This is a genomic window from Bacillota bacterium (genome assembly GCA_013178415.1).
Taxonomy (GTDB): Bacteria; Bacillota; SHA-98; order Ch115; family Ch115; genus Ch115.
In genome coordinates this window covers 115,343-173,013 of record JABLXA010000003.1, presented here as the reverse complement: position 1 = coordinate 173,013, position 57,671 = coordinate 115,343, and the positions used below count along the sequence as shown (strand labels likewise).

The window sequence follows — 57,671 nt, the reverse complement described above, 5'->3', positions numbered from 1 at the left end:
GCGCTGGCCCGTGAGGCAGGGCAGGCCATATAAGGAAAAGCTGCCTCCGGTCGAGCCGTTGATAACGGGCCAGAGGGTCATAGATACTTTTTTCCCCGTGGCAAAAGGAGGGACCGCATGTGTCCCCGGTCCATTCGGCAGTGGTAAGACCATTATCCAACACCAGCTTGCCAGATGGGCGGACGCCGACATAATCGTTTATGTAGGATGTGGTGAACGAGGCAACGAGATGACGGAGGTTCTCATGGACTTCCCTGAGCTTCAGGACCCGAGGACCGGCGAACCCCTTATGAAACGTACTATATTGATCGCAAATACATCCGATATGCCGGTTGCCGCTCGTGAAGCTTCTGTATATACCGGCATCACGATAGCTGAATATTTCCGAGACATGGGTTACAACGTAGCTCTGATGGCGGATTCCACGTCCAGGTGGGCAGAGGCTTTGAGAGAGATGTCGGGGCGTCTCGAGGAGATGCCAGGAGAGGAAGGTTACCCAGCATACCTTGGATCACGGATCGCTGCCTTCTATGAACGCGCCGGAAGGGTGAAGTGCCTTGTCACCGAGCAGGACGATGATAGGATCGGCAGCCTGACCGTGGTCGGCGCGGTATCTCCGCCAGGTGGGGATCTATCCGAGCCAGTCACCCAGAATACTCTCAGGATAGCCAAGGTCTTCTGGGGGCTAGATGAGGCATTGGCAGCAAGGAGGCATTTCCCGGCCATCAACTGGCTTACTTCATACTCACTGTACCTCGACCGGCTGGAGGAATATGCGAGGACTCACATATCGGAAGAATGGACGGATCTGAGGTCTGAGGCCATGAGGATCCTGCAAGAAGAGGCCGAGCTGGAGGAAATCGTGAGATTGGTCGGTATTGATGCCCTTTCTGTCAAGGATAGGTTGACGATGGAGACAGCCAAGTCTATTCGTGAGGATTTCCTGCATCAAAATGCATATCACGAAGTGGACACCTATAGCTCGCACAGGAAACAGTACAAAATGCTCAAGGCGATCCTGGAATTTCATGCAAGAGCCATGGATGCCCTCGCGGCAGGCGGCTCTCTAGAACAGATTCTCGACCTTCCGGTCAGGGAGAGGATTGCCAGGATGAAATATATACCCGAAGCGGAATCAGATAAGTTCGACCAGCTATATCAAGACATAGCAAGCGAGATGGCCGGTGTGAGCAGGGCCGGAGGTGAGGAAGTTGCTTAAGGAATATCTTACGATCAGAGAAGTGGCAGGCCCCCTCATGTTCGTAGATCAGGTTGAGGGCGTGAAATATGGTGAATTGGTGGAGATCCAGCTTCATACTGGCGAGGTGAGGCGTGGCCGGGTGTTGGAGGCTTCAGGCAGCACGGCTCTGGTGCAGCTTTTCGAAGGCTCCGGCGGGCTGAATCTTGCCAGCGCAAGGGTAAGATTCATGGGACATGGGATCGAGCTTGCTGTCTCGCCTGATATCCTCGGCAGGGTGTTTGATGGATTCGGGCGTCCCAGGGACGGCGGGCCTTCTATCATACCTGAAGCAAGACTCGATATCAACGGTAGCCCGATAAACCCGTATGCAAGAGATTATCCATCAGAATTCATCCAGACGGGGATCTCCGCCATCGACGGCATGAACACCCTGGTGAGAGGGCAGAAACTCCCAATTTTCTCGGGATCGGGGCTTCCACATGCGGCTCTTGCGGCCCAGATAGCGAGGCAGGCCAGGGTGCTGGCTACCGGTGAGAGATTTGCCGTGGTATTCGGGGCAATGGGTATTACATTTGAGGAAGCAGACTACTTCATCTCTGACTTCCGCAGGACTGGCGCCATTGAACGTGCTGTCCTTTTCATCAACCTGGCCAATGACCCGGCCATCGAGAGGATTTCCACCCCTCGGATGGCTCTTACGGCTGCCGAGTATCTGGCATTTGAGAAGGACATGCATGTCCTGGTCATCCTTACGGATATGACCAACTACTGCGAGGCTCTTCGCGAAATATCGGCTGCACGTAAGGAGGTCCCGGGACGTCGGGGTTACCCCGGATATTTGTACACCGACCTCGCCACCATCTATGAGCGCGCGGGAAGGATACGGGGCAGGAAGGGTTCCATCACGCAGATCCCCATTCTCACGATGCCTGAGGATGATAAGACGCACCCGATTGCCGACCTTACGGGCTATATTACTGAGGGTCAGATCTTTCTGTCGAGAGATCTCCACAGGAGGGGTATATATCCTCCTATAGACGTGCTTCCGTCCCTGTCGCGGCTCAAGGATAAGGGTATCGGCGCTGGGAAGACCAGGGAGGACCATTCCGACAATATGAACCAGCTCTATGCTGCCTATGCGCGTGGCAAGGAGGCCAAGGAACTGGCTGTTATCCTGGGGGATGCGGCACTTACCGATGTAGACCGGCAGTTCGCAAGGTTCGCCGATGAATTCGAACGAAGATATGTTAATCAAGGGGAGAACGAAAACCGGTCGATAGAAGAAACACTCTCCATTGGTTGGGAACTCATGGCGAAATTGCCGCGGAGAGAACTTAAGCGAGTTCGTGAGGAATATCTGGAGAAATATCTTGCGCCGCTGGAGAGTTCAGAAAAAGCAGGATGAGACGGATATTCAATAGGAGCTGAACAAACCCAAGAGAGGTCGAAATAACATGGAAATCAGGGTTAACGCCACAAGGATGCAGCTCTTGAGGACCAGGAAACGGCTTGCGATGGCTGTCCGGGGGCACAAGCTGCTGAAGGATAAAAGAGATGAACTCATGAAGAAGTTCATGGAGTTGATCAAAAAGGCGAAGGCACTTCGAGATGATGTGGAACATGAGCTTTCTCTGGCATCCAGAAGTTTTGTCATGGCCCAAATGAATATGAGCCGGGAAGCGGCAGAGGAGGCATTGATGTCTCAGTCTACATCTGTGGAGCTTTCGGTGAAGTTGGTTCCCATAATGAGCGTGCGTGTCCCTGACTTCAGGTGGCAATCCTCTCCTGACGCTGCTGGTGTGGAGGCCTATCCCTATGGCCTGGTCACTACGGCCAGTGATTTGGATCAGGCCTCCAGTATTTTGTCGCAGATCTTGCCTCGAATGGTAGAGCTCGCCATGGTGGAGAAGAGCTGTGAGATGCTGGCCGACGAAATCGAGAAAACCAGGAGACGCGTCAACGCTCTTGAATATGTCCTCATACCACGTCTATCTGAAACAGTGCGATATATTACAATGAAACTCGATGAGATGGAAAGAGGTAATATAACTAGGCTGATGAAGCTCAAAGATATCGTGCGAGCCGAGGGGGCATAAGTCCAGTCGATCCAGGCGTTCACCAGGAGAACCGCAAGTAAATATAATGACGTGCGGGGGGATTTGCATGCTTGGCGTCAAGGGACCGACGCTCGGACTGGCTCTTGGGGGTGGAGGTCTCAGAGGGGCAGCCCATATTGGCATTCTGCAGGTTTTCAGGGATGCTGGGGTCCCAATCCACGTGATTTCAGGCACCAGCGCAGGCAGTATCGTGGCCGGTCTCTATGCGGCCGGCGTCGATCCTGACCGCATGGAGGAAATGGCGACGAAAGTCGCCGTGAATGATCTTGTACGTCTCAAGGTCAGCCCAAGGACCCTCATCCGAATGATACTCAAGGTGTTACGTGATTCATTGGGGATCTCTGGCAATGGTTTTAATGATGTGCCCATCGGCTTTCTTGATTTGGGTCCCCTGGAACATAGGTTGTCACAGGCGAGCTGCGGCAAGTATTTCAGCCAACTCGACATTCCGTGCGCTTTAGTAGCGACTGACATAAATTCCGGGGAGACGGTGTTTTTTACTAGCGAAACAATGATTCCTGCGGAAAAACCTCCGAATTCCGTTTTCATAACAGATATCCCTGTATCAAGGGCGGCCCAGGCCAGCTCCACGATTCCGGGGGTATTTTTGCCCATAAGTGTTCATGGAAGGACTCTGGTTGATGGTGGAGTCAAGGATATAGTGCCTGCTGAGATCCTGCGGCGTATGGGGGTAGGGACCGTCATCGCAGTAGATCTAGGCTATGCAGGTAAGCGAAAGGAGCCCGTGGACAACATACTCGAGGTCGTTACCCAGTCCGTTGACATCATGGGGCGGGAACTCGCAGAGATCCGGCTACGCCAGTATGCTGACATTGTAATTCACCCAGAGATCTACGACGTAGGCCTTACGGATTTTGACCGCATACCGGAGTGTATAATACGGGGACGTGAAGCGGCAAGGGCTGCTTTGCCTGACATCCTTTATCTTTTGAGGGCCAGGGGCATACCTTTGGATACGCCTTCAAGCGGACTAGTTTTCCGAATAGCGCAGGAGCGGCGCGGGAATAAGTAAGATGATGGTACGATTCCAGCCATTATGGCTGGAACAATGTTGATAGACGGGAGGCTTTCCCACAGATGCCCTTGATGCAATCACTCGAAAACGGGATTCGCGTAGTCGTCGAAGAGATGGATTTCATGAAGTCCTGCGCCGTGAGCATTTGGGTCGGGGTAGGCTCCAGATATGAATCTGAAGCCAATAATGGCATTTCCCATTTTATCGAACACATGCTATTCAAAGGTACCCAACGCAGAAAGAGCAATCAGGATATCTCGGCGGAAATCGAAGGCGTCGGCGGATCAATAAATGGATTTACCAATAGAGAAGTAACATGCTACTTAGTAAAGGTGCCAGCTGAACACTTTGAGCTTGGCATAGACGTGCTCTCTGATATGATTGCCAATTCCCTCTTTCTCCAGGAATCCATCGATGGCGAGCGGGGGGTGGTCATCGAAGAGATACGCATGGTGCACGATAAACCTGATAACTGGGTGCACGTGCTGCTGGACCAGATCATGTGGCCTGACCAGCCTTTCGGAAGAAGCATAGCAGGAAGCGAGGAAGTTATAAGGAGCCTGACCAGGGAGCAGATACTCGATTATGTTGAGAAGTTCTATTCAGCCGGTAATATGGTGGTCAGCGTCGCCGGGAGGTGTAAGGGAGATCAGGTCATCGACTCTGTTGGGAAATTGCTCAGCAACAGGCAAAAGCAGGTTATCCCCTCCCCAGAGAAGGCTGTAAGTCAGCAGGATAAGCCTAGGGTGGCATTTGAGAATAGGCAGACCAAGCAGACCAATCTTGCCATCGGATTCGTCGGGTATCCTCGTCTGCATCCAGACCGTTATGTCCTCGAAATGCTAAATGTAGCGTTGGGATGGGGAATGAGCTCGAGGCTCTTTCAGGAGGTAAGAGTAAAAAGGGGCCTTGCTTATGTGGTAGGATCCCTGTATAGTTATTACGTAGATACCGGTCAATTCAAGATTTATGCAGGGGTCGATCCTGGAAAGGCTGCAGAGGCCCTAAAAGTCATAATAGATGAGCTTTCCAGGATTTCTGCGTCAGGAATAACTGAGACGGAACTTCGTAAAGCTAGAGATTTCTATAAGGGAAGTCTCCAGTTGCGCCTTGAAGATACCCTCAACCTGGCCCTCCGCATGGGCGAGTCGAGCCTTTTGACGGGTCGCGTGATTTCAACTGAGGAGATCATCAGAAGAGTCGATGCTGTGAGCCCTTCTGATGTAAAGCGAGTGGCCGAGGATGTCCTGAATATGAACCGGATGAATATAGCGGCCGTGGGGCCAGAGAGAGATGGGGATAAGATACGTAGTATAGTTGGGGTGTAGTGGGGAGCGAAAATGGAGGGGAGAATGTGTCGAATATCGCTGAAAAGGTAAGGGAGCATATCCGGCAGCTTCTCGGACAAGCTATCCAGCGCGGGACTGCTTCGGCCGAGTTGCCCCAGGTTGATTTAGAGGGCATCCCTGTTGAGGTGCCAAAAGATCCGGGGCATGGGGATCTCGCGTCTACGATCGCCATGTTATTATCCCGAAGGGCCAGGAAACCGCCGAGATCGATAGCAGAGTCCTTGATGAAGTTGATGGACTGTCCCTCTCAATACGTAGAACAGGTGGACGTGGCGGGAGCCGGATTCATCAACTTCCGTCTTCGAGATTGTTGGTTGCATGAGGCCATAATAGCGGCGGATGAAGAGCGGGATGATTATGGCAGGACCGATCTCGGGAAGGGCCGGAAAGTCCAGATTGAATTTGTCAGCGCGAACCCTACAGGTCCCATGAACGTGGTGAATGCTAGGGCGGCCGCCGTGGGTGACGTTCTCGCCAATCTATTTGATTTCACGGGCTTTGATATAACCAGGGAGTATTATATAAACGATGCAGGCAGACAGGTAGATGTCCTTGGAGAATCCCTGGAGATCAGGTACCGTCAATTGCTGGGCGAAAAAGTGGAACTTCCTGAACAAAGCTACAGAGGCGAATACATCACCGATCTTGCCAGGCTTGCCCGGTCAGAGCACGGTGATGCCATCTCTCGGATGGCCGAGGATGAAAAGAAGGCGTTCTTCAGGGAGTTCGCATTAAAAACCATCCTTGATTGGCAGCGGGCTTCACTCTCCAGATTTGGAGTAAAATTTGACAACTGGTTTAGCGAGAGGACCCTTGTTGAAGCCGGGGCTGACCAGCAAGTCTTTGACTACTTGAAGGAACATGGATACCTTTACGATGCAGAGGGGGCCACGTGGTTTCGTTCCACCCAATTCGGGGACGATAAGGACAGGGTGCTCATCAAGAGTGATGGCGCCTCCACATACCTCTTGAGGGATCTTGCGTATCATCGGAATAAGCTCCAGCGCGGTTTTGAACATATCATCGACATATGGGGTCCTGATCATCATGGGTATGTGGCAAGGACCAGAGCAGGTCTCATTGCCATGGGGTATCCTGAATCTGTGTTTGAGGTCTTGATACTTCAGCTAGTTACGCTATACTCCGGTGGAGAGCAAGTAAGGATGTCAAAGAGAGCAGGAGAATTCATCACCATGGACGAATTACTAGATGAGGTTGGCAAGGATGCCGCGAGATATTTCTTCGTCGCCCGCAGCACAGACAGCCACCTTGATTTCGACATCGAGCTCGCCAAAAAGGAGTCACAGGAGAATCCTGTATATTACATTCAATATGCTTACGCGAGGATTGCAAGTATTTTGAGGCAGGCAGACTCTCTTTCCATTGACCAGCCATCTGCCAGGAAATGCAGGCTCGATCTATTGACCGAGGATGTGGAGAAAGCCCTGGCTAAGGCCATATGCTTTTTCCCGGATGAAATCGTGGCAGCCATGAAGGAGCGCGCTCCTAACCGGATAGCCAAATATGCATTGGATCTCGCCGGCATCTTTCATAATTTCTACAACAGGTGCAGGGTTATCTCTGAAAACCGGGATCTCACTCAGGCGCGTCTAGCGCTTATAAGGGCCACCAAGGTCGCACTTGGGAATGCTTTGAGAATCCTTGGAGTTTCCAGGCCAGAGAAAATGTGAAAACAACAATGAGAGTGATAAGGGGGGATTGTTTGTGCCTTCCCGGGTTGGATCGGAGGCCCAGCAGGCATGGAAAACGATCGTTGGGACTTTTAAGAATGCATATGCTTACATGGGCACGGTATTGATTCTGAGTTCGGTATCATTTCTTTGGTTCACGGCTGCATCATTCCTTGTCTCGCTTCCAGCCAAGATGTCGGTCATCGCCCTGGTGGGCGGCCTTATTTTGACAGCTCCGGCCTTCGCTTCCGTCTGTTACACTGTGAATAGGATACTGGAGCATGAAGATGTCGGGATCCGGGATTTCTTGAATGGACTTTCACGTTTTTGGTCCAAAGGGTTGGGGCTGGCTGCGGTATATGGTATAATAATATTGATATTGGTGGCCGACATCATCTTCTTCCTTTCCAGTGGCAACCCCTGGGTGAAAGCAATAGGTATTCCGCTGGGCTATGGTCTCTTGTTCATTGCCTTGATGGCGAATTATACATTTCCGATCCTTGTAATGCAGGACCCGGGCCTCGTAAAGCTATTTAAGAGATCCGCGCTGCTTGTCCTTGACAATTTGGTTTTCACCACAATCCTTGCCTTAGCATCACTAGTCATTCTTGGTATATGCATCGTGTTTACTCCAGCTCTTATGTTGATATTTACGGCGTTGATCGCGTTTTTGGAAATGTCTGCATTGAGGGTCTTGTTTCAGAAATATGGGCTTATCGCTCCGGAAAAGAGTGAGGATGACCGGGCGGGAGAAGAGGGATCTGATATTTCCGCCGAGGCGCAGCCCGGCGTCGAGGGCGGGACTATTGGGACCATTGAGGGTGAGACCGGCGAGACGGGCTCTGATCCTGCGGCGGGATCCGGCAAGTAAGACGCGGCGCATCTAAGCCATCTGGCGCCTCAGGGGATAGTGAGGCGCTGGGGGTAGACCTTGAGATCTTCGCCCCTTTATGCTAAATTAAACAAGTATGTGTCTCAGCAGCATGTACGAAGCAATTTACGTGATTCTACCGGGGGGGCAATAGGATTCGTGGCTAAGTATATCTTTGTGACCGGAGGAGTAGTTTCGGGCCTTGGAAAAGGCGTCACGGCAGCATCGATAGGGCGGCTTCTGAAGAGCCGGGGACTCAGTGTTACCGCCATGAAATTGGACCCATATATTAATGTGGATCCTGGCACAATGAGCCCCTATCAACATGGTGAGGTTTTCGTCACTGCAGATGGGGCGGAAACCGACCTTGACCTGGGTCATTACGAAAGATTCATGGATGTCAATCTGGGCAAGCTGAACAACGTCACTACAGGCATGATTTACTGGTCCGTCATCACGAAAGAGCGCCGGGGGGATTTTCTGGGCGGAACCGTGCAGGTGATACCCCACATTACAAACGAGATAAAATCCAGGATAGTCAGGGTAGGGAAAGAAACCGGGGTTGATGTAGTGATCGTTGAGATTGGCGGGACGGTGGGAGATATTGAAAGCCTTCCGTTTCTTGAGGCAATAAGGCAGTTGCGCACAGACCTCGGAAGAGATGATGTGATGTATGTCCATGTAACTCTGGTTCCTTACCTGGTATCGGTGGGGGAACTCAAGACAAAGCCGACCCAGCATAGCGTTAAGGAACTGAGAAGTATCGGAATCCAGCCAGATGTGATTGTATGTCGCTCAGATCGGAAATTGCCCAAGGAAGTAAAGGCTAAGATCGCTCTTTTCTGTGATATAGATATTGAGGCAGTGATACCTAACGTAAATGTGGATAACATATATGAAGTGCCGTTGGTCTTGGAGAATGAGAAATTGGATGAATTTATCGTGAGGCGTCTCCAGCTTTCCTGCAAAACCAGGGATCTCGCCGAATGGCGGGATCTAGTGAAAAGGATTTCCCATCCGTCGGGGTCAGTGGAAATAGCGGTCGTCGGTAAGTACGTATCTCTTCCCGATGCATATCTTAGTGTGACAGAGGCCCTCAGACACGCAGGGATTGCCAATGATGTGGAGGTGAGGATCAGGTGGGTTAGCTCAGAGGATCTGGAGGTCGCCGAACCCGCGAGCCTGTTAGATGGCATCCATGGTATAGTAGTGCCGGGCGGATTTGGGAATAGAGGCATAGAAGGAAAGATAAGAGCCGCCAAGTACGCCAGGGAGAACGGGATCCCATATCTGGGGCTGTGCCTCGGAATGCAGTGCGCGGTCATAGAATTTGCCCGGAATGTGTGCGGACTGGAGGGCGCCAATAGTTCAGAGTTTGATGATAATACCCCATATCCGGTCATCGACCTTCTGCCTGAACAAAAGGGAATCGGGGACCTGGGGGGGACGATGAGATTGGGTAGCTATCCATGTGTGCTTTCAGACGATTCCCTGAGCTTTTCAGCCTATAAGCAAAGTCTCATCCACGAACGGCATCGCCACAGATATGAATTTAATAATGATTTTCGGGATATGATGGTGGAGAAAGGACTGCGTATCGCAGGGGTTTCTCCTGATGGACGTCTGGTGGAAATAGTTGAGCTCAAGGATCATATCTGGTTCGTGGGAACTCAATTTCACCCTGAGTTCCAATCCAGGCCCAATAGGCCACACCCACTTTTCAAGGATTTTGTAGCAGCCTCGATGAGAGGATCTCGTGATCACAGTTCATGATCTGATGCATATCGCGGTCCCTGCTTGATTTCACCGATTCACACCTTTTGCTCAGGGCCTGCCTGATAAAGGTCTATAGTCCCGGGATTCCCTGCGGTTGATTTATTTTCAAACCCTGTTTTTGCATCAACTGTGAATTGAATATGAGTTTATGATTACAGAGGTGGATAAATTGTGGAAGGAAAAGTGAATATTGCTGAATTAGAAGCGAAGACGATACCCGAGCTCTATGAGGTTGCACGGGCCCTCGATATAGCCGGGTATAGCAAGATGAGAAAAAAGGATCTCATCTTTGAGATCTTAAAGGTCCAGGCCGAAAAGGAAGGACTCCTCTTTGGAGAGGGTATACTCGAGATCATGGCCGATGGGTTCGGATTCCTGCGTGTAGCTGGACTGTCGGCAAGCCCTGATGATATATATGTTTCTCCCTCACAAATCAGGAGGTTCAATCTTCGCACCGGCGACCTCGTGTCAGGTCAGGTGAGGCCTCCTAAGGATAACGAGAAATATTTCGCCCTGCTAAGGGTTGAGGCAGTAAATGCAAAAGATCCCGAGGCCGCGGGAAAACGCCTTCATTTTGAGGATCTGACGCCTATCTATCCGAATCAAAGGCTCAGAATGGAAACCACGGCGCATGATATCACTACCAGGATTATGGATATCATTTCTCCCCTCGGAAAGGGCCAGCGTGGTCTCATCGTCTCCCCACCCAAAGCAGGCAAGACTACTGTCCTGAAGAAGATCGCAAACTCCATCACTGAAAACCACCCTGAGGTTGAGCTCCTTGTGCTTCTGGTCGATGAGAGGCCGGAGGAAGTCACGGATATGGAGCGATCCGTCAAGGGTATCGTCACAAGCTCTACTTTCGACCAGCCTGCTGAGAACCACATAAGAGTGGCCGAAATGGTGCTGGAGAGAGCAAAGAGGCTCGTAGAACATAAGCGTGATGTGGTCATCCTTCTAGACAGCATCACGCGGCTGGCGAGGGCATATAACCTGGTGGAGCCCCCCAGCGGCAGGACCCTGTCAGGCGGGCTGGATCCGGCTGCCTTGCACAAACCCAAACGTTTCTTTGGCGCGGCGCGCAACATCGAGGAGGGCGGGAGCCTGACTATTCTCGCTACCGCTCTTATTGACACCGGTAGCCGTATGGATGATGTGATATATGAGGAATTCAAGGGCACAGGCAATATGGAGCTGCATCTGGACAGGAAGCTCGCTGAGCGAAGAATCTTCCCAGCTGTTGATATCAATAGATCTGGAACCCGCAAAGAGGAACTCCTCTTTACAGAAGAAGAGCTGGAGACGGCCTGGCTTCTCAGAAAGGCTCTTGCCAGTCTTGGCGTGGCTGAGATGACGGAACTGATCCTTGACCGCTTGCAGCACACAAAAAATAACGAGGAGTTCAGAAAGCTGATACTAAAATCGCAATTTGCGGAGAATGTCAGGGCAATAAGTCAATAAAAACACCAATCGGGATGAGGATGAGAACCTTGGGGTAGTCATATCAGTGCTCGCCAGCGGAAGTTCAGGGAACTCCATCTATGTTTCATGCGGTCCGACCCGGATTCTCATTGATCTGGGTATCCCTTACAAAACGCTTGTAAATGATCTATCTTCCTTGAATGTAGACCCAGAAGACACCGATGCGATTCTGATAACCCATGAACACTCGGATCACATAAGTGGACTTGCGGGTTTCGCCAGCCGACATGAAATCCCGATCTATGCATCCCAGGGCACAGCCGGGGCATTGCTTTCCAATGGCTACGGCCATCTTGAGCCCCTCATCAGACCTTTTTCCGCGCTGGGATCTTCTTTCTCCATAGGCGCTCTGGATATAATGCCCTTTGGGATACCTCATGACGCCGCGGATCCGGTGGGTTTCCGTATAAACGCGCATGGAATTCGTATCGGCATTGCCACAGACATAGGCCATGTAACCCCGGCGGTCAGAGATGGTTTGACTGACTGTGACCTCTTTGTCGTAGAATCAAACCATGATGTGGGGATGCTAATGTCGGGGAACTATCCGTGGCCTCTCAAACGTCGGATCCGTGGAGGCCTGGGGCATCTTTCAAATGAGGAGTCAGGTGAACTATTGAGCTCCGTGGTGACATCGAGGACCCGCCAGGTCTTCCTGGCCCATATAAGCGAGCATAATAATCTGCCTGAGCTCGCTCTCCTCACAGCGATAGCCGCAACGAAGCGCAGGGGGGTCGCGGCGCGGGAAGATCTCAAGATCGGCCTCACATATCATCATCGGATGACGTCCCCAATAGCCTTATGATCGAGACGCAGGTCAGGAGGGACTGCATATGAGGATATCCAGCCGCGAAGGCATGCCAAGATACCTGGGCTATATTATCGTGGGTCTTATCGGAGCTTTGGTAGGGGGGCTTGTCGTAATTGGATTTTCATCGAACCTGCTGGAAAGACAGGTCATGGAGATCCTGAAGCGGCAAGGTCCCCCTGGGGCGTCGGGAGAGCAGGCTCCTCCCCCGGGAGATGAGGCTTCCGATTTTACATCTGGAGCAGTGGTGACGAGGGTTGCAGAGGCAGTAGGTCCTGCTGTGGTCAAGATCTCCACGCTCAGAGAACGTATTGTCTACAACCTCTTTTTTGAAAGAGTCATCCAGCGCCAGGAAGGATTAGGGTCAGGGGTAATAATCGATCCCCGGGGCCACATTCTCACAAATTATCATGTGATAGAAAAGGCCAAGACTATCGGGGTGGTCCTGACGGATGGTCGCGAATTTCCTGCGAAGATCGTTGGCGGCGATTATTATACAGACATCGCGATCTTGAAGATCGATGGAGAAAACCTGCCGACTGCCAGGTTGGGGAACTCGGATTCTATAAAGGTAGGCGAAATTGCAGTTGCCATAGGAAACCCTTATGGATTTGACCATACGGTGACTGCCGGCGTCATCAGCGCCCTGGGGAGATCTCTTCCTTTGGACGAGAATGCAGGCATATATCTGGAAAACCTGATTCAAACCGATGCCCCCATCAATCCAGGCAATAGCGGGGGAGCTTTGGTGAATTCCCGAGGAGAAGTGATCGGCATAAATACAGCCATCATCCAGCAAGCTCAAGGTATTGGATTTGCAATCCCCATCAATATGGCGCGTCATGTCGCAGAGGAAATCTTGGCCCATGGGAAAGTCAGGCGACCATGGATAGGGGTTGAGCTTTGGACAATAACGCCGGATGATGTCAAGGAATATGACCTTCCAATAGATCATGGACTTGTGGTGCTGAGCGTGGCGATGGGAAGCCCCGCTGACGTCTCCGGAATCAGAAAAGGTGACATCTTGATAGGCGTTAATGAGAAAGAGTTGCGTGATATAAGCGCTCTCACAAAGGAGATAGAATCTGCAGGCATAGGCCATGTGATAAATCTCGACATTTTGAGGGGCAAGAGGAAATTAGTTCTACCCGTAACAATAGGTGAAATGCCCTGAGGACCGGCATTTAGGAGTTTTTCCCTGCTAAAAGTTACATCAGCAGAAGGAGGAATTGCAAGCCAAACAAAGAAGATATAATTTTTAGATGTGTTCCATGCAGGGGACTTTGCCTGTTTAAATCATTGGAGCTGTTTCGGGATAAAGGGGGGATCGTGAGGAGGTTCGGCTCTTTCTGTTTTTTATTCATGCCTACTTCCTAATTCTCACTACCACGTAAGGAGAAGCGAGGAGAAAGAAAGAGATGCTGATAATTTAAGGAGGATTTTGAAATGAGAAGGTTTTTGGTTCTTGCGCTGGCGGCGATTCTTATCTTGGCGATGAGCGTCTCCTTTGCGAGCGCAGCCAAGCCGCTTCCGAAGATACAGTTCTTGAGTGGAGACTCGCAGATCGCGAAACTCTATGCACAGGGTATTCAGGAAATGATAAGGAAGAACCTTGGCATTGAGATGGAGATCGTTGCTGTTGACTTCAAAACCCGTCTTTCCAAGATGAGAAATGGCGATTTCCAGATAGTTTTCGCCGGGTGGGGCGCTGACTATGATGACCCCATGACCTTCGCGGACCTGTGGATTACGGGCAGCGCTTTCAACGATTGCAAATGGAGCAACAAAAACTATGACGCGCTCATCAAGGCCGCTAAGAACTCCAACGATCAGAACCTCAGGATGAAGGCCATGGCCAGGGCAGAGAAGATCCTCTTGGATGAGATGCCAATAGCGCCTATCTATTGGCCTCCTCGGAACTACATAGAGAAGCCATATGTCAAAGGGATAGTGAGGCGCGCTACCGGCGCTGATATCGAATGGAAATGGGCTTATACCGAAGGCAGGCCCGGTGGTGACAAACCCCAGTACCTAAACCTGAACCTTGGCGAAGAGCCGCCGGATCTGGATCCCCAGACCAGTACAGATCAGATATCTTTTGAGGTTCTTGGCGCTGTTCTGGAAGGTCTCGTCAGGAAAAACCCGGAGCACAAGATTGAAAAGGGTTCCGGGCTTGCGCTGGATTGGACGGTTTCCAAGGACGCTACCGTCTACACGTTCAAACTGCGTGACGCCAAGTGGAGCGATGGCAAGCCCATCACTGCCTATGACTTTGAATATGCGTGGAAGCGTGCCATCGATCCTCGCACCGCCTCGCAATATGCATATCAGTTCTACATCATAAAGAACGCTGAGAGCGTCAACATGATGGACCCCGGCAAAGTAGGGGACAAGGGCATCGAGAAGGCTCTGGATACGGTTGGTATCAAGGCCCTTGACGCCAAAACGCTCAAGGTCACCCTCGAGCGCCCGACTCCATACTTCCTTGATCTCTGCGGATTCATCAGCTTCCTGCCTGTGCCCAAGCACGCCATTGACAAGTGGGGTGACAAGTACGCAGCTGACGCTGATAAGATGGTCTTCAGCGGGCCGTTCTATATTGACGAATGGAAGCATGAGAGCAAGATGGTCCTGAAAAAGAACCCTAACTATTGGGATGCCAAGAATGTGAAATTGGATCAGATAAACTTTGACATGTTCAAGGATATCAATACCCCTATCAACATGTTCGAGGCGGGCCAGCTAGATGCCATAGGCGTTCCTGGATCACATATCCCGATGTTCAAGGACCGGGGTATGAAGACCATTGCTGATGGCGTATCTTGGTACCTTGAGTTCAACTGCCAGGATCCCATCTTCAAGAATGCCAATATGAGGAAGGCATTTGCTTATGCCATAGACAGGAAGCTCTTTGTGGATCAGGTCCTGAAGAATGGCTCGCTTCCGGCCACGGCCTATACTCCACCCGTCATTCATGACCATAACGGCGCGTCTTTCCAGGAGAAATGGGTCGGCGAGGTTCTACCTGAGAGGGCAAATATTGCCAAGGCCAAGAAGTTCCTGGAAGCCGGCTTGAAGGAGCTTGGCTATACGCTTAAATAGCGCATCATTTCTTGGCTTGACGGAATAGCCGTTGGGGCAGCCAGGAGGCAGCCCCGACGGCTTGCCTATTGAAACAGAGCAGCAACTGGATGGCAGGGGGGAAATAGTTTGGGCCGTTACATCGCAAGGCGGCTTGCTTTTTCACTGGCAACTCTCTGGGTCATTATCACCTTGACCTTTCTGCTAATGCATTCGATCCCGGGAGATCCCTTCATGGGTGAAAAAGTGACAGAAGCGATCCGCCAGAACATGTTACGCAAATATGGATTGGATAAGCCATTATGGCAACAATATCTGGTTTATCTGGGCAATCTCCTTCATGGAGATCTGGGAATATCCCTCAGGATGACTAATCGCACTGTCAATGATCTAATTAGGGAAGGGTTCCCTGTGTCCTGCGTCCTGGGTCTCGAGGCCCTGGCTTTTGCCCTGACGACGGGGCTTTCTTTGGGGATACTCGCGGGGCTGAAACATAACAGCGGCTGGGATTATCTTGCAATCATCGTGGCTATCATAGGGATCTCTGTGCCAAATTTCATCACTGCCTCCATACTGCAATATGTGGTGGGTTATAAACTCAGATTGCTTCCTATAGCCAGATGGGGCACTTTTAGTCAATCTATCATACCTGCATTTTCTCTTGGGCTTGGCACCCTTGCCATAATGGCCAGGATGATGAGGACGAGCGTCCTGGATGTGATAAATCAGGATTATATTCGCACCGCCAGGGCTAAAGGGCTCTCTCAGTCCGAGATCACCTGGCGCCATGTGATTCGTAACGCCATACTTCCCATCGTCACTATGATGGGGCCTCTCGTGGCCGGCATAACCACAGGGACATTGATCATCGAACAGATTTTCGGCATCCCCGGATTGGGCAAGTATTATGTGCAGAGCGTATACAACCGTGATTATACCCTCATCCTGGGGACCACTGTCTTTTATGCCACGATCCTCGTGATCATGAATCTTCTTGTGGATATTTCATATGGATTCATTGATCCACGCATCAGGCTAGCTGGGAAGAGGGAGTGATGGTGTTGGCCATATCACGGGAATTGTCTCCAGAGATGTTTGAACCTGTGACATTGAAACAAGGCGAGGCCGAGGCCCTGACGCGGCCGGTGATATCTTACTGGCAGGATGCATGGCGGAGGTTCAAGAAAAATCGTCTGGCCCTTTTTGGCCTCGGCATTTTGATATTTATGGGGCTTCTCTCCATATTCGGTCCCTATTTTACCCCGTATGATTACCGGGAGCAGAGCCTGCTTTACTGTAATATGTTACCATCACGGGAACATTGGTTGGGGACGGATAATCTGGGCCGGGATATCTTTGCTCGATTGTGCTATGGCGCCAGGATATCGCTTTTCATCGGTATAATGGCAGCGACCATGGACCTTGTGATCGGTGTCATTTATGGGGGAATCTCTGGCTATTGCGGCGGGATCGTAGATGACATCATGATGAGGGTGGTTGATGTTCTTTACGGCATACCATGGCTCATCATAGTGATTCTGCTGCTGGTGGTCATGCCGCCGGGGCTCTGGACGATAATCCTGGCAATGAGCATAACCGGCTGGATTGGGATGGCCAGGCTTGTAAGAGGACAAATCCTGCAGATCAAGGAGCAGGAATATGTCCTAGCTGCTCAAGTCTTGGGCGCGAGTCCTGCTCGTATCATAGCTCGGCATCTGGTTCCCAACGCCATGGGCGTCATCATAGTCAATCTTACCTTCACGATTCCAAGCGCTATTTTTGGCGAGGCCTTCCTGAGCTTTATCGGTCTGGGTGTCCCACTCCCCCTGGCGAGCCTTGGCTCAATGGCCAATGATGGATATCAGTACCTGCTGATATATCCATATCAGCTTTTCTTCCCGGCCATAGCCATTTGTCTTATCATGCTCGGGTTCAATTTCGTTGGGGATGGTCTCCGCGATGCCCTTGACCCGAAGCTCCGGCAGTAGAGGAGGAGACGTCTTGTGAGTAGACTGTTGGAAGTTACAGACCTGCAAGTTTCATTCTACACTTACGCCGGAAAGGTCCATGCAGTTAGGGGCGTTTCCTTTTACTTGGATCGCGGGGAGACCCTGGCTATAGTAGGGGAATCAGGTTGCGGCAAGACTGTAACTGCTTCTAGCGTGATGAGGCTCATCCCCTCTCCTCCTGGTAAGATCGAGGGTGGGAGTATAATATTCCACGGCAAGGATATAACCAAGCTTACCGAAGCAGAAATGCAGCGCATCAGGGGAGCGGAAATGGGAATGATCTTTCAGGATCCCATGACAGCTCTCAACCCTACCATGACCATCGGACGGCAGATCACAGAAGTTCTCATCAAACACCAAAAGATGAGTCTGGCTGATGCGCAGAAGCGTGCCATTGAAACACTCGAGATGGTGGGAATACCTAATCCATCGGAACGCATCAGGCATTACCCTCATCAGTTCAGCGGCGGTATGCGCCAGAGGGTTATGATAGCAATGGCCCTGTCATGCAATCCGAAATTGCTCATCGCTGATGAACCCACCACAGGGCTGGATGTCACGATTCAGGCTCAGATCCTGGATCTTATGAAGAGCCTCCAATCTCAACTAGACACCTCTATAATCCTGATAACCCATGATCTTGGGGTGGTCGCGCGCTTGGCAGACAGGGTAATGGTGATGTATGCAGGCAAGGTGGTCGAATCAGGTGTATCTGATGATATCTACTACAATCCACAACATCCTTATACAAAGGCGCTACTGCAGTCTGTTCCCAAGATACATGGTGAGAGGAAGGGAGATCTACTGGCGATCCCTGGAACACCTCCGGACCTGTTCACCCCGCCGAAGGGGTGCGCCTTTGCTCCTAGGTGCGACAAGGTCATGAGAATCTGTCTCGAGGAGGATCCGGGCCCTTCCGAGCCGTGTGATCATCATTCAGTGACTTGTTGGCTCAGCCATCCCATGGCCAGGAAGGCTAACGCCAAACAGGCACGGGCGATGGGAGGCGCGAGGTAATGGCTGCAGCAGAAGTGGTTCTTGAGATCAAGAATCTGAAGAAATACTTTCGCTTCGGGCGCAATGTTGTGCTCAAGGCAGTGGACGATGTGTCTTTCACCGTGCGCAGGGGCGAGGTCTTCGGCCTTGTGGGCGAGAGCGGCTGTGGAAAGACCACTGCAGGACGCACTATTGTCGGGCTCTATCAACCTACGGCAGGGCAGATAATCTTTGAAGGGGAAGATGCAACTCATCTTTCTGGCGCGGCGCTCAAGAGATTCAAAAGACGTATGCAGATGATATTCCAGGATCCCTATGCATCTCTCAATCCAAGGATGACGGTGGGAGACATAATCGGGGAGGCCATTGATATACACCACCTGGCATCTTCACGTAAGGAGCGACTCGATAGAATTCATGAGTTGCTGCATGTGGTGGGCCTCAACGCGGAACATGCGGCCAGGTTCCCGCATGAATTCAGCGGAGGTCAGCGCCAGAGGATAGGAATCGCTCGCGCTTTGGCCGTTGATCCTGTGTTTCTGGTGGCCGATGAGCCCATCTCGGCACTAGATGTCTCAGTGCAGGCCCAGATAGTCAATCTCCTATCTCACCTGCAACGCGAAAGAAATCTGACTTATATTTTCATCGCGCATGACCTTTCAATGGTGAGACACTTGAGTGACAATGTGGGTGTGATGTACCTGGGCCATCTTGTCGAGCTCTCATCCAGTGATGAGCTCTACAAGAATCCGCTGCATCCCTATACCCAGGGATTGTTATCTTCGATCCCTATTCCTGACCCCCGGCTGGAAAAAGAAAGGCAGCGGGTCATCCTCGAGGGGGAGGTGCCAAGCCCCATCAATCCGCCGCCAGGATGCCGATTCAGGAGCAGGTGCAAATATGCAATGAAGATCTGCGCAGAGCAGGAACCTAAGTTAAAAGAGGTCGCTCCCGGACATTGGCTGGCATGTTATCTGTAAGAGTTCGCTGCTTAGAGTTTAGAAGAGACTATACCGGGCGGGCGGATGGCGATCTGCCTTCGTCCGCCTTTTCATAATCCGGAGCAGGAAGTGTATGAGACTTAGATTTGCCCGCCAAAATGCCAAGATGATAACCATCCTCGATACATATCTGGCCTTTGAATTCCTGGCGCCCTTTTCCCTCTGTGTCCTGGGTTTCATTATAATTGTATTGAGTGGGCAGCTCTTTTGGATTTCTGACCTCATAATCGTGAAAAAGGCAGAGGCCGGGATGGTTTTGCGCCTATTGGCATACAAACTGCCCGATGCCATCGCCCAATCTTTGCCCTTTGCCTCGCTCTTCGGCTGCGTCATCGCCCTTTCGAGGATCGCCAAGGATAGCGAGCTTGCGGCCATGAGGACCGGCGGGATGTCCTTTAAACGCGTGATCCTGCCGTTTGTGGGTCTATCGATATTCATATCGCTGGGCAGTTTCTCCCTCAACGAATGGGTGGTCCCATGGGCAAATCATGAATCCTATAACATAATTCGCCGTATCGCCATCGAGGAGAGCATGCCACAGGTCGAGGAGAATGTCTTTATCAGGGGCACACAAAATCGGTTTTTCTACGTCAGGAAAATGGACCCTTCATCCAGGTTGATGCAGGATGTCATGATATATGAGACCGGGCGCGATCTCCCTCGAATCATCACGGCGCGAAAGGCCAGAGGAAACGGGCCAGTATGGTATCTATACAATGGGGTGGTCCATGATCTTAACGCAGAGGGTTTCGTAGAATGTGAAGCGCGTTTTGAACAGATGAAAATCCCTATAGAAAAGGAACTTGCGAATTTCTTCGAGAACCAAAAGACAACTCAGGAAATGAGCAGGAGAGAGCTCAAGGAGAACATAGATCTTTTTGCCCGGAGCGGCATAAATGTCGATCCTCTTCTGGTTGATTATCATATGAAGCTTTCCCTGCCCGTGGCTGCCTCATTACTCACTGTCGCGGGCGCTCCGCTGGGGGTAAGCAGGCCACGCGGCGGGCGCATGTTTGGTGCCGTCGTGGCAGCCATGCTTTCCTTTGGTTACTTCATCCTCGCATCGGTCATGAGATCTCTAGGCGCCAATAGTGTTCTCCCACCACTCTGGGCAGCCTGGACGCCGGATGTTGTATTTGCCATCGCAGGAATTGTCCTTGTTATCCTCAGCGAGCGGGTGAGGTAGGCATTATGAGCATTTCAAGAAAGAGCGGAGGATCGATCATCATCATGGTAGCGTCAGCGATGATAATGGTCCTCTTTGGCCAGACGGTCATAGCAAAAGATGGCAGCACCCCAGCATCTCTTTCGGCTGATTCATTGAATTTTGATCTTGGAGGACGTGTCCTTATCGCCAGTGGCAATGTAAGGCTGGTCTACGAAGACATCAAGATCCTGTGCAGCGCCATGAGGCTGGACCTCTCAACAAATGAATTGGCGGCAGAAGGACCTGTGCAGTTCTGGCGAGGTGATGACAAGGTAGAGAGCGCATCCCTCACCTACAATCTAAAACGAAAGAGCGGAAGCCTCATCGATGCCTCTACCACCGTTACCGGCACGGATATAAAGGGAGAGTTGATGCTCAAGGGTTCTCAGGTAGAAGTGGAAAAGGACATTGTCACCATAAGGAATGGTTCCCTTACCAGCTGTGACCTCGAGAAGCCGCATTATCATATCGAAGCTTCTGAAATCAAGATCTATCTCGATGATCGCGTCGTGATCCGGAATGTTTCATACTGGGAGGGGAGATTCAAGGTCTTCTATTGGCCACATCTGGTCTTTTCACTCAAGCGGGAGAACCAGTTTGAGCTCCCAAAGGTCGGATATGGCGCAAGGGAAGGATGGTATGTAAAGACCACATATAACTATTACCGTAATGAACACTCTTATGGCTCAGTCTATCTTGACTATATGGAGCGCCTTGGCCCTGCGTCCGGTATCAAGCATCTCTACCACATCGGGAAGCTGGGGGAGGGCTTTCTATACCTTTATTTGCTTGGGAACCGGAATACCGGCCATGTAGACACGAGCGCCGAGGTTTCCCATGAGATCCCTGTAGGAAGCGACACCAAAATCAAGTTGGATGCTACTTATGACGATAGCCTTGCAGAAAGTGGAGAGATGGATACTCGTATGACTTCATCTCTTACCGTACACCAAAAGGATATGAAGGGGTATGTGGATCTCACCCTTGATGGGACCTGGATTGGCGGAGAATATGATGGGCAATCGCGAAGCGCCTCCATAAGGATGCGGCGGGAATTAGGAAGGACCCTCACCCTCAGCTGTGACGCCAGTTATCTTGATAGAAACGTGCCGGACAAACCTACCGACAGGTATTTCAACTACCTGGTAAGAACAACCCAAACATTGGGATGGGCTGATCTCAATTTGGTAGTGGAAAACTACGTGAAACCTAAGGCAACTGGGGAAGAGGAGGAGCAACCCGAGGAGGAGATCCCCTGGAATGCCCTGAGAAGGCTGCCGGAGATATCACTCACCAGCAAGCCTGTTGATATCAAACTAAATCAGCTGCGTATCCCCCTGACATTCAGCGCCACATGGGGGAAGTACCAGGAGAATGCCGTCCATGGCGGCTGGACGCCAGGGGTATTGTCTGCCTCCAGGATTCACCTCGAGGGTGACCTTGGGAGAATTTCACGCCAAATTTTGCCGGGCATCTATGGCAGTTTCTCCGGCGGGGCGACATACGATTTATACAGCACTCAAGATCGTCGGCTGACCCTAGAAGCGGAAACTGGGATCGAGGCCAAGCTCTTTGGGCCGTTTAGCGCCTCTGGGGCTTACCATTACCGTGGAATCTGGGGCTGGACCCCATTCGTTTTTGATAAACTCGATCCTGAAGGGCTCATAGCAGCGAAACTTCAGTTCAAACAGCCTAAATGGTCGGTCTCTCTCGGCACGGAATATGACCTCTACAATCGGGAGATGGGAGATATTTCAGGAAAGCTGAGCATAACGCCACGAGACGATATTTCCTTTGACCTGGAAGGTGAGCTAGACCCCAAGGAGGCGACTCTGACCAAAGTGACGGTCAGGCTTGATGCTCACCCCACCGAAGATTTCAATGTGCGTTTTGCCACCCGATATCTCCCGCCCACCCAGACCATCGACCGGATAGAAGGCGATGTTGATGTGCGAATCTCTGATGAATGGAAGGCAAGGCTTACTGCTGTCTATGGGGGAGTCGCTCAAAAGGAATTGAAGAGGCTGGATGTAGGTATAGTGAAGGATCTCCATTGCAGGGAGCTTGCTCTATTGTATAGTTATGATCGACAAGAGATATGGCTTGAATACAGGATCAAGGCATTCCCATTCGAAGGGCTCAAGTTTGGTCTCGGGGACCAGGGAGTGCTCTTCAAACCCCCGGGTGAGAGCCAATGAAGAGAAGGCTTCGGAGCCGCCCATTCCTGGAAAGACGGCGGGAAATGTGGCAGAGATCTTTGCCCGCCCACCTGGCGCTCTTGCTGGTTCTACTTGTCATTGTGGCGGGGGTGGCAATCCCGTATATTCTAGAGGTGCGGGCCCCCAAACCTGCGCCGGGCAAGATTTCAGACGCAGGTGAGGCGTCAGGGGTGGATCTTTCAGGCACTCACCTGGTGGGAAGAAAGGCTGGGACTTTGCAGTGGGAATTCCGGGCAGAGTCTATGAGCATTGACGAAGAGATTGGGGTTACCCAATTCTCCAATATAAAGAATGGTATCTTCTATGAGGATGGGCGCAAGGTGGCCATGACCTTCACCGCGGGGCGGGCTCTGGTCAGCCAGGACAAGAAGACCATCGATCTCGATGGTGGAATCACTCTGAAATCCCCTGACGGGAGCCAGGTATTTCATGCAGCAGACATGAAAATCACAATTGACGGGCGTAGTTCCGGAGCTGTATGTTCTGGCCCTGTGAGATTAGTTTTAGAAGGGGCGGAAGTCTCTGGGGACCAGGCCACGCTAGATTTCAATAAACGTCAGTTTATAATAACCGGAAACGTTATTTTGAAGTATAAAGAGCCCGGGATCAGGGGGAATATGTCCGCTATGAAGGCCGTATATTCATATTCAGATCGCGCTCTTGAGGTGGAAGGGAAGTCGGATGCCGAGTTTCAAATTGATTAAGTGAAATGGCAAAATGCGGGCCTCGGGGGATTCTGCGGGTTCAGCCGTGGAGAAGCATAAAAGGGTTCAGAGCCAAAGGGGTGGATAGAGGTGGGGGCGAGGATATTCTGTGTAAAGCCTGGCATCGGAACGCATGCCATTTTCGTTTTTCTTCTTATGGCGTCAATAGTGGGCCTCGTGACGACTGGACGCGGATATTGCGCCAGTACGGTCAGGATCACAGCCGATCAAAAGATTCGCTATGACCTTGCAGGGAAGGTCTTTGTGGCAGAAGGCAATGTGAGGATAATTCAAGACGATACGACGATAAAATGTCAGAGGGCCGAAATCACCACAGATAAGAAAGTGGCTACCATAACCGGGGCTGTAGAGCTATCTCAACCTAATGTGCTTTTAAAAAGTGACACCCTCGTAGTCTATTTCAATGAAAAAAGGGTGATAGCTCAGGGAAATGTGACTCTCGTCAAGAGTGATGAAAATGTCACTCTTAAGGCGAACCGTCTTGAGTATTGGACACAAAAGAAGCAGTGCGTTGCAGAGGGGAATGTCTTTGTCACCAGGAAGGATACTAAGGCATGGGGAGATAAGGCAACTTATTCAGAAAAAGAGAAGCTTTTGATACTGACAGGAACGGTGAAAGCCGAGAGTCCGGAAAAGGAACGGTTGAATTCTAAAGAATTGAAAGTATATACCGACAAGGATCTCATCGAGGCCTCTGGGGGGGTTGACATCGAATTTGACGTGAAAGAGGAAAGTAGCGGAAATGAAGGCAAATAAATAGTATGGCTATTCCTGGGCCCCCCTATGCTATAATGGACATGCGCGGTTTTATGGCGCGGCAAGGGGGTCTAGCCTTGCTTCTACTTCTCAGGGAAGGTTTTTGGAAGGATCTAGCGCTTCTTATTGCAACAAGTGTCGTTATCGGCGCCCTACTTTCGGGAGCAGCAGCAGGGGTATCAGATAGATATTTCGGGTCCACCATAGACGGAATTCTTGGCCAATTTGGCAAATATGACCTCATTGTTCATGTGCGGGAGGAATTCAAGGACCAGGCCGCTAGAGAGATATCCCGTGTGGTGCAGACGAATTACCCGGGAGCAGTTGTGACGCAAAGCGTGTCAGTTGCCGGCCGTTCGAATTTCCTGATAGGTTTGCCTGAGGGCTTGAGGAACCGCGATGTATTGGAGGCTATGCCCCGCGCCTTTTCCGACGTGCCGGGGGCCTCAGGTTCTACCTTCATCATAGAGCCCAGGACCATTATATCTGGTATTGAACCCGGGGCCATGGGATTCCTCATGGAAAAGGTGGAAAACATCCCTGGCGTCCGGTTTTGTTTCCGGGATGGATCGTCAATCGGCGTGGTCGTGAATTCTCTCGACGAACTCCCAAGGATAACAGGCAGGATAAATCAAATCTTGAATGCCTACCGGGTACTGGAGATTCGCCTTCCTATGGGACAGGAATTCCCTGATGCGCCGGCAACTGCGGCTTCCATTGTCAACCGGCTCAAATCCATTTCGACCGGGCTCATCCTTGATATCACCTCCTACGGGCGCAATTCAGATCTCAAAGATCTCATGACAACTCTGGGCGAGATGAAACAATTTCTTCAGTCTTATGCTACTCGGGCCGAGATAACCATAGGTCCGGGGGTCAGATTAAAGCCCGGTGATGAGGTGATCCTGAGGCCGAAGGGGGATTCGAGGTCATCTGCGCGTCCGGTAGCAGCCGGGCCTCATGAGCTCAGGGTCGAGATTCGCGAGGTCTCCGGGAGCAAGGCCAGGGGGTTCGTGGTGGCCGGCAACTTAGAAGGGGCTGCACCTCGAGCTATATCGGATAGGGCTGTATCGAACGGAGCTATATCGCGCGGTTTTCAAGAGATTTCCGCGGACCGGCAGGCCGGCTACTTTGTGGGCCCATTCACAGTATATCCAGTCGGGGGCGCAGGCCAGGACCGGCCCATCGGGAGCGCAACTGTCATCAGCGAAAAACTCCGCCTGAATTATGTGGTTGACCAGAGCATTTCACTGGTAAAGGGTCTCAAGACCTACAGCCAGGATGGTTTGAGCAGTATCTCATCGGCAAGGCAGGCCCTGGACCTGTATGATAATGTAGTGTCCAGCCTCATCTCCGCACAGCGCACATTAGATTCCCTTGGGGATGAAACCTCCGGTCCTATCTCTCCGGCGAAATCTGGTGAAATGCTGAAGAAGCTGAATGATGTATCAAGGGTCGTTGACAGGTTCTCAGCCTCTCTTGAGACTCTCGATTTTCTGGATCGCCAGGCTAGGGAGTTTCTGGGATCCAACAGGTCAGGCAGTCGAAGCCCCAATGTTTCGGCCTTGGTAAAATCCTTGAATGAATGGCACGACAAGGCAAAACAGCTTTCGTCCGGTCTCGGGACAATTTCCAGTCTGGTGAAAACGGGTGAGCTTCCTGGCATCGTGAATGGGTTGCGGAGACTCACGGATAGGTTGCTTATCGAGCTGCAGAACCTTGATGTGAGAGGCTTGAGGTCCAACCTCGATGCCATCGCTCGCGACCTCAGGAAGGTCTCGGAGCTGGACACAGAGGCCATGCTGTCTCAATTGGCGGATATAAAATCATCCCTTCCAGATCTGGGGGATGAAAAGGTAGGCCGTTCCATCAAGCTGATCGAAAGTTATATGGGGGGGCAAGTCATACCCGGCCAGAGGATCGACATATTGCTGGGTCCGGATGTCCCGGAACGGGAGGCTCTCATGATTTCGAAGGAGATGACTGCAAATTTCGATGCCACTGTAAGCCTGATGCGCGTGGGAATGCTAGAGCCCGGTATCAGGAGCGAAGTCTACCGGATCATGCGGGAGGCAAGATCGGCCATCGGGACCCTGGTATGCGTCATCTTCACCCTTTTCACGCTTCTCCTGGACCATTCCATTGTGGCGGTGGTATTGAACCATTTCTATTCTCGGCAGAGAAGTCGAAATATCTGGCGGCTTTCGGCGGCAGTCTATATGATTTTATCTGGCGCATCGACAAATAGCCTCATTTATGCTATACAAGAAAGCAAGCTCGGATGGATCGGGCCTTCTTATATGGCATTCCTCGGTGGTTTCCTGGGTCTCATAGTTTGGACGCTGAGCGGGAGGATCAACCCGATCAATGTCTCGGAGATCGAGGCGTGCGAGGCCATGGGGATGCCATATTCAACCATTGTTAGAGAGATAATAATACCCGAGGCCAGACCTGGAATATTCCAGATACTGAATAGGCTCCAGCTGCGCTATGGGGTGAGGCCTTATAGGCTGGCGTGGTCCGGTAGGCCATTGAGGATGGCTCCGGTACCTGGTGCTGGGGGTGGCGCCGGTGGGAAGTGATGAAGGGAGATTTCTGCAAATAGAAGGCCTCAGAAAGAGGTTTGGGCGCAAGGTCGTTCTTGACGGGATAGATATGACCTGTAAACGAGGAGATGTAGTAGTTATCACCGGGCCGAGCGGGTGCGGCAAGTCAACGCTCCTCCGCTGCATCAACAGGCTCGTCCAGCCGGATGGCGGGAAAGTGATTTTCGATGGGACGGATGTCATGAGCCTGGACTACAGGGGGCTTTTGAGTCTGAGATCCAGGATCGGCTTCGTCTTCCAGCATTTCAACCTGGTGCGGAGACTCTCGGTGTTTGAGAATGTCCTGCTGGGGGCTGAGGTATCCGGCCTCCCGCGGGGGGAGGCCGGGGAAAATGCCGAGCGCGCCCTCGGAAGAGTGGGGATAGGCAAGGAGATGTTTTACAGGAAGCCTGACACCTTGAGCGGCGGTGAACAGCAGAGGGTGGCCATCGCCAGGGCGCTGGCGATGAAGCCAGAATTAATGCTTTGGGATGAGCCCACCGCTTCCCTCGATCCGATTCTGGTAGGTGAGGCGCTAGATGTGATCGAGGATCTGATTCACACCGAAGGCATTACCATGGTGTTGGTGACACACGAAATGGACTTTGCCCGAAGAGTGGCGACACGCCTCTTACTTATGGAATCCGGAAGTATCATCGAGGAAGGAGATCCGGAAACGGTGCTCTTCTCTCCTTCCTCTGAGTTGGGAAAGCGATATGCGAAATTGGTAAAGGGAAAAACCGATCATTGTCGAATATATCAAAGATATGGACAAGAATCTTGATGGAAAGTTCGAGAGAACTATAAGGGAGCAGGTTTTTTTTAGAGGGAGTTGTCTTCACTCTGGCAGGAAGGCCACATTGACGTTAAGCCCGGCGCCAGCGGGTTCCGGTGTGATCTTCCTGAGGCGGGATGGCGGCGAGCTTAGAGAACTCCCGGCCAGGGTCGAGAATATCGTCGACGGCGCTCGTGCCACTACATTGGGAAGGGGCCATGTCCAGGTCAGGACTGTTGAGCATCTTATGGCCGCGCTGAGAGGGCTATCTGTAGATAATGTGATATGTGAATTGGATTCGGATGAGGTCCCGATGGGGGACGGGAGCGCGGCTGTTTTTGTGGACCTCATTCGAAGGGCTGGGATTATCTCTCAGGACTGCCCCGCGAAAGAGTATATATTGAGGCATCCTGTATGGGTAAGAAAAGGCAGCAGGTACCTGGTGGCGCTGCCGTATGATGGGCAGTGCTTGAAGGTCACCTACTGTTTCGTGGGGGACGATCCATGCCCTGGCACCCAACAAGTGGAATTCGATATCAATGAAGATATCTTTATAAGGGAGGTCGCCCCGGCCAGGACGGTGGCATTTGAGCAAGAGATAGCTTCATTACGGTCCCTTGGACTGGGTCTCGGCGGTGACCTTGACACGGTCCTGGTTGCGGGGAAGGATGGATATCTCAACGAGCCGAGGTATCCCGATGAAGTCGCTCGTCACAAGGTATTGGACTTGGTAGGGGACCTTGCCTTAGCGGGACGGGTAGTAGCTCATGTCATAGGCATCGGCTCCGGACATGCCATGAATCATGAGTTGGCGCGCAAGATAATTGAGGCGTGCTGTCCTGCCCTTTAGACGTATTTGCGCCCTAGCCGTCTTAGATACCCTAAACACGATGCACAGGGGATGGGCGGATCTTGCGCTCTTGCCAGGGTCTCTGTAAAGGGTTTGCCACTCTTACGCTCTTGTTTATCTTAGAAGGAGAGTCTTGTGATATGGAGAGCATCGAGATACAGAGAATACTTCCACATAGGTTTCCATTCCTGCTTGTGGACAGGGTCATTGAGCTTAAGCCCGGGAAAAAGGCGGTAGCCATAAAGAACGTCACATCGACAGAACCCTTTTTTCAAGGGCATTACCCGGGCAGACCCATAATGCCCGGGGTCCTGATAATCGAGGCTATGGCGCAGGTATGTGGCATTGCCGCGCTCAGCGCCCAGGAGGCTCTTGGGAAGATCCCGTATTTCGTTGGGATTGACAGGGCCAGATTTCGTAAACCCGTTCTACCAGGCGACCAGATTCGTATCGAGGCTGAGATCACAAACGTCCGGAAAAATATGGGCCGGGCTTCAGCCAGCGCTTATGTAGAGGATAGGCTTGTGGCTGATAGCGAGCTTACATTTGCCTTGGTAGATGGGGAGCAAGAGGAATCACAGAAAGGGGAAGCATGATTTGCTTTTCAAAGTTGACAGGGGTTTTGTGTCCCCTACAGGTGAAGCTCATGGGCGGCCGACGCGCAAGATTCATCACACTGCTATCGTTCATCCCAGCGCCAGGTTGGGAGCTGGGGTGGAAATAGGCCCTTATTGTGTGATAGGGCCCGATGTAGCAATTGGTGATGGCACCAAAATCGGGGCGCATGTTGTAATCCACGGGCCATGTGAGATAGGGAAGAATTGCGTCCTTTCACCTTTTGTATGCCTCGGCGGTGACCCTCAGGATATCAAATACAAGGGCGAAAAGACGGGGCTCATAATTGGCGATGAAAATGTGATACGCGAGTTCGTGACCATTCATAGGGGAACACCTGAGGGACGAGGCGAAACGAGGGTAGGAAACCGCAACACGATCATGACATATGCCCATATTGCTCATGATTGCATTGTTGGTTCTGGAGTCACTATTACCGCGGGAGCTGCATTAGCGGGGCATGTCATAGTTGAAGACGAGGCTGTGCTGGGCGGCATGTGCGGTATCCACCAGTTCTGTAGGGTAGGCCGCCTGGCCATGGTGGGGGGAATGGCCAAGGTCGTCAAGGATGTGCCGCCATTTGCCCTTGTGGACGGCAACCCCGCCAGGGTTATGGGTTTGAATATCGTAGGGATGCGCAGGCATGGCCTGTCATCGGAGACCAGGGCCACGCTGCGTAAAGCTTACAGGATACTCTATAATTCAGGTCTTACTGTCTCTCAGGCGAACCACAAGATCGCTCAGGAATTGAGTTCCTGCCCAGAGATAGCCAGTTTAATTGATTTCCTCAATGGTTCAAGCCGCGGCATCATGAGCTACAAGGACCAAGGTGGTTATAAGGATCAGGGTGAAGGGCCATCGGAACAATGAGCGATTGATTGTGCCCGGAGGAGACTGAGAATGTGATCATGGGGAGATTGGGGATCGTTGCGGGCGGAGGGAATCTCCCTCTTGCCATAGCGCGCGGCGCAAAGAAACAGGGTATATATGTAGTTGTATGCTGTGTCACGGATGATTTTGCGCCAGGACTGGAATCCGTTGCGGATAGACTCTGCTGTTTGCCGCTTCACGCTCCATATGAGATCTTGAGGCTTTTCATACAGGAAAAGGTGACTGAGGTTGTGCTGGTGGGCAAGGTATGGAAGAATAGAGTCTTCCATGATATGGCCCTCAATGGGCTTATGGTGGATTATATGGGCCATGATGGGCCGCGCAGTGATGAGGGTATCCTCCAGAAGTTTGCGTCAGACTTCGAAAGCGTTGGCATCACAGTTACTTCTCAGCTCAAATATGCAGGCGATCAGCTGGCAGGCAGCGGCGTCCTCGGGGAGAAGATCCCCTCCGAGCGTGAGCTTCTGGATGTGGAATTTGGCTTCAAGGTCGCAAAGCATATCGGGGCTATGGATATAGGTCAGAGTGTCGTGGTGAAGGATAGGATCGTGCTGGCCATCGAGGCCATAGAGGGAACTGATGCGACGATCCTTCGCGGTGGCCAACTTGGAGGCCCTGGCTCAGTGGTGGTGAAGGTCTCCAGACCATCTCAGGATATGAGATTTGATGTGCCAACTGTCGGCCCGGAAACCATTAGGCGCATGGTCGAGGTAGGGGCTGGGTGCCTCGCGCTGGAGGCGGGTCACGCCATTATGGTGGACCGGGAAGAAATGCTTCGACTTGCGGACGAGATGGGGGTATCTGTGGTAGGATATCAGCCTGCGAACAGATGAAAGGAGGGCGGCCTCTGCGGATTGCATTGATAACAGGAGAGGTGTCAGGGGATCTCTATGGCGCAGAGCTTGCCAAAAGGCTCAGGGAACTTGATCCGGATGTGGAACTCGCGGGTGCTGGCGGCCCCTCCATGAAAGCTGCCGGAGTCGAGATTTTAGAGGACCTCAGTTATCTTTCGACCGTGGGTTTCATTGAGGCCTTCCTTAAATTACCCCAAGCTCTCAGGTCCTTTTCACGCCTGAAGGCATCTATATTGGCTTTCGGGCCGGATTGTATCGTGTTCATCGACTTCCCTGGGTTCAACTTGAAATTTGCCACCTTTGCCGCTCAGAAAGGGATTCCTTCTGTATATTTCATCTGCCCGACTGTATGGGCGTGGGGCCGCGGCAGAGCGAAAACCATTGCGCGCTCCGTCACTAGAGCTCTTTGTATATTCCCCTTCGAGGAGAAGATCTATCGCGAAGCTGGCGCTGACGCGATATTCATTGGTCATCCAATACTTGATATAATGGGGCTACTTCCGGAGAGGGCTGAGGCAAGGGAAAGATTGGGGCTCGATGATTCTTCAACGGTCATAGCGCTTCTCCCTGGGAGCCGGAAGCAAGAAATAAAGAGGTTGCTGCCGGTTATGGTAGGAGCGGTGGCGAAGGTCTCACAAAAGAAACCTGATACAAGGGCTATCCTTGCCCTGGCACCTAACATGGAAATGTCGGATATCGAGGAATATATATCCAGGAGCAGTGTCACCATCGAGGTTTATCACGGGCGCGCTTATGAATGTCTCAGGGCGTGTGACATGGCCTTAATAGCCTCTGGCACGGCAACCCTTGAAGCGGCGATTCTGGGCGCGCCCATGGTAATAACCTATGCAATCTCTCCAGTTACCTGGCTGATCGGACGTCGACTCATCAAGATCCCCTACATCGGCTTGCCGAATATCCTGGCAGGGAAGGAAATAGTCCCGGAGCTTCTCCAGGGGGAGGCCACGGTTGACAGTCTATCTGAGAAAACCTTACAATTGTTAGGTAGGGATGAGGAGAGAGCCAAGATGATTGAGGATCTAAGGCAAGTTGCGGCGAGCCTTGGGAAGGGGGGCGCCATTATACGGGCAGCTCAGGAGATACTGGAGGTGGCGCGCGGTGGAAGATCCACGCCCGGGACGGCTGAACGCCATTGATGTCGCTGTCATTACTAATGCCCCTGGAGAGGTAGCTGGTTGGGTAACTCCTTTTTGCCGCAGTATGCACCGGCGGAACGGGGCGGCCAGAATATGGATATTTCTTACCCCATGTCCATTCTCGACAGGGCATGAGATGGGAATCGCCCGCCAATTGCCAGGAGTCTCCGGCGTTTTCACTCCTTCGCAGACAATCTCCTTTATCCTTTCGGGAAAGCGTCCCAGGGGGTTTGATGCGGCTTTAAAGGGAATTGTGGCGCATTTGGGCGGTGATTTCTGGTATTCTGCGCGAATTTCAAAACGTCTCGGATTTAGAGCTGTTGCCTATTCAGATAGAAGCGCCACATGTATTTCCTCATTTGAGGCCTTTGCAGTTGAAGATGAGAGGGTGAGGGACAAGCTGGCGGCCAAAGGGGTAAGACCTGATGCGATACAGGTGATTGGGAACCTTATGATAGACGGAGTCAAACCCTCTCTCGAGAAAAATGAAGCCAGGGCTGCATTCGGCATAGGAAACGATGAGAAGTGCGTGCTCCTGCTCCCAGGAAGCCGGCCCAAAATAGCAAGATACTTCGTTCCTTTCTTGCTTGAAGTGGCAAGGACTATGAAGTCTGTAGACAGAAGCGTCAAATTTCTTTATTCGGTTTCGCCGTTTATAATGGGGGGAGAAAGTCCTGGCTACCTCATCAGGCATGATCTGGATATGGAACAGGTAAAACCGGAAGAAAGGTTCAATGCTATGGTTGCTTGCGATCTGGCTATCGCTCTCCCCGGCACGGTCACTGCTGAGCTGGCAGTGTTGGGAACGCCTATGATTATAGCGGTCCCGCTCCGGCATTGGGATGTCGTGCCACTCCCTGGCATATTCGGCCTGCTGGGGGCTGTCCCGGGGATCGGACGAGCAATGAAATATCTCGGTGTGAAGTGGGCGCTTCAAAAGGTGAAATATCTCGCGTTACCCAATAAGCGCGCGCGGAAGTATATTGTACCCGAGCTTGTTGGTAAGGTGAGTCCTCAGGATGTCGCTATCGCGGGCCTGGAATTGCTGCAAGACCATGACAGGCTTGGGGGGATTTCGAAAGAACTCAGGGATGTCATGGGGCCCCCGGGAGCATCTGAACGGCTCGTTGATATGGTTCTAGAGATAGCCGCACGGAGCACGGAGGAATAGAGATGAAGATTCCTCATACCCTAAAAGCCGTTTTACGGCCATATTGGTACCATCTGACGGGGGCGATGGTATGCGCCGTCTTTGTCAGTCTAGCTAACCTCAGCCTCTATTGGGTAATGAAAGAGGTGGTGGATAAGATACTTGTCCCCGGATCGAGGACGGGACTTCACCTCCTCAATCTTCTCATACCGGGGCTTATGACGCTTTTCGGTTTGAAGGGCGTATTTGCGTATTGCCAGAGTTATCTCCTTGCTTTTACCGGGCAGCGCGCGTCGGCTGACCTGCGCAACAGGCTTTATATTCATCTCCAGCGGCTTTCCATCCAATTTCATGATACAAGGCATGTTGGAGAGATGGTTTCCAGGGTGACAAATGATGTCTCTCTCATCCAGAATACCCTTGTAAATGGCTTATCCGAATTGGTGCTGCAGGCTGTGACATTGGCAGGGGTCATTGGGATGATGTTCTATCTAGATTGGCAGCTCAGCCTGGTCACCTTGATTATAATGCCAGCGGTAGGATGGGTAATCGCCCGGGGGGGCGACAGACTGAGGAATATAGCCGTGGCTAACCAGGCTAAGATCGCTGATATAGCCACGGTGCTTCAGGAGACTCTCACTGGCATTCGGATCGTAAAGGCGTTCAATATGGAGCGCAGGGAGATCGAGCGATTTGGACGTGAGAATGAAGGCAGTTTTGTGACCAGCATGAAGAGCGCAAAAATCTATGCTTTGATATCACCACTTGTAGAATTCCTTTCTGTAGTGGGGATGGCCTTTGTGCTGTGGTTTGGCGGCCGGCAGGTGCTCAAGGGTACTCTTACGCTGGGTTCATTTATGGCATTTCTCGGATGCGCAGGCACTGCATCTACTCCAGTTGGCCGGATATCTGCGGCCTATGGGGCCATGCAGCAAGGGATCGGCGCTTTAGAGAGAGTTGAATCTATCTTCGCTATAGAACCAGAGATCGTGGATGCCCCCAATGCCATAATACTCCCGGCGATAAAGGGCCATATCGAATTCCGGGATGTTTCATTCAGGTATGGAAACGGTGAAGAGGTTTTAACTGGAATCAACCTTCGCGTGCGGCCTGGGGAGGTCATTGCCATAGTCGGTCCTAGTGGGGCTGGCAAAACCACGCTGGTCAACCTGCTCATGAGGTTTTATGACCCCACCAGCGGAAGTATCTATATTGACGGTTACAATCTGAAGCGTATCAAGATTGAGTCGCTGAGGAGCCATATTGGACTTGTGCCACAGGACACGATCCTTTTTGGCATGACCGTTAGAGAAAATATCTCTTATGGCAAGGAAAATGCATCCTTTGAAGAAATAGTCGCGGCTGCGAAGGCGGCTAACGCGCATGAATTCATTACTCAGCTGCCCGAGGGTTATGATACTGTCCTTGGCGAGCGGGGAGCGACGTTATCGGGTGGTCAGCGACAAAGGATCGCGATAGCTAGGGCTATATTGAGGAATCCCCGGTTGTTGATCCTGGATGAAGCTACTTCGGCGCTGGACGCGGAATCGGAAGCCTTGATCCAGGAGGCGCTCGCTCGTCTTCTGCAAGGGAGGACGACATTCATCATCGCGCACCGGCTTTCTACCATCAGGAATTCTGACAGGATCATCGTGCTGGAAAATGGGAGGATCGTGGAGAGTGGGACACATAAGGAGCTTCTGGCGAAAGGCGGGCTTTATAGCAGGCTTTCGCAGGCTCAGTTTGAGCGGCGAGAGGTGGTATAGGCGTGCCTTCTTCGCCGTTTTCATCATTGTCGGTGGCATCTTCATATGGTGCTTGGCATATAATGCCTGGCATCCAGGAAGGCATATCCTCTCAGATACCGGGGCTAGTTCCCGAGCCAGCTCTAAGATTGCCGGGTCGCGCGATGAAAGCGGCAATGTAGCCGCCCCAGATTCCGAGCATGTGGGTAAAGATGCCGGGCCGGGGATAACGGTGAAAGGCGGGAAGATCATCCTCACCAACCCATCCGGAGAGGTAGAATGGGAGATGAAGGCCGATAAAATCGAGGCCTCGGATGATGCCATGATGGCAAGTATCTATGGCGTAGAGGCGGCGAAATATAGCGAAGGGAAGGAGATCTCTCGTGTAAAGGCTGCCAAAGCTGTGGTCTCGTGGGAAAAGAGGACGCTTTCATTCGACGAAGGCGTGAGCGCGACTACCCCGTCAGGGGAGCGGTTCGAGGCCGGCCGGGCCTCATGGGATGGAACTCAGAACACCATTATCTTCGGGGGCGGGGTACGCTACAAGGGGCCTACAGTTGCGCTGGCCTCAAATACCCTGACTGTGGATGACCGATTTCACCTGGTAAAGACCATGGGTCCGGGCAAGGTGACCATACTGAGGTCGCGCCCAGCGGGGAGAGCGGCCGAGTGTCCGACAGTTCCGTGAATAGATATTTTTTATTGAAGCAATTCTTTCAGGGAGAGGGGAGGTTGGCCATGATTCGTTTCTTGCGCTACATACCTGCAATTCTCTTGATCTTTATAGTTCCTATTGTTTCTTCCGGTCTCTATGCCTGGACGGCGACCGCCCAGACGCAGGGTGGAAGCTCTGCAGTTGAGATAATAGAGATTACAGCTGATGGAAATATCGAATACGATAATCAAAAAAAGGTGATCACAGCGGATAAGAACGTTGTGGCAGTCTATGGCTTCAGGACCATAAGAGGGGACAGGATGAGCTTTGAGGAGAAATCGCAGAAACTTATGGTCACTGGCTCGGTCAGGATCAAGGAATCTGCTGCAAATGGCTGGGCCATGGCTTGCAACGAGATGACTTATCTGGTAAATGACAACCGTATATTTGCCACCGGCGCGATATCGGCTAGCATGGACAACGCTCAATTATCAGGGAATAGCCTAGAGGCTGACTTTCATGCGGGGACAGCTCGCCTTCAGGGCAATTGTCGCCTGGTCTATGAGGATATCACCGCGACAGGCGATATAGTCGACTTTGATAGAAATAGCAGGAAAGCGCAAGTGACGGGCAACGCTCAGGTAAAGAGCGGCGGCAGGGTTTTCTCGGGAGGGAAGATAACCATATTCTTGAATGAAAAACGCGTAGTGGGGAGTGAGGGGACACGCCTGGTAATCCCAATCGAGAAGCAAAAGCAATAGATCTAGAGCTCTCCGGGATCCAGACGGATTCTGAGGATACCGGAATCAAGACGGATTCTAGGGATTCCGGGATCAGGGCAGAGGGGCTCGAGAAGAGATATCGTGGGCGCAAGGTAGTGCGGGGAGTTAGCCTTTGCGTCCGCAGGGGGGAGGTCGTAGGTCTCCTGGGGCCGAATGGAGCAGGCAAGACGACGACCTTTTATATGATTGTCGGCCTCGAGGCGGCGGATGCGGGTGAGATCCTGCTGGACGGTGAGGTGATCACTAGACTTCCCGTTCATCTCAGAGCGCGACGTGGGGTCGGATATCTTGCCCAGGAGCCCTCGATTTTTCGGAGGCTCACTGTCCTGCAAAATATCGAAGCGATCCTCGAGCTCAGGGGCGTGCCTGCCTCTGTGAGGAAGAAACAAGCATATGAACTCCTGCAGAAACTGGACATCGCCCATCTTGCCGATCAGATGGGCTACACCCTGTCGGGCGGGGAGCGACGTCGCGCAGAGATAGCTCGATGCCTCGCCATATCTCCTTCTTTCATTTTGCTCGATGAACCATTCACTGGCGTTGATCCCATCGCTGTCCAGGATATCCAGGAGATCATAACTGTGCTCAAGCAGGATGGCCTCGGAATTCTCATCACTGACCATTCAGTGAGGGAAACCCTGGCAATTGTAGATAGGGCCTATATTATGCACCAGGGGGAGATACTGGTTTCCGGCAGCAGCGCCGAAGTTGCCGCAAGTGAGGTGGCCAGGAGGTTCTATCTGGGGGAGCGTTTCACATTATCGTAAGCACAAGCTTATTATATTTGCACTGCTACAAGTTATTTTATTTATGCACTGCCAGGATGCGAAATAGATGATGAATACGACGGTGATTTAAGTGGCCTTATCGGTCGTGGATAGATATATAGCTAAAGAGTTGAGGTCATACCTGGGTTTCAGTTTTGCCGCCTTCACGGGGATTTTCGTGGCGGGAGATTTGCTATTTGAGGCGGCAAGGCTGCTTGCAGGCGGCAGCGCTGGGGTTGCCACCGTGGTGAAGATTTTCTTTTTGGGCCTTCCTCGCATAGCAGTGATGACGTTTCCAATGTCTGTCCTCATGGCCACCCTCCTCTGTTTTAGCAGGCTTTCTGACAGCCATGAGCTGGTCGCCATGGTGACCAGCGGGATAAGCAGGAGGCGTCTCGTTGTCCCCGCAATCGTCTTGGCCATTGTAGTTACCTTCGTATCATTATACCTTACCGAGGTCGTGGCGCCGCGGGCAAATTCCGAGGTCCAGGAAATTCTATGGGAACTCGGCGGAAAGAGCGCCGTCCAGGTTCAGACCAATGTCGTATTGAAAGAATTCAAGGATGGAAAGATCTCTCGCCTCGTGGTGGCCGAAAAACTGGATGGTTCTACTGGTAAACTCACCAATGTGACTCTCCAGGATTTTGAGGATGGCCGGCTGGTGAGAATAACCACAGCGCCGCGCGCCATTTGGCGGGACGATGACTGGCAATTCATAGGTGGTACAATCTATACTATCTTGGATGGCAGCCGGGTTGGGTCTATCAGATTTTCCACATATGAGAGCAGGATCCGCCGCGCCCCCAGCGAGATAATGAGGAGACAGAAGGGCCCCGATGAAATGGGGATAAGCGAGTTGTTCAGATATATAAGGGTGTTGGCTGGGCAAGGCGCGGAGGTCCGAGAGCTCTGGGTCAAGTTTCACCTTAAATTGGCTATACCCTTTGCCAGTATTGTCTTCGCCCTCATTGCCGCCCCTCTCGGTATCCGACTCAGGAGATCTTCCACATCAGTAGGGTTTGGCGCCAGCATAATATTGATCTTCATCTATTATGTTATAATGAGTCTGGGGACGGCCTTTGCGGAGCGCGGCAGCGTGTCGCCATTTTTGGGGGCATGGTTTCAAAATTTCCTGTTTGGCGGAATCGGCGCCTTCCTTGCTCTTAGACGGGGCTGATTTCGGTGGGGTGAGCTATGCCGGGGGTGAGCGATTTTGTATGGTTTTACTCTTGTCCTGGCACTTATAGTGACAGGTGGTCTCATAGCTTACGTAGGCGACCGCATAGGACGCAAGGTTGGCCGCAGGAGGCTCACAATCTTTGGCCTGCGGCCTAGGTATACTTCTATTATTATCACCATCATCACCGGAATCATGGTATCAACCACTACTTTGGTGGTGCTCAGCTTTGTCTCAAATGATGTTCGCACCGCCTTGTTTCACATGCATGAGATCCAGGCTACCCTGGCTACCACCCAGCAAGATTTGAAGAACGCGGAAGTCAAGCTTCAAAAACAGGAGAAGGAGCTGAAGATCAGGGAAGCCAGAGCTCAGGAGCTTTCCTCCAAAGTAGATTCCCTCACAGAGAAGATAGGAGTTCTCTCCCAGGCGATGGATGCCAAGGCGAAGGAGTATGCCACGCTCGTCGCTAGAAATGATCAGTTGAGCAAGGAGCTCCAGAAGGCGGCTGAACAGCGACAGCAGGCAACGAAGCAGCTGGGCGAGATCACTTCACAGCTCGAGACTCTCAAAACGCAGTATGCTGAAGCGAAGATGCGCTATGAAATAGCCCAGAAGGATTATGCCCAGGCAAAGCAATCACTCGCCAGGGCGAAAGGCGATATTGCCAAGCTAGAAAAGCGGGCCGGCGATCTTGAGAAAGAGATCAAGAGCCTGGAGGCAGACCGTAAATCCCTCCAGGAAGAGAAGATGGGCCTCAGTACCCAGATCAAGGACCTTACCAACGCGGTGAACGTCCTCTATTCACATCTCCAGGGAATGTCTCAATATGTGCAAGGCATGTCGCTTCGCGATTTAACCTACAGGCGGGATGAAATCATCCTTGCCACGACCATGGAAGGCGGCGGAGCGATGGAGCAGATCAAGAAATCCCTGGAGGAGTTTCTCGTGGAAGCTAATCAGGCGGCTCTAAAACGCGGCGCCAGGATAGAGGGGCGCGATAAGGACGCCATAGTATGGCTGGCTGATAATCTAGATGAAGCATACCGCAGGATCCATGACGCCAAGGGAAGCGTCGTGGTGAGGATGGTCTCTGCCATCAATGCCATGCAGGGGCAGCCAGTCTACGCCTATATCGAGGTCTTTGAGCGGAAGATGATCTATAAGGCCGGCGATATGATCGCCTCAAGGACAGTAGATGGGTCCAAAGGGCCCGACTACGTCCAGGATCAACTCATGGCACTACTTATAGACGTAAACTCTGCCGCGATAAAGAAGGGCATGATTTCTGACGCGGAGGGGACCGTGGGGCGGCTCTTGGGATATTCGGAACTGAGGGATGCCAAGACGGCTATCCTGCAAGAGAAAAAGCCTGTCGAGGTTCTGGCCCGCGCTGTCAAGGATACCTGGAATACAGAGGGCCCCCTCGAGGTAACCCTGGAGGTAAAAAAGAAAACGAACAAAGAATAGAAATCTAGCTACGTGATGCCCATAAAACCCCATCACCAGAGGAATACTATCCATGGAGACAGGGATCGGTAATTATTCCATCGTTTTCTCTGGTGTATGGGGTTTTTGTTATCTCCATTTCCGTCCCAAAATAGAGAATACTTGTCTGCGAAGTAATGTCATGCTGATCAGGCAAGGATCCCCTGCATGAAGTGAAGAAATTCTGTAAATATGGCGTAAAAATTTTGGTGATCCTGGAGGAGTTATGGATCCTACGGAGAATAAAAATAAAGAAGGTTGTTACTAACAGTAGAGAAACGTCCCAGAGGGATCACGGGCGAAAGGAGGTGCACCCCGCATTACCCGGTAGGTCCTGACAGGACATAGGCCTCCTGGGGAACGAGGGAGAATGGTGAGGTAACTAGGGCACTCATCAGTATTCTCCTATTTGTTTCCGCAAGAATGGCCGCTGAATGATCAATAGGTAATCGAGGGGGAATAAAAAGATGAGTAAATGGCTTGCCGTATTTTTGGCATGTACGCTGGGGTTTGCCCTGGCAATTCCGGCGATGGCAAGTCCTTTTGCTGATGTGCCGGCGAATCACTGGGCCTACAATGCCGTATCACAGCTTGCAGCCTACGGCCTGGTGGAAGGTTTCCCTGATGGGTCCTTCAAGGGCAACGAACCGATGACCAGGTACCAGATGGCCATGGTTGTGGCAAGGCTCCTGGTTTCTCTGGACGCTCAGATAAAGTCGGAGATAGAGGCGGCAAAGCAGGAGCTCAAGGCCGAGGCTCTGGCAACGCCTGAAAAACCGGCAGAGCCTGCAAAACCTGCAGAGCAACCAGTAGCTCCGGCTGAAAAAGCTGCCGTCGAGAGGGTAGTAGAGAAGACCATAGTGGAGAAACTCGACAAGACCGAACTAGAAGCGCTCGCAAGCAAGGTATCTGATCTTGAAAGCGCTGTGGCTGATGTCCAGGGCAAGGTCGGCGCCGTAGACGAGAAAGTCACAGGTCTCGAAGGCCAGGTATCGGAAGTAAGTGATAAGGCTGATACCGCAGTGGCCAAGGCCGACGAAGCGGCCGGCAAGGCTGACGCCGCAGCTTCTGAAGCTGCGAAGGCCGGCGAGGCAGCTGCTGCGGCCCAGGCTGACGCTAGCAAGGCGCTTGAGCAGGTCGCCGCTGTTGACGCTGAGATCAAGGATATCCTTGCCAAGAAGGGCGTTGAGCTGACTGGCGCTATGCAAAAAGCTCTCGATGACAAGGCTGTGGAGCTCATCGCCATGGTTGACGCTCTAAAGGACGAATTCAGCAAGGAGTTAGACATTTTGGGAATTCGCGTCTCTGCCCTTGAGGAGCAACTCACTTTTGTCAATGCAAAGATAGACGATATGCGGTCCGAGATGGACGCCATGAAGCAGCAGATAGCTGATGTCGATTCCAAGGCTTCTGCCGCCAATGAGAAGGCCGATGCTCTCAGCGCGAAGTTGGACGAGCATGTGGCTAGCACCGCAGCTAGCATATCCGGCCTGGATCAGAAGATCACGGCAGTGGACCAGAAGCTCGAGGGCCATATCGCCACCACCTCGGCCGGGATAGCCGCTCTGGACCAGAAGATCACAGCAGTGGATACAAAGGCGTCTACTGTGGGCGAGAAGCTGGATGCCTACATAGCCGGACACGAGAAGGTATCCCTATCTGGTTCCAGCGAAGTGAAATATGAGAGCACGGATGTGAGGGGCAACGCCAATGTAGCATGGCAAGACCCGTATGACATCTTCGATGATGGGCCCTATAGCGATGGCACATATTCGACCGGCATTGATTTCTACCATGAGCTGGTGCTTAAACTAAAGGCTGATGTCGCTCCCGGCGTCGTGGTGGAGGCAGGGCTGGGCGCGAAAAATGACCTCAAAGGTACCTGGACCGAGTCGTTCGAGATAACCAGCCTGTCGCTGGATGTCGTGACGCCTGGCGTCCTGAAGCACGTGCACGCAGGCGACGTGAAACTGGCTGATACCGCATTCCAGAAATTCACCCTTGCCCCGCACAAGCTTCTGGATTCCGACAAGAACCCGTTGTATGAGGGCGCCTACGCCGAGCTCGGATATGGTCCACTAGGCGGTACGCTCATGGTGGCGAGGATAAATGATGCGGTCAAGGGCGTTGCTCCTTCGCCAGGAGTAACGGAAGTTCCCGCAGAGTATGCTCGCTATGCGGCTGGCGCTGACGTGAAGATGAATATCACCGATAATGTGAAGTTTGGTGCCAGCATGGTGAGGGTGGCAAATGATCTCACATCTCTTGCGGACGCGGATAAATACAAGATCGGCGAATATGTGACAGCCAATCCTGATCAGAGCGTCTATGGCATTTATGGCGAAGCGGTCCTCGCCCCGAGCCTGAAGATCACCGGCGAGGCTGCGAAACTTCAAGAGTCAGATGATACCACCGCTAATGCTTATAGCCTGAAAGGCGAGGGGGCGATTGGCAACCTCGGGCTGGAAGCTAAGTACACCTTGGTAGGCAAGGACTTTGTGCCTGTCCTCGCAAATACCAGCGATGATAGTGCTGATCGGTATGTAAAGCCCAATGTCAAGGAATATAGCCTCGGCGCCAAGTATCCCGTGAAGAATATCCTTGGCGGGACCCTTACGCTGAGTGGCGGCTACGGGATAAGCGGTTACGAGGACTGGAACGTGCGCAAGATATCTGAGGGCAAGGCCGGCGCTGAGCTGGCGACTAAGCTCCTCGGATTTGACGTGACCGCCGGGGTTGAGGCCAAGGCTAACAATTATTTTGCCTGCACCCTTAACGAGGATAGCACAGACCAGACGAAGCCGGAAACTAATATAGCTGGCGCCAAGACTACAACCCTTGGCACATCTGTCGAGGCCAAGTGGGGCCCTGCGACTGCCAGCTATGAATATTCCAGGGTGAGGTATAACTTTGCTGGCGTGGCTCAGGATCTTGGCGTTCCTGATACCGGCGACTGGTACAGCACATCCAAGGCCGGCCTTGGCCTGGAGTTCAAGCCTATTGAAGGCGTCACCCTAACTGGCGGGTATGAACTCAATAGGTCCAAGGAATTCTTCGCTGCGACATGGGACGACGACGAGCCTGGCGCCAAGGACTCCGCTGAAGCCACCATCAAGGCTGGCGTTGACGCGAGCCTCAAGGTCAGCGAGGCGACCACGCTGGGCGCTGGTTATACCTATGAGCGCACAGCCGATGTCCTGGACAATGCCAACAAGATGAAGACATACAAGAGCATTGTAAAGGCCAGCGTCGAGCATAAGCTCACACCGAAGGTGACCTTGACTGGTAAGGTGGAGTATGGAAAACTCGACAAGACCGATGATAATGGCAACCATCAGGTGGTTTCGGGCGTCCATACCATAGCCCTGCCGGTGGCCAACACCCTTGCCGAGGTGACATACAAATACGACATCACTACCAATACCACGTTAAACCTTGGATACACCTATAAGAAGTCTGATCCTCAAAACACGGACAATGACTACTCGGTGAACATCATCTCTGCAGGCCTGAAGGTGACATTCTAATCAGGTTCAGGGCATACTAAAGAAGGCAAGCTGAGTGAGTTGAGAGCCCCGGTTCAGGGATGACCTGGCCCGGGGCTCATCCTATTGGGGCCGAGATTACATCCTATGGGAAGGTCAAGGCCATGCTAAAGTCCCCGGGGATTCGTAATGATCATATATAGCCAGACTCGAGACAATGTCAATAGGTCCGTGGCGGATAGTGCTAGCCACTGACATTATTGCTGGCGGACGATGTCGGCTATCGACACTGTTTTAGGAGGATAGTGCTGGCTACCAGCACTGTTGATTGCGGACGATGCTAATGACGGACACTGTCCCGAGCGGATAATGCTAATGGCAGGCATTATCATCGGCGGACGGTGCTAATAGTGAACACTATTTCCAGCGGACGATGTTGCCCGCGGAAAATTCCCGGATGGAATTATCCATGTTAGAGGTTTTATGGAGTGTGCTGGGCTTAAGTGACGGGATTGCCGCCAGCACAGGCGGGATTCTAATAGGGGGTTGAGGTCTCTGTCGAAACAGGCAGATGTTGTGATAGCAATTGATCCAGGTAGCGATAAATGTGGTGTGGCTGTGGTAAGGCGGGATGGTCACATTTTGTGCCGGGCGGTCATAGATGCCCATGAATTGCACGAGACCATCCGAGATTTGCTCACAAGGTATAAACTTGCTGTCTTTGTCTTAGGCGATCGCACCGGATCTAGATGGGCTCTTTCCGTTCTGGCGCGATGTTGCGGGGAAGGAGGAGGGCCCGGCACGGAGGTCTTCCTGGTAGATGAGCATCTCACCAGCGTGGAGGCCAGGCGAAGATACTTGAAGGAACACCCGGGGAGAGGAATTACAAGATTTATTCCCGCTGGGTTGAGGGTCCCGGATAGACCATATGACGATTATGTTGCTATAATATTAGCAGAAAGGTTTTTTGCCGGAAAATGGAAGGAAAAACTGATTTTACCCGGGCCTATTTGAGCAGGGATCTGGCGGCAAGAAGGAGAATATTATCTAATACTATCTACATAGATAATGATCATAGAGCCAGCGGAGCGATGCCATTTTCAGCGGAGGGAACCCATTTCCGGCGGAGGAAATCGCTCTTGGCAGAGGGAATCGCCTCCGGCGAGGGAATTCGATTCCAGCAGAGAGAATTCGGTTCCCGTGATATTGGAGGCCCGGATTTGGGTGCGTCCGTTCGAATATCTATATCGGGCCGGGCGTATTGATTATTCTCATCTGAAGGGATATATGGTGGGCGTAGCTTCTCTAAAGACAACTAAATGGGTTACAATCATGCGGGCCACATTGGTTGTGACCTTGCTCATATGTGCGCTTTATTCTTATGCAGCCCTGGCCTCAACTGGCCCCTTTTCTCCGGAACCCGCGGGTATCTCAGGGGAGGGGCCCTTTGCTCTGGTTGAGCGCGGTAGCTGGATCTACCATGACATTGCCCAATTTGCCAGGATGGGCCTTGTGGAAGGTTATAGCGAGAGGTCATTCTCCGGTGACAGGCTTTACACGCGGTACGAGATTGCATGCATCATATCTAGGCTCACTAACGCCATCGAGACCCGAAAGCCCCCTGTGGCGCTGAATAGCGTGCAGAAAGAGGCTATAAAGCGATTGAGATCAGAATTTGTTAGCGAACTAGCCATGGTATCCGTGCAGGAGATCTCATTTGCAGATCATAGCCCCCAGGTGCTGCCCAGGTCATTTGCGGATCCAGGCGCGGGAGTTACTCTTTCCGATTTGCTGTCAGGCAAGGAAGATCTGCCTGCCGCTGTTCCCCCGGCAGAGGCTAAGAAAGACAAAGAGAAAGCCCAGCCGGCTACATTCACCCTGCTATCGCAAGATCGTATCAAGGCGGAACTCAAGATCCCTGTGCTCATGAACCCGGAGGGAAAGAGTGACAAGCCCGGGGCTGCTCCTGAAGGAACGCCCGCCGGGCGGAGTTCCCGTGACGGGCAGCAGGACGACAAGGAGGATGTGATAGCGTCCGTCGGGCTCGAGTATGCGCTGTCCAAGCTTGCCAATATTTCCGCTGGCTATGTCTTATCTCAGGCGGCGACGCAAGACGATGGGCAATCTTCTACTAAAGGAACTGCTACAGTGGGTGTCGACTATAGCCTTCTACTGGGCGATAGTGCATTTTTAAAGGCTGGCTATTCATACTCGCGCTCTCGCAACCAGTCGGTGCAGGGCCTCAACCTGGGGAAGGGAGCAGGGGTCAGCCTGGAATTGGATCTTCCTTTTCTTTGGCAGACTCTAGCCAAGGACGGAAGCAACCCGTCGCAGGATAGCGCAAAATCGGTGGCTAGCCTCGGGATCGGCTATTCTTTTGGCACTGACACCCTCCTGAGCCTTGGGTATAAGCTTATTGATTTCACCGAAATCAGCGATTCGGATCAGGCTCATACCAGGACCAATATGGCGACCGCTGAGCTTACAATAAGGTTCTAGGATATCACGCCATTGACATCTGCGGCGCCGGGTTTCCGTTGTTCGCCAGACGTATATATGGAGGAGTAGTATATGAAGACGAGATCACTTTATGTTGTTTTGTCGATAATGTGCGCTTTGACTTTGGGGCCCGCAACTCCCGTCGCATTAGGGGAATCGCCACTTCTCACAAATCTCTCTCAGGCCGAAATGCTTCTCTATGGTCGGGAATCCAGTGGCGCCATTATTTCTCGGATTGGCCAGATGGAGAAAGACCTTTTTGGCAAGGAGCAAGACGGGACCATCATGGACAGGGTGGCTAAGCTCAATGCCTTTGTAGGAGCAAGCCTCCTGGAAGGGCCGTCCCTTGCCTTCAAGCTGGCCGCAGTCGAATGGAATCTCATGAGAGCTGTGAGCTCTGAACCTGTCGTCCCGAAGGTTGATAGGTTGGAGAAACTTATAACCGGCAACACGAAGCAGGGGATTTCGATTGTGGCCAGAGTGGAGGATTTGGTCAACCTCTGCCTGCCCCAGGGGAGAGTCTCGATGGCCAGGGTCAGGATTCCTTCGGGGACGGCAGTGAAGATCAGGATGATTGAGGGCTTCAGCTCGGCCAACGCAAAGAAAGGCGACAAAATCCAATATGAGGTTTCCCGGGATGTTATCGTAGGTACAGAAGTGGTGATCCCCAAAGGTACTCGAGGGGCGGCCACGATAACCAGCGTCGAGCCAGCAGGTCGCCTTGGCCGCGATGGCAAGGTGGAGCTTGATTTTGGTTCTATCCGGGCCATAGATGGAACGAGGATAATGTTGGGCCTCAGTGAGAGTGTGAAGAAGATGAATGAAAGCCTGCAGCTTGCCGTAGGGGCTAGTGTCGCGGGCTTCGTGATCTTCGGCCCTATAGGCGCGCTCGGCGGCTTCCTGGTTGAAGGCAAGGAAGCGATCTTACCTGCGGGCACCGAGATGTTTGTCTCCGTCCAAAAGGAGGTTGAGGCGCTTGGACTAACCTATCCGGGAGATGCCAGCGGATCCATATCAGATCTCCCTGTCATTCAGATCAAACCCGGGGTTTCGCCGGCTGCTCCCAAGGGACAATAGATTTGTGCGAGGGTTGGAAGATTTGCGCATTTCTTGTTTGAAAGATCGAAGCCTATGGGCCATATTACCAGCTGTCGCTATCTTCATGTTCATGACAGTCGTTCTCGTTGCCAGGGCCTGCGAGGCTGCTGAGCCTATCGTCATTGATGCGGATTCGTTTGAATATGTGGCAGATAGGATGTATGTGATTGCCACCGGGAACGTCAGCGCGAATAGCGGCGAAATCACCATCACCGCAGATCAGATTGACGCTGATCTTTCAGCGCAGACCCTGGTGGCAGCGGGAAATGTGACCTTCAAAAAGAAGACTGATTCGGGGAAGTGCGATAGACTTACCTATGACATGAATTCCGGAGAGATCTCGTTCGATAGCGCCCATCTTGTGGTGGATGGCCTCATCATTGGCGCGGATTCTGCCACTATCACCCGACATGATTTCGTTCTCGATGGCAGCGTGGTAACCAGATGCGATCTCAAAACCCCGTGCTACAGCGTGCGAGCCAGGCGAATCGTCATATATCCTGGCGATCGTCTGGTAGCCCAAAGGGTCGTTCTATATCTAGGCCGTTACCCTGTGATTCCGATCCCCAGACTGACCTTGCCCCTCAAGAAGACCGAGGCGAGAGACAGCATGCTTCCACAGGTTGATTGGGATGAGTCAATGCCTCATGTGCGGTTGGCCTATAAGCCGGACAAGGGCGTGATAGTCGGGGCTGATTACCATTATTCCATTGACGACTACAGCAAGCTCTCCATTGATGCCGAATACGCGAGTCGCGCCGGTTGGGCTCTCGGGTTTGATTATGATTATGGCCCAAAGTCTTTGGGCATTGTCAAAGGAGATAAACTGAGCGGGCATGGCGGGATCCTCTGGAGCCGTCTTGACGGGGCGCAGGCGAAGGTCGATCTTTCTTATATTCCAGCGCCAGGTATAAATGCTAGTGCAGATCTCGATTGGAAACAATCGTTCCCAACTGCAGGCGGCATCCGTCTCGAAGGTGAGTCAAGGAACTATCGCTATTTGGCGGCGGCAGAGCGAACAAGGCAGGACGTAGGTTATGTGGATGCCATCCCGCGAATCCAGGTAGAATCTAAGCCTTTTCGGGTGATTGGTGATGAGGTCTCTGTGAAGCTAGTAGGTGAGGCCGGGAGATTTGCCGAATCGGCCACAGGCCGGGAAGCCGCGCGGGCGACTGCGGAAATGCAAATATCCCTCGCTGATCCTTTGAAGCTTACGAAAAATGTCTCGCTCGGGGCAAGCATGAAAGCAAATAGGCGTTTCTATGGCACGGGCGATTCAGCAGGCGCCATCGATGCGACCATCAGCCTCGCGGCACAGGCGGGGCCATCGTCGCAATTGGGGCTTGATTACCGGGTTGTAAGGGCCATCGGGGAGACTCCCTTTTCCTTTGACAGACAATCCGACGCAGATGAGTTGAACGGGAGGTTTAGCCTCGGCGCCTTCCCCGGGTGGACGATCGCCTGGTCAGGCCAATATGATCTCAGGACACAGGTCCTTGTAGATAGCGACTGGACCGTAGCCAGGCATCTACATTGTTTTGATGTGACCGTGACCTGGAGGGAGAAGAGGAAAGAGTTTGGGCTTGGCGTGAAGCTCACGAGATAGTCTATAGACTATAGATTTCGCAAGTCCATCCATGAGGGGGAGAATAAATTGCGCGTTTTGGTGGCTGGTGGGGCCGGATATATTGGAAGCCATGTGGTAAAGGCTTTATTGGAGGGTGGCCATGAAACCATCACCTATGATAATCTGTCGAAGGGTCATGTGGAGGCCCTGCACGGAGGGGAATTTATTCAAGGAGATATATTGGATCAGGACAGATTGAGCCGTGTATTGCAAGAAAGGAAGGTCGACCTTGTTATTCATCTTGCGGCGGATACTGCCGTCGGCGAGTCTATGGTGAATCCCGCCAAATACTACTGGAATAATGTTGTGGGTGGACTGAAATTACTGGATTCCATGCGGTCGGCCGGCGTGAAGTACATTGTCTTCTCATCTAGCGCCGCAGTCTATGGGGAGCCTGCCCATATCCCTATAAGGGAGGACGCACCATGCAATCCAACTAATGTCTATGGTGAGACGAAGCTGATATTTGAAAGGATGCTGGCCAGCTATGATAGATCCTATGGCCTGAAGTATGTCTCCTTCAGGTATTTTAACGCCGCTGGAGCAGATCCCTCCGGCGCCATTGGCGAAGACCACGATCCTGAGACGCAGCTCATACCGCTTGTGCTTCAGACTGCCCTCGGGCTCAGGCCAAGCATAGAGATATTCGGCATAGACTATGACACGCCAGATGGAACCTGCATAAGAGATTTCATCCATGTAAGTGACCTTGCTTCGGCTCATGTCCTTGCGGCTGAGGCCTTATTAGGCGGCATGGGCTCCCGTATATATAACCTCGGTAATGAAACAGGAAATTCTGTCAGAGAAGTTATAAGGGTCTGCGAGGAGGTAGTCGGCCACAAGATCCCTGTGAAAGAGGGTCCGAGACGCCCCGGTGACCCCGCAATGCTGGTGGCGAGCTCTGAACTTGCCAGGCGGGAATTGGGGTGGACTCCAAGGTTTCCCGACTTGAAAGATATTGTCGCGACCGCCTGGAACTGGCATAAGAACCATCCTTATGGATTTGCGGGCGCGAGAGGACGATAAAGGATCCATACGCGGGCGCGCTGATCTTTTGGAAAGATAGGACTTTTTTGGAAGGGCAGGCATTGACGTGCAATATCAACTATGGTAGTATGTACCTGACCTTGAAAAGGGAAACTTCATAGTGAGGCCATAACCTCTTTCCGAATCCGGAGGGGGTTTTGTTTTGAGCAAGCAGCCAGATGAGGGGTGGTTGAGTTGACAGGCCCTTTTAGCGACACTGTAAGGTTCCTGACTTCCGAATCAGTGACTGAAGGACATCCGGACAAAATCTGTGACCAAATATCAGATGCGGTACTAGATGCAATTCTGGATAAAGATAAAGATGCAAGGGTGGCCTGCGAGACATGTGTCTCCACTGGCCTGGTGCTGGTTATGGGCGAGATATCAACTGAATGCTATGTTGATATTCCAAGGATCGTGCGTGAGACTGTGCGATCCATAGGGTATACCAGGGCAAAATACGGTTTCGATTGTGATACATGTGCAGTCATAACCTCGATAGATGAACAGTCGCCCGACATAGCCATGGGAGTGGAGCAGTCCCTCGAGATCCGCCAGCTCCGGGCAGCTGGGGCGGTAAATGGTTTCGAGAAGCAAGGCGCCGGTGATCAGGGTATAGTATACGGATTTGCCGTGAATGAGACGCCGGAACTGATGCCGATGCCTATCGCCCTTGCCCATAAGGTTGCGCGTCGGCTAGCCGAGGTCAGAAAATCCGGGATCATACCTTATCTCCGCCCCGATGGCAAGACACAGGTGACAGTTGAATATCATGGCGCAAAGCCCGTTAGGGTCTCAGCAGTAGTTGTGTCTGCTCAGCACCATCCTGAGGTGGAGTATGACAGGCTGCGTTCTGATATAGAGCGCCATGTGATCAAACAAGCTATTCCCCCGGAGCTCCTCGACGAGAAAACGTTATATTATATAAACCCGACAGGCAGGTTCGTTGTCGGAGGACCTCAAGGAGATTCAGGACTGACAGGAAGGAAGATCATCGTTGATACCTATGGCGGCATTGCGCGCCATGGTGGGGGTTCCTTTTCCGGTAAGGACCCTTCAAAAGTGGATAGGTCCGGCGCATATGCAGCCAGATGGGCGGCGAAGAATGTGGTGGCCGCCGGGCTGGCGGATAAATGCGAGGTTCAGGTCGCATATGTGATAGGAGTCGCGCGGCCCGTGGCTGTCAGCATCGATACTTTTGGTACAGGTAGACTCCCTGACAGCGAAATCGAGCGGCTAGTCCATAATCACTTTGATTTTCGTCCAGCAGCCATAATCGAGACTCTTCAGCTAAAACGGCCCCTATATCGCCAGGTGGCTGCCTATGGGCATTTCGGTCGGCCAGATCTGGACCTCCCCTGGGAGAATACAGATCTTGCAGAGACCCTTAGAGAAGAGGCCGGCATTGATTAGAGGGCGGTTTTCTCCGCTGATTTGATGATTTTACCTCAAAAGAGAATCGGTATAACGGGAGGAATTGGACCATCTCTGTGGAATGTACTAGACAATTTGGGGTTTTGGAAGCCGCAGGGCTGATGGAGGGGGATTCGTGGGTTGATAAACGTCGCTCTAATTGGTTGCGGAAACTGGGGCCGAAATTATCTTCGTAATTTGAGCGAACTCCCGTCTGCAAAGCTTGTAGGATGCTGCGACAAGAGAGATGGGGTTCTGAGGCAGATAAAAGAGCATCATCCATTGATAAAGGTTACGAATGATTTTAATGAAATAGCCTCAAATCCTAAAATCGATGCAGTAGTTGTTGCGACACCACCTGCTACCCATTACCAGATAGCCCGAACTTGTCTGCTGCGTGGAAAGCATGTGCTTGTGGAAAAACCCTTCACCCTCTCCCCGGTAGACGCCGAAGAGCTCGTGGCCCTATCACAGAAAACCGGCAAGGTGCTCATGGTCGGACACATCCTTGCATATCACCCAGGGATACAGTTGATAAAAGAGTATATTCAATCAGGTGAACTAGGACCCGTATGCTACATACGTTCAATCAGGACAAGTCTCGGCCTCATCAGAAATGACGTGAGTGTGCTTTGGGATAAGGCTCCCCATGATGTGGCGATCCTCCTTTATCTTCTTGGCGAAGAGCCCACCCACGTATCTGCTGGCGGCCAGGCCTTTATGAATCCGAGGCTGGAGGATATGGCATTTCTCTCCCTGCGGTTTCAGAACAATATCATCGCTAATATCCACGTTAGCTGGGCTGAGCCTAGGAAGGCAAGCACCACCGTTATCGTAGGACGCAATCGGATGGCGATTTTTGATGATGTCGATCCTCAGGAAAAGGTTAAGATTTACAATAACGGCGTGGAAAATCCAAATTTCGCCTCCCCGGTTCCAATACCTGTAGTGAGGAACTCAGGAGATAGTCTTCGAGACAATAAAGAGCGGGTCAAGAACCTTGTCGGCGGCGCCGAGGGCGGCCGAGATCGGATGCCTGCTGTGACGATTCCCAAGATACAGGCAAGTGAACCTTTGAGGAATCAATGCCTTCATTTTATAGAATGTATAGAGGAAGGCAAAGAACCGCTCACTGATGGCAAAAATGGCCTTGCCGTGGTGCGCGTGCTTGACCGGGCCGAAGATTCCATGAGGTCCAATAGTGAATATCTTCCTTTGAACGGTGGATATTATGATATTGCATCGAATCAGCGAACCAATATTGTGGCCAAGGCTCGCTCTATCTGGCGCGGGCTGAGGTTCGAGAGGATCTTCTGACGATACTTTCGATATATATTGTTTACATTCATCCGGATCAGATAAAGGCAAATCCGTCCAAAAGGCGGGGACGCAAAGCCACGGGTCTAAAGCCAACAGCCACGCATAATATGCGATGGTCGGCTATGATAGCCGGGTTGCCGGAAGCCGGGCAGGAATAGGGTTCCCTTGAGTTTGCTCACCTGCTTTACGGGTATGGCAATTCCCGGGCAGGTTTTATTTTTCGATCAAAGCGTCGGGGTCGAAAAGGGCTCGGGTCTGCGCTTCCTCCCATGGAAGGAGCGCGCACTTCCCGCCCCACCCAAGAGCCCGGACCTTTCGACCCCGATTTTTGTTGTGAGCGTTACAGCCTCGGCCCCTGGGAATCACGCGTTGGGACCCGGCGCCTATATCTGAAGATCGGCCAGGACTTCCACTTCTCCGCCGAAACTGGCTCGCTATGCAGGATTTTCTCTGTGATCATTGAAAGATTAGATGGGTAAAGGTTTCCGGCATCGCGCACTAGCTCATTCAGGCAATCCAGATATCGCTTTCAGGAAAGGATAGGGATGTGATGCCAGAACATGCACCGCTCATACTGGTGGTCGAAAATGATTCTCGCATGTCTTCGCTGGAACGGCGCATCTTAGAGGCCGAGGGATTCCGTGTTGAGACTGCCGGCGATGGGGAGTCTGCTGCGGAGAAGGCGGCTCAGCTGGGCCCTGATCTTGTGATCACTGAGATATTATTGTCCGGCATGGACGGATTGAGCCTTTGCCGTCGCCTCAAGGATGATCCGAGGACCGGTAAGATACCGATTCTGGTATTCAGCGAGCTCATGGTAAGGCAGCGATCGCGTGAGGCGGGAGCAGATGCCTTCCTCTTGAAGCCAATGGATGAAGCGCAGTTTGTCATGACTGTCAAGGAGCTCACCCAGCGGTCCAGAGACCTCCATGCGTCATCTTGGCAGCGTCTCGCGACTGGTGATAAGAATCTGGATGCGGTATTGGGCGGCGGCCTGCCTGTCAATGCCATTCACTTGATTGCAGGAGCGTTCGGGACAGGCAAGTCAGTATTGGCTCAGCAGATACTCTTTTCCAACGCCAGCGACGAGTTTCCTGCCGCCTACGTGACGGCCCCATGGGAGGGCCTCGAAAAGGCAGTCAGGTATGTTCAAAGATTTTCTTTTTTCGATCCTGATAAGATGACCCGAAATGTCAAATTCCTCGATGTCAGTGATAGGCTCGTACGCGAGGGTATTTCGTGCCTCCCTGAAATTATCATGGACATAGTGAGGAGCAATTTCCCCAAGATCATCGCCATCGACAGCTTCAGATCATTGCGCACTTTTTCCCCCTCGATGGTGGAGTATCGTAAAACATTGTTTGGCATTGTTCGCCTTTTTTCCGCTTATTCCTTGACTGCCCTCTGGGTTGGTGAATATTCCGAGACTGCCATTGATGTGGTTCCTGAGGCTGCCGCCGCTGATGGGATCATCTGGCTGGAAAATAGGAACATCGGTGATGAGGATCTAAGGCTATTGCGCATCCAAAAGCTGCGCGGCAGCAATTACCTTCCCGGTGAACATCGTCTCGAGATCACCCAAGATGGCATCAGACTAAATCCGCTGGTGAATATGCCATGACGGACGCCAATTTCGCAATAAATTCTGGAGGTCTCGTCGCCCCCCTCAAGCTCCTCAAGGCGATCCTGGACGTGGTTCTGAGATCGGCAGGTTCTCTTATGGGAGCATCCAGGGGGGTCTTGCTGCTCATCAGAGGGGATTATTCCTTTAACATAGCCGCTTCTTTTGGCATTGACCAAAAGGTTATTTCCGGTTTTGCGGCGGATATAGATGAAGGGCTCAGAAGCGCGATGTTGAGACTCTTCAGAGTGGGGAGCCCATCGCCCCTGAGGGCCGTCCCTTTAATAGATGGAGGTCGCGTCGTGGGGGTGTTCGTCCTGGCCGGCGGGAAGGAACTCAGACCAAAAGATGGGGACGAGCCCGCGTTGGCGGCTTTTGCGGATTGTATGATGTTCATTCTAAAGGAAATGACGAAGATACGAACATCATCCCAAACTCTGGCGCTCCTTTCTCCCGAGAGACCTATCGAAAATCCCATCGGCATGCAAGAGGAATTTCCCCTTGAACTGGAAAGATCCGCGCCCACAGGATATAATGGACAGGGGATCCCGGAATTGGACTATGTTTCGGTTGCCTCGCATGAATTGAGGACCCCCCTTGCGTCTGTGAGGGCATATGTCCAGCTTTTGCTTCAGGGAAGGATGGGCGATCTGTCTGAACGGCAGAGGGATGCTCTGGAGGTGATCGACCGGAATATCCTTAGGATGGCGCGAATCATCAGCAATGTCCTGGATATGGCGAAAATCCATCATAGTGAATTGATATTGAACCTCGGGGATATGGATTTGTGCGAAGTTATCAGTAGCGTGGTTCAGGAAGTCAAGCCGTTGGCATCCGCCAAGAAGATCGAGATTTCTGTACAAGTCTCGGGTCCTGTTATGGGAAAGTGGGATAGAGATCGAATTCATCAGGTGCTTACTAACTTACTTGACAATGCTATCAAGTTTACAATGCCGGAGGGAAGGATCCTGGTCCGGGCCAGTCATGCGGGAGACCATGTGCAAGTCGAGGTAACCGACAGCGGCGTGGGAATCAAGAAAGAGAGACTTGAGAGCATCTTTGAGCCTTTTGGCCCTGTGCGCGGCAAGGACCGGGAACCGGGAACAGGACTCGGTCTTGGACTTTCCATATCTAAGGGAATTGTCGAGGCCCACGGTGGCAAGATATGGGTTGAAAGTCAGGAGGAGAAGGGGTCCTCATTTTATTTCACCTTACCTTTAAATAGCTAGGCATTGTGGGGCTGACCCGCTAGCGTCAAGGCTGCGGCAGCTCAGCTGTTTCCTGTTGGGGCAAGATTCCAGGAGGGGTGCAGGTTGGAGTCAATCCGGGGTTTCGTAGACCGGATAACATTTCGGGACGAGAAGACGGGCTATTCCGTGTTACGGATAAGATGCGAGGGGGATGGCGCCCCCCAGTCGACTACGGCGGTCGGCATTTTCCCCGTGGTGATAGCCGGCGAGCTGAGAGATTTTTATGGCGATTGGGTGGTTCATCCCCAATATGGCCGGCAATTCAAGGTGGAAGATTCAGCCCCGGTGGCGCCGAATACTGCGCAGGGGATAGAGGCATATTTGGGTTCTGGGGCCATAAGAGGGGTCGGGCGTGCTACCGCTAAGAAGATCGTGAAACTATTAGGGGAAGATGCCCTAAAGGTAATCGAGGAGGACCCACAGAGGCTTGTCGAAATACCAGGACTCAGCATGAAAAAGGCTATGGCTATAGCCTCGGAGGTCAGCAAGCAGAAAGAGCTCCACAAGGTCATGGTGTTCCTGGCTGGGATCGGGGTGACTCCCGCCTGCGCCGTGAAAGTCTATCGGACGTACGGGGACAACGCTATTTCTGTGATCAAGAAGAATCCGTACCGCCTGGCTGACGATGTTTATGGCATAGGATTCAAGCGGGCTGACGCGATCGCCCTCAAGATGGGAATTGATCCTTCCGCTCCCGAGCGTATCCGTGCAGGGATCATCTATGTCCTCTCGCTGCTGGCTGAAGATGGACATGCTTATTACCCCCTGGAAATGCTTCGCTCCGCCGCCAGGGATCTGCTGTCGGCGGATGAGAGCCTGGTGATGGATGCGATAAGGTATCTTGCAAACAAGCGTGAGATCACTGTGGAAGACCGGGGCTTTTCTATGTCTGCGCCGGGAGGGCTGTGGGCGGTCGCAGCGGCCTCAGATGGCGGGCCACATATTGACCCGGAGGCCCCAGTCTACCTCAACTGGCTTCATCGCGCTGAGACGGAGACGGCAGAACGGCTTGTGGCTCTCGCGAGAGGTCCCGTGGTGCCTGCCGCTCCCCTCCAGACGGTGGAGAAGCTCATGGCGCAGCTTAAGAGCAGTGCTGGTATCGAGCTTACTCCACTTCAGCAGAAGGCTGTCTCAAGCATCGCGAGTTCCGGGGTCCTGGTCCTAACTGGCGGGCCCGGGACTGGCAAGACAACCACTATCAGGAGTGTCGTTCGGGTCCTGGAGGCGCTGGGGCTGAAGGTGGCTTTGGCGGCTCCCACGGGACGGGCGGCAAAACGCCTTCAGGAGGCGACAGGGAGAGAAGCGCGCACTCTTCATCGTCTTCTGGAAGTCGCTCCCGAAGGTGGGGTGATGCGGTTTCAGAGGAACGAAGATTGTCCGCTTGATATGCACGCAGTGGTCCTTGACGAGGTCTCCATGATAGACTTGCCGCTCATGGCTAGTTTCCTCAGGGCAACAAGGCCGGGGATGCGCATTCTTCTTGTGGGAGACAAAGATCAGCTGCCATCCGTGGGACCGGGGGCGGTGCTCAGGGATATAATCGCATCCCGGGAGATACCAGTCATCGAGCTTAAAGAGATCTTCCGGCAGGCAAGGGAGAGCATGATAGTCGTTAACGCTCACCGCATCAATGAGGGCAAGTTCCCGATCTTAGCAGGGGGCAAAGACGGCTATGGGGAATTCCTTTTCATAGAGGAGGAAGATCCTCAAAAGATACCTGGCCTGATTCGCGATCTGGTGGAGACCGAGCTCCCCGGGCGGCTGCAATGCGATCCTTTTGACGATATCCAGGTATTGTCGCCTATGCGCAAGACTATAACAGGCGTGGATGAATTGAATAACCTCCTTCAGAACGCGCTGAATCCGCCAGCTGGCCATAAGCCAGAATTAAAAGCCAAGAATATGATATTTCGTCAGGGCGACAAGGTCATGCAGGTTGTAAACAACTATGACAAGATGGTCTACAATGGAGACCTCGGAAGAGTGGTCCATGTAGATCCGAGGGAGAGGGTTCTAGGGGTGAGATTCTCTGATCAGGATGGATCAAGGGAGGTGGAATATGAGGGCGCGGAAGTCGACCAGCTGGTGCTGGCATATGCTGCATCTGTTCATAAGAGCCAGGGAAGTGAATATCCGGTGGTGGTAATGCCCATCACAACACAGCATTATATCATGCTGCAAAGGAACCTCCTATATACCGCTGTTACCAGGGCCAGGCGGGCAGTGATCCTAGTTGGCACGAAAAAGGCAATAGCTATGGCGGTAAGGAATGACCGTTCCGCTGTCCGGTATAGCGGGCTTGCGTCACGGATCAAAAGTGCAGTGATGTCTTGAATTATGACCCGGCAGCACATCTTTTGCAGAGGAGATTCGATGTGGCCGGGGGAAGGATGTGTATAATCACAAGTATTTTCTGTACCTCGTTTCAGATCATAGCGATATAAGGATTCGGGTCACCCATGATCTCAAGTTAGACAAAGAGTTTTGGATCACCAGGCATTATGATCATTTCATTC

The 57,671-nt window shown here is 52.2% G+C and carries 46 protein-coding genes and 1 riboswitch (2 of these 47 running past the window's edge); all 46 genes read left to right on the top strand.

Going from position 1 to position 57,671, the window contains the following annotated elements; all coding sequences use genetic code 11:
* A protein-coding gene (locus HPY52_03735; protein NPV79378.1) for a V-type ATP synthase subunit A crosses the window boundary here: on the top strand, nucleotides 1-1,219 show its 3' portion. 563 nt of this gene lie to the left of the window's left edge; the window shows 1,219 of its 1,782 coding nt (coding positions 564-1,782); its start codon lies off the left edge, out of view; it ends in the stop codon at nucleotides 1,217-1,219.
* Nucleotides 1,212-2,606: a V-type ATP synthase subunit B gene (locus tag HPY52_03730; GenBank protein ID NPV79377.1), complete on the top strand. Its 1,395-nt coding sequence runs from the start codon at nucleotides 1,212-1,214 to the stop codon at nucleotides 2,604-2,606. The genes HPY52_03735 and HPY52_03730 overlap by 8 nt, the downstream gene beginning before the upstream one ends.
* A 49-nt stretch (nucleotides 2,607-2,655) precedes the next feature.
* Complete coding sequence (locus tag HPY52_03725; GenBank protein NPV79376.1) at nucleotides 2,656-3,297, top strand: V-type ATP synthase subunit D; 642 nt, start codon at nucleotides 2,656-2,658, stop codon at nucleotides 3,295-3,297.
* 67 nt (nucleotides 3,298-3,364) lie between these two features.
* Nucleotides 3,365-4,351 carry a patatin gene (locus tag HPY52_03720; GenBank protein NPV79375.1) on the top strand — a complete coding sequence of 329 codons (987 nt, stop codon included), beginning with the start codon at nucleotides 3,365-3,367 and terminating at the stop codon, nucleotides 4,349-4,351.
* Nucleotides 4,352-4,425: 74 nt separating this feature from the next.
* Complete coding sequence (locus tag HPY52_03715) at nucleotides 4,426-5,682, top strand: insulinase family protein (GenBank protein ID NPV79374.1); 1,257 nt, start codon at nucleotides 4,426-4,428, stop codon at nucleotides 5,680-5,682.
* Between the two features lie 26 nt (nucleotides 5,683-5,708).
* Nucleotides 5,709-7,394 (top strand): arginine--tRNA ligase, encoded by a 1,686-nt coding sequence (locus HPY52_03710; GenBank protein NPV79373.1) that lies wholly within the window; start codon nucleotides 5,709-5,711, stop codon nucleotides 7,392-7,394.
* A gap of 34 nt (nucleotides 7,395-7,428) precedes the next feature.
* Nucleotides 7,429-8,265, top strand: a complete 837-nt coding sequence (locus HPY52_03705) for a hypothetical protein (protein ID NPV79372.1) — start codon at nucleotides 7,429-7,431, stop codon at nucleotides 8,263-8,265.
* Between the two features lie 159 nt (nucleotides 8,266-8,424).
* Nucleotides 8,425-10,038 carry a CTP synthase gene (locus tag HPY52_03700; protein NPV79371.1) on the top strand — a complete coding sequence of 538 codons (1,614 nt, stop codon included), beginning with the start codon at nucleotides 8,425-8,427 and terminating at the stop codon, nucleotides 10,036-10,038.
* A gap of 186 nt (nucleotides 10,039-10,224) precedes the next feature.
* Nucleotides 10,225-11,502: a transcription termination factor Rho gene (rho, locus tag HPY52_03695; GenBank protein NPV79370.1), complete on the top strand. Its 1,278-nt coding sequence runs from the start codon at nucleotides 10,225-10,227 to the stop codon at nucleotides 11,500-11,502.
* Nucleotides 11,503-11,548: 46 nt separating this feature from the next.
* A complete protein-coding gene (locus HPY52_03690; GenBank protein ID NPV79369.1) occupies nucleotides 11,549-12,328 on the top strand; it encodes an MBL fold metallo-hydrolase in 780 nt (259 codons plus the stop codon).
* A gap of 154 nt (nucleotides 12,329-12,482) precedes the next feature.
* The gene (locus HPY52_03685; protein ID NPV79368.1) at nucleotides 12,483-13,505 is read left to right on the top strand and encodes a trypsin-like serine protease; all 1,023 of its coding nucleotides are present in this window, start codon (nucleotides 12,483-12,485) and stop codon (nucleotides 13,503-13,505) included.
* 272 nt (nucleotides 13,506-13,777) lie between these two features.
* Nucleotides 13,778-15,433, top strand: a complete 1,656-nt coding sequence (locus HPY52_03680) for a hypothetical protein (protein NPV79367.1) — start codon at nucleotides 13,778-13,780, stop codon at nucleotides 15,431-15,433.
* Between the two features lie 108 nt (nucleotides 15,434-15,541).
* Nucleotides 15,542-16,468, top strand: a complete 927-nt coding sequence (locus HPY52_03675) for an ABC transporter permease (protein ID NPV79366.1) — start codon at nucleotides 15,542-15,544, stop codon at nucleotides 16,466-16,468.
* Entirely contained in the window at nucleotides 16,468-17,400 is a 933-nt protein-coding gene (locus HPY52_03670; protein NPV79365.1) for an ABC transporter permease, read from the top strand. The genes HPY52_03675 and HPY52_03670 overlap by 1 nt, the downstream gene beginning before the upstream one ends.
* 15 nt (nucleotides 17,401-17,415) lie before the next feature.
* Nucleotides 17,416-18,438, top strand: coding sequence for an ABC transporter ATP-binding protein (locus HPY52_03665; protein ID NPV79364.1), 1,023 nt, complete (start codon nucleotides 17,416-17,418; stop codon nucleotides 18,436-18,438).
* On the top strand, nucleotides 18,438-19,397 hold the full coding sequence (locus HPY52_03660) for an ABC transporter ATP-binding protein (GenBank protein ID NPV79363.1): 960 nt from the start codon (nucleotides 18,438-18,440) through the stop codon (nucleotides 19,395-19,397). The genes HPY52_03665 and HPY52_03660 overlap by 1 nt, the downstream gene beginning before the upstream one ends.
* A gap of 94 nt (nucleotides 19,398-19,491) precedes the next feature.
* Nucleotides 19,492-20,604, top strand: coding sequence for a YjgP/YjgQ family permease (locus HPY52_03655; GenBank protein ID NPV79362.1), 1,113 nt, complete (start codon nucleotides 19,492-19,494; stop codon nucleotides 20,602-20,604).
* A gap of 5 nt (nucleotides 20,605-20,609) precedes the next feature.
* Complete coding sequence (locus tag HPY52_03650) at nucleotides 20,610-22,823, top strand: LPS-assembly protein LptD (GenBank protein ID NPV79361.1); 2,214 nt, start codon at nucleotides 20,610-20,612, stop codon at nucleotides 22,821-22,823.
* Nucleotides 22,820-23,548, top strand: a complete 729-nt coding sequence (gene lptC / locus HPY52_03645; GenBank protein ID NPV79360.1) for an LPS export ABC transporter periplasmic protein LptC — start codon at nucleotides 22,820-22,822, stop codon at nucleotides 23,546-23,548. Before HPY52_03650 ends, lptC (HPY52_03645) begins: the two co-directional genes overlap by 4 nt.
* Nucleotides 23,549-23,638: 90 nt before the next feature.
* A complete protein-coding gene (gene lptC / locus HPY52_03640) occupies nucleotides 23,639-24,325 on the top strand; it encodes an LPS export ABC transporter periplasmic protein LptC (GenBank protein ID NPV79359.1) in 687 nt (228 codons plus the stop codon).
* Between the two features lie 77 nt (nucleotides 24,326-24,402).
* Nucleotides 24,403-26,907, top strand: a complete 2,505-nt coding sequence (locus HPY52_03635; protein ID NPV79358.1) for an ABC transporter permease — start codon at nucleotides 24,403-24,405, stop codon at nucleotides 26,905-26,907.
* Nucleotides 26,908-26,980: 73 nt separating this feature from the next.
* Nucleotides 26,981-27,694 (top strand): amino acid ABC transporter ATP-binding protein, encoded by a 714-nt coding sequence (locus tag HPY52_03630; GenBank protein ID NPV79357.1) that lies wholly within the window; start codon nucleotides 26,981-26,983, stop codon nucleotides 27,692-27,694.
* Nucleotides 27,678-28,535 carry a UDP-3-O-[3-hydroxymyristoyl] N-acetylglucosamine deacetylase gene (gene lpxC, locus HPY52_03625; protein ID NPV79356.1) on the top strand — a complete coding sequence of 286 codons (858 nt, stop codon included), beginning with the start codon at nucleotides 27,678-27,680 and terminating at the stop codon, nucleotides 28,533-28,535. Before HPY52_03630 ends, lpxC begins: the two co-directional genes overlap by 17 nt.
* A 140-nt stretch (nucleotides 28,536-28,675) precedes the next feature.
* Entirely contained in the window at nucleotides 28,676-29,131 is a 456-nt protein-coding gene (fabZ, locus tag HPY52_03620; protein ID NPV79355.1) for a 3-hydroxyacyl-ACP dehydratase FabZ, read from the top strand.
* Complete coding sequence (gene lpxA, locus HPY52_03615) at nucleotides 29,094-30,020, top strand: acyl-ACP--UDP-N-acetylglucosamine O-acyltransferase (protein ID NPV79354.1); 927 nt, start codon at nucleotides 29,094-29,096, stop codon at nucleotides 30,018-30,020. The genes fabZ and lpxA overlap by 38 nt, the downstream gene beginning before the upstream one ends.
* A gap of 8 nt (nucleotides 30,021-30,028) precedes the next feature.
* Nucleotides 30,029-30,874: a UDP-2,3-diacylglucosamine diphosphatase LpxI gene (gene lpxI, locus HPY52_03610; protein NPV79353.1), complete on the top strand. Its 846-nt coding sequence runs from the start codon at nucleotides 30,029-30,031 to the stop codon at nucleotides 30,872-30,874.
* Complete coding sequence (gene lpxB, locus HPY52_03605; GenBank protein ID NPV79352.1) at nucleotides 30,871-32,052, top strand: lipid-A-disaccharide synthase; 1,182 nt, start codon at nucleotides 30,871-30,873, stop codon at nucleotides 32,050-32,052. Before lpxI ends, lpxB begins: the two co-directional genes overlap by 4 nt.
* On the top strand, nucleotides 32,015-33,223 hold the full coding sequence (locus HPY52_03600; protein ID NPV79351.1) for a hypothetical protein: 1,209 nt from the start codon (nucleotides 32,015-32,017) through the stop codon (nucleotides 33,221-33,223). Before lpxB ends, HPY52_03600 begins: the two co-directional genes overlap by 38 nt.
* A 2-nt stretch (nucleotides 33,224-33,225) precedes the next feature.
* On the top strand, nucleotides 33,226-34,968 hold the full coding sequence (locus tag HPY52_03595; protein NPV79350.1) for an ABC transporter ATP-binding protein: 1,743 nt from the start codon (nucleotides 33,226-33,228) through the stop codon (nucleotides 34,966-34,968).
* Nucleotides 34,883-35,635 carry an LPS export ABC transporter periplasmic protein LptC gene (lptC, locus tag HPY52_03590; protein NPV79349.1) on the top strand — a complete coding sequence of 251 codons (753 nt, stop codon included), beginning with the start codon at nucleotides 34,883-34,885 and terminating at the stop codon, nucleotides 35,633-35,635. Before HPY52_03595 ends, lptC (HPY52_03590) begins: the two co-directional genes overlap by 86 nt.
* A gap of 50 nt (nucleotides 35,636-35,685) precedes the next feature.
* Nucleotides 35,686-36,363: a hypothetical protein gene (locus HPY52_03585; GenBank protein ID NPV79348.1), complete on the top strand. Its 678-nt coding sequence runs from the start codon at nucleotides 35,686-35,688 to the stop codon at nucleotides 36,361-36,363.
* A gap of 71 nt (nucleotides 36,364-36,434) precedes the next feature.
* Nucleotides 36,435-37,151 (top strand): LPS export ABC transporter ATP-binding protein, encoded by a 717-nt coding sequence (lptB, locus tag HPY52_03580; GenBank protein ID NPV79347.1) that lies wholly within the window; start codon nucleotides 36,435-36,437, stop codon nucleotides 37,149-37,151.
* Nucleotides 37,152-37,257: 106 nt separating this feature from the next.
* Nucleotides 37,258-38,328: a YjgP/YjgQ family permease gene (locus HPY52_03575; protein NPV79346.1), complete on the top strand. Its 1,071-nt coding sequence runs from the start codon at nucleotides 37,258-37,260 to the stop codon at nucleotides 38,326-38,328.
* 36 nt (nucleotides 38,329-38,364) lie between these two features.
* Entirely contained in the window at nucleotides 38,365-39,798 is a 1,434-nt protein-coding gene (locus HPY52_03570) for a DUF3084 domain-containing protein (GenBank protein NPV79345.1), read from the top strand.
* 485 nt (nucleotides 39,799-40,283) lie between these two features.
* Nucleotides 40,284-43,343, top strand: a complete 3,060-nt coding sequence (locus tag HPY52_03565) for an outer membrane beta-barrel protein (protein ID NPV79344.1) — start codon at nucleotides 40,284-40,286, stop codon at nucleotides 43,341-43,343.
* A 504-nt stretch (nucleotides 43,344-43,847) separates the two neighbouring features.
* The gene (locus HPY52_03560) at nucleotides 43,848-44,315 is read left to right on the top strand and encodes a hypothetical protein (protein NPV79343.1); all 468 of its coding nucleotides are present in this window, start codon (nucleotides 43,848-43,850) and stop codon (nucleotides 44,313-44,315) included.
* A gap of 210 nt (nucleotides 44,316-44,525) precedes the next feature.
* Nucleotides 44,526-45,800: a hypothetical protein gene (locus tag HPY52_03555; GenBank protein ID NPV79342.1), complete on the top strand. Its 1,275-nt coding sequence runs from the start codon at nucleotides 44,526-44,528 to the stop codon at nucleotides 45,798-45,800.
* A gap of 72 nt (nucleotides 45,801-45,872) precedes the next feature.
* Nucleotides 45,873-46,877: a hypothetical protein gene (locus HPY52_03550; protein ID NPV79341.1), complete on the top strand. Its 1,005-nt coding sequence runs from the start codon at nucleotides 45,873-45,875 to the stop codon at nucleotides 46,875-46,877.
* Between the two features lie 37 nt (nucleotides 46,878-46,914).
* Entirely contained in the window at nucleotides 46,915-48,504 is a 1,590-nt protein-coding gene (locus tag HPY52_03545) for an LPS-assembly protein LptD (protein ID NPV79340.1), read from the top strand.
* A gap of 48 nt (nucleotides 48,505-48,552) precedes the next feature.
* Entirely contained in the window at nucleotides 48,553-49,551 is a 999-nt protein-coding gene (gene galE, locus HPY52_03540; protein NPV79339.1) for a UDP-glucose 4-epimerase GalE, read from the top strand.
* A 228-nt stretch (nucleotides 49,552-49,779) separates the two neighbouring features.
* Nucleotides 49,780-50,964 (top strand): methionine adenosyltransferase, encoded by a 1,185-nt coding sequence (locus tag HPY52_03535; GenBank protein NPV79338.1) that lies wholly within the window; start codon nucleotides 49,780-49,782, stop codon nucleotides 50,962-50,964.
* A 141-nt stretch (nucleotides 50,965-51,105) separates the two neighbouring features.
* Entirely contained in the window at nucleotides 51,106-52,281 is a 1,176-nt protein-coding gene (locus HPY52_03530; GenBank protein ID NPV79337.1) for a Gfo/Idh/MocA family oxidoreductase, read from the top strand.
* A gap of 36 nt (nucleotides 52,282-52,317) precedes the next feature.
* Nucleotides 52,318-52,426: riboswitch (cyclic di-GMP riboswitch) on the top strand.
* A 408-nt stretch (nucleotides 52,427-52,834) separates the two neighbouring features.
* Nucleotides 52,835-53,905 carry a response regulator gene (locus HPY52_03525; GenBank protein ID NPV79336.1) on the top strand — a complete coding sequence of 357 codons (1,071 nt, stop codon included), beginning with the start codon at nucleotides 52,835-52,837 and terminating at the stop codon, nucleotides 53,903-53,905.
* Nucleotides 53,902-55,134 carry a hypothetical protein gene (locus HPY52_03520; GenBank protein NPV79335.1) on the top strand — a complete coding sequence of 411 codons (1,233 nt, stop codon included), beginning with the start codon at nucleotides 53,902-53,904 and terminating at the stop codon, nucleotides 55,132-55,134. The genes HPY52_03525 and HPY52_03520 overlap by 4 nt, the downstream gene beginning before the upstream one ends.
* An 84-nt stretch (nucleotides 55,135-55,218) precedes the next feature.
* On the top strand, nucleotides 55,219-57,489 hold the full coding sequence (locus tag HPY52_03515; protein ID NPV79334.1) for an ATP-dependent RecD-like DNA helicase: 2,271 nt from the start codon (nucleotides 55,219-55,221) through the stop codon (nucleotides 57,487-57,489).
* 58 nt (nucleotides 57,490-57,547) lie between these two features.
* Nucleotides 57,548-57,671, top strand: the beginning of a protein-coding gene (locus HPY52_03510) for a DEAD/DEAH box helicase (GenBank protein ID NPV79333.1). Its footprint extends 1,853 nt past the window's final position; 124 of the gene's 1,977 nt are visible here — the first part of the coding sequence; its start codon is at nucleotides 57,548-57,550; its stop codon lies beyond the right edge, outside the window.

Excerpts from the sequence above, each read along its gene's own strand:
- HPY52_03650 (NPV79361.1), top strand. The coding sequence starts at position 20,610 with ATGAGCATTTCAAGAAAGAGCGGAGGATCGATCATCATCATGGTAGCG.
- HPY52_03595 (NPV79350.1), top strand. The coding sequence starts at position 33,226 with ATGAAGATTCCTCATACCCTAAAAGCCGTTTTACGGCCATATTGGTAC.
- HPY52_03585 (NPV79348.1), top strand. The coding sequence starts at position 35,686 with ATGATTCGTTTCTTGCGCTACATACCTGCAATTCTCTTGATCTTTATA.
- HPY52_03565 (NPV79344.1), top strand. The coding sequence starts at position 40,284 with ATGAGTAAATGGCTTGCCGTATTTTTGGCATGTACGCTGGGGTTTGCC.
- HPY52_03550 (NPV79341.1), top strand. The coding sequence starts at position 45,873 with ATGAAGACGAGATCACTTTATGTTGTTTTGTCGATAATGTGCGCTTTG.
- HPY52_03680 (NPV79367.1), top strand. The coding sequence starts at position 13,778 with ATGAGAAGGTTTTTGGTTCTTGCGCTGGCGGCGATTCTTATCTTGGCG.
- lpxC (NPV79356.1), top strand. The coding sequence starts at position 27,678 with ATGGACAAGAATCTTGATGGAAAGTTCGAGAGAACTATAAGGGAGCAG.
- HPY52_03520 (NPV79335.1), top strand. The coding sequence starts at position 53,902 with ATGACGGACGCCAATTTCGCAATAAATTCTGGAGGTCTCGTCGCCCCC.
- HPY52_03670 (NPV79365.1), top strand. The coding sequence starts at position 16,468 with ATGGTGTTGGCCATATCACGGGAATTGTCTCCAGAGATGTTTGAACCT.
- HPY52_03630 (NPV79357.1), top strand. The coding sequence starts at position 26,981 with ATGACCTGTAAACGAGGAGATGTAGTAGTTATCACCGGGCCGAGCGGG.
- HPY52_03720 (NPV79375.1), top strand. The coding sequence starts at position 3,365 with ATGCTTGGCGTCAAGGGACCGACGCTCGGACTGGCTCTTGGGGGTGGA.
- HPY52_03685 (NPV79368.1), top strand. The coding sequence starts at position 12,483 with ATGGAGATCCTGAAGCGGCAAGGTCCCCCTGGGGCGTCGGGAGAGCAG.
- lpxB (NPV79352.1), top strand. The coding sequence starts at position 30,871 with ATGAAAGGAGGGCGGCCTCTGCGGATTGCATTGATAACAGGAGAGGTG.
- lptC (NPV79360.1), top strand. The coding sequence starts at position 22,820 with ATGAAGAGAAGGCTTCGGAGCCGCCCATTCCTGGAAAGACGGCGGGAA.
- HPY52_03655 (NPV79362.1), top strand. The coding sequence starts at position 19,492 with ATGAGACTTAGATTTGCCCGCCAAAATGCCAAGATGATAACCATCCTC.
- HPY52_03725 (NPV79376.1), top strand. The coding sequence starts at position 2,656 with ATGGAAATCAGGGTTAACGCCACAAGGATGCAGCTCTTGAGGACCAGG.
- fabZ (NPV79355.1), top strand. The coding sequence starts at position 28,676 with ATGGAGAGCATCGAGATACAGAGAATACTTCCACATAGGTTTCCATTC.
- HPY52_03715 (NPV79374.1), top strand. The coding sequence starts at position 4,426 with ATGCAATCACTCGAAAACGGGATTCGCGTAGTCGTCGAAGAGATGGAT.
- lpxA (NPV79354.1), top strand. The coding sequence starts at position 29,094 with ATGGGGAGCAAGAGGAATCACAGAAAGGGGAAGCATGATTTGCTTTTC.
- HPY52_03525 (NPV79336.1), top strand. The coding sequence starts at position 52,835 with ATGCCAGAACATGCACCGCTCATACTGGTGGTCGAAAATGATTCTCGC.
- HPY52_03660 (NPV79363.1), top strand. The coding sequence starts at position 18,438 with ATGGCTGCAGCAGAAGTGGTTCTTGAGATCAAGAATCTGAAGAAATAC.